General features: G+C 69.3%; 50 protein-coding genes and 10 pseudogenes. 26 read left to right on the top strand and 34 right to left on the bottom strand.

The window, feature by feature from the left end:
* Positions 1 to 374 precede the first annotated feature (374 nt).
* From AB0A69_RS32430 to AB0A69_RS32445, 4 genes are all read left to right on the top strand, one after another.
* Entirely contained in the window at positions 375 to 1586 is a 1212-nt protein-coding gene (locus AB0A69_RS32430; protein ID WP_361429466.1) for a cytochrome P450, read from the top strand.
* 362 nt (positions 1587 to 1948) lie between these two features.
* Positions 1949 to 2371 (top strand): DUF3592 domain-containing protein, encoded by a 423-nt coding sequence (locus AB0A69_RS32435; protein WP_361429468.1) that lies wholly within the window; start codon positions 1949 to 1951, stop codon positions 2369 to 2371.
* Between the two features lie 1703 nt (positions 2372 to 4074).
* Complete coding sequence (locus AB0A69_RS32440) at positions 4075 to 4662, top strand: EF-hand domain-containing protein (protein WP_361429470.1); 588 nt, start codon at positions 4075 to 4077, stop codon at positions 4660 to 4662.
* Positions 4663 to 4782: 120 nt separating this feature from the next.
* Complete coding sequence (locus AB0A69_RS32445; RefSeq protein ID WP_361429472.1) at positions 4783 to 5274, top strand: MarR family winged helix-turn-helix transcriptional regulator; 492 nt, start codon at positions 4783 to 4785, stop codon at positions 5272 to 5274.
* A 31-nt stretch (positions 5275 to 5305) separates the two neighbouring features.
* Here the strand turns inward: AB0A69_RS32445 and istB are convergent, their stop codons facing one another.
* Positions 5306 to 7012, bottom strand: a complete 1707-nt coding sequence (gene istB, locus AB0A69_RS32450) for an IS21-like element helper ATPase IstB (RefSeq protein WP_361429563.1) — start codon at positions 7010 to 7012, stop codon at positions 5306 to 5308.
* Between the two features lie 899 nt (positions 7013 to 7911).
* Here istB and AB0A69_RS32455 point away from each other — a divergent pair.
* Together AB0A69_RS32455 and AB0A69_RS32460 are read left to right on the top strand one after the other, a co-directional pair.
* Complete coding sequence (locus AB0A69_RS32455) at positions 7912 to 8424, top strand: ATP-binding protein (RefSeq protein ID WP_361429474.1); 513 nt, start codon at positions 7912 to 7914, stop codon at positions 8422 to 8424.
* A gap of 381 nt (positions 8425 to 8805) precedes the next feature.
* Complete coding sequence (locus AB0A69_RS32460) at positions 8806 to 9216, top strand: VOC family protein (protein ID WP_361429476.1); 411 nt, start codon at positions 8806 to 8808, stop codon at positions 9214 to 9216.
* A gap of 444 nt (positions 9217 to 9660) precedes the next feature.
* Here AB0A69_RS32460 and AB0A69_RS32465 read toward each other — a convergent pair.
* The 3 genes and pseudogenes from AB0A69_RS32465 to AB0A69_RS32475 form a co-directional block, all read right to left on the bottom strand.
* Positions 9661 to 9953 (bottom strand): annotated as a pseudogene (locus AB0A69_RS32465) (helicase); the annotation flags it as partial.
* A gap of 10 nt (positions 9954 to 9963) precedes the next feature.
* Positions 9964 to 10497, bottom strand: coding sequence for a hypothetical protein (locus AB0A69_RS32470; RefSeq protein ID WP_361429478.1), 534 nt, complete (start codon positions 10495 to 10497; stop codon positions 9964 to 9966).
* Positions 10498 to 10751: 254 nt separating this feature from the next.
* Positions 10752 to 11018: a hypothetical protein gene (locus tag AB0A69_RS32475; RefSeq protein ID WP_361429480.1), complete on the bottom strand. Its 267-nt coding sequence runs from the start codon at positions 11016 to 11018 to the stop codon at positions 10752 to 10754.
* A gap of 317 nt (positions 11019 to 11335) precedes the next feature.
* Between AB0A69_RS32475 and AB0A69_RS32480 the strand changes: the two genes are divergently transcribed.
* Positions 11336 to 11839 (top strand): GNAT family N-acetyltransferase, encoded by a 504-nt coding sequence (locus AB0A69_RS32480; RefSeq protein WP_361429482.1) that lies wholly within the window; start codon positions 11336 to 11338, stop codon positions 11837 to 11839.
* 593 nt (positions 11840 to 12432) lie between these two features.
* Positions 12433 to 12564 (top strand): annotated as a pseudogene (locus tag AB0A69_RS32485) (IS5/IS1182 family transposase); the annotation flags it as partial.
* 34 nt (positions 12565 to 12598) lie between these two features.
* On the opposite strand, the gene AB0A69_RS32490 reads toward AB0A69_RS32485, so the two are convergent.
* Positions 12599 to 12814 (bottom strand): hypothetical protein, encoded by a 216-nt coding sequence (locus AB0A69_RS32490; RefSeq protein ID WP_361429484.1) that lies wholly within the window; start codon positions 12812 to 12814, stop codon positions 12599 to 12601.
* A 121-nt stretch (positions 12815 to 12935) separates the two neighbouring features.
* Between AB0A69_RS32490 and AB0A69_RS32495 the strand changes: the two genes are divergently transcribed.
* Complete coding sequence (locus AB0A69_RS32495) at positions 12936 to 13517, top strand: TetR/AcrR family transcriptional regulator (RefSeq protein ID WP_361429486.1); 582 nt, start codon at positions 12936 to 12938, stop codon at positions 13515 to 13517.
* Here AB0A69_RS32495 and AB0A69_RS32500 read toward each other — a convergent pair.
* Positions 13514 to 13747 carry a hypothetical protein gene (locus AB0A69_RS32500; RefSeq protein WP_361429489.1) on the bottom strand — a complete coding sequence of 78 codons (234 nt, stop codon included), beginning with the start codon at positions 13745 to 13747 and terminating at the stop codon, positions 13514 to 13516. The two genes, AB0A69_RS32495 and AB0A69_RS32500, sit on opposite strands and share 4 nt — an antisense overlap.
* Positions 13748 to 14292: 545 nt before the next feature.
* Positions 14293 to 14514: a hypothetical protein gene (locus AB0A69_RS32505; protein ID WP_361429491.1), complete on the bottom strand. Its 222-nt coding sequence runs from the start codon at positions 14512 to 14514 to the stop codon at positions 14293 to 14295.
* A gap of 1151 nt (positions 14515 to 15665) precedes the next feature.
* Between AB0A69_RS32505 and AB0A69_RS32510 the strand changes: the two genes are divergently transcribed.
* The 3 genes and pseudogenes from AB0A69_RS32510 (at position 15666) to AB0A69_RS32520 (ending at position 18509) form a co-directional block, all read left to right on the top strand.
* A complete protein-coding gene (locus tag AB0A69_RS32510; RefSeq protein WP_361429493.1) occupies positions 15666 to 17504 on the top strand; it encodes an NAD-binding lipoprotein in 1839 nt (612 codons plus the stop codon).
* Between the two features lie 183 nt (positions 17505 to 17687).
* A pseudogene (locus AB0A69_RS32515) lies at positions 17688 to 17990 on the top strand (TetR/AcrR family transcriptional regulator); the annotation flags it as partial.
* Between the two features lie 249 nt (positions 17991 to 18239).
* Positions 18240 to 18509 carry a hypothetical protein gene (locus tag AB0A69_RS32520; RefSeq protein ID WP_361429495.1) on the top strand — a complete coding sequence of 90 codons (270 nt, stop codon included), beginning with the start codon at positions 18240 to 18242 and terminating at the stop codon, positions 18507 to 18509.
* A 93-nt stretch (positions 18510 to 18602) separates the two neighbouring features.
* Here the strand turns inward: AB0A69_RS32520 and AB0A69_RS32525 are convergent.
* Positions 18603 to 19061: pseudogene (locus AB0A69_RS32525) on the bottom strand (LysR substrate-binding domain-containing protein); the annotation flags it as partial.
* A 49-nt stretch (positions 19062 to 19110) separates the two neighbouring features.
* Complete coding sequence (locus AB0A69_RS32530) at positions 19111 to 19812, bottom strand: type 1 glutamine amidotransferase domain-containing protein (RefSeq protein WP_361429497.1); 702 nt, start codon at positions 19810 to 19812, stop codon at positions 19111 to 19113.
* 206 nt (positions 19813 to 20018) lie between these two features.
* Here AB0A69_RS32530 and AB0A69_RS32535 point away from each other — a divergent pair, with 206 nt between their 5' ends.
* The 3 genes and pseudogenes from AB0A69_RS32535 to AB0A69_RS32545 all read left to right on the top strand — a co-directional run bounded on the left by AB0A69_RS32535 (position 20019) and on the right by AB0A69_RS32545 (position 21118).
* Positions 20019 to 20429, top strand: coding sequence for a hypothetical protein (locus tag AB0A69_RS32535; protein ID WP_361429499.1), 411 nt, complete (start codon positions 20019 to 20021; stop codon positions 20427 to 20429).
* 78 nt (positions 20430 to 20507) lie between these two features.
* Positions 20508 to 20692 (top strand): annotated as a pseudogene (locus AB0A69_RS32540) (helix-turn-helix domain-containing protein); the annotation flags it as partial.
* A 33-nt stretch (positions 20693 to 20725) separates the two neighbouring features.
* Positions 20726 to 21118, top strand: a complete 393-nt coding sequence (locus AB0A69_RS32545; protein WP_361429564.1) for a VOC family protein — start codon at positions 20726 to 20728, stop codon at positions 21116 to 21118.
* A gap of 91 nt (positions 21119 to 21209) precedes the next feature.
* Here AB0A69_RS32545 and AB0A69_RS32550 read toward each other — a convergent pair whose 3' ends face one another.
* Positions 21210 to 21476 carry a hypothetical protein gene (locus tag AB0A69_RS32550; protein WP_361429501.1) on the bottom strand — a complete coding sequence of 89 codons (267 nt, stop codon included), beginning with the start codon at positions 21474 to 21476 and terminating at the stop codon, positions 21210 to 21212.
* A gap of 1473 nt (positions 21477 to 22949) precedes the next feature.
* Here AB0A69_RS32550 and AB0A69_RS32555 point away from each other — a divergent pair.
* Positions 22950 to 23897, top strand: a complete 948-nt coding sequence (locus tag AB0A69_RS32555; protein WP_361429503.1) for a helix-turn-helix domain-containing protein — start codon at positions 22950 to 22952, stop codon at positions 23895 to 23897.
* A 157-nt stretch (positions 23898 to 24054) separates the two neighbouring features.
* The gene (locus AB0A69_RS32560) at positions 24055 to 24510 is read left to right on the top strand and encodes a peptidase inhibitor family I36 protein (protein WP_361429505.1); all 456 of its coding nucleotides are present in this window, start codon (positions 24055 to 24057) and stop codon (positions 24508 to 24510) included.
* A 336-nt stretch (positions 24511 to 24846) separates the two neighbouring features.
* On the opposite strand, the gene AB0A69_RS32565 is transcribed toward AB0A69_RS32560, so the two are convergent.
* Positions 24847 to 25185: an STAS domain-containing protein gene (locus tag AB0A69_RS32565; RefSeq protein WP_361429507.1), complete on the bottom strand. Its 339-nt coding sequence runs from the start codon at positions 25183 to 25185 to the stop codon at positions 24847 to 24849.
* A gap of 533 nt (positions 25186 to 25718) precedes the next feature.
* On the opposite strand from AB0A69_RS32565, the gene AB0A69_RS32570 reads away from it, so the two are divergent.
* Positions 25719 to 26138: a DUF5958 family protein gene (locus AB0A69_RS32570; protein WP_361429509.1), complete on the top strand. Its 420-nt coding sequence runs from the start codon at positions 25719 to 25721 to the stop codon at positions 26136 to 26138.
* 124 nt (positions 26139 to 26262) lie between these two features.
* Here the strand turns inward: AB0A69_RS32570 and AB0A69_RS32575 are convergent.
* Both AB0A69_RS32575 and AB0A69_RS32580 read right to left on the bottom strand, forming a co-directional pair.
* Positions 26263 to 26472: pseudogene (locus AB0A69_RS32575) on the bottom strand (DUF6207 family protein).
* Between the two features lie 388 nt (positions 26473 to 26860).
* A complete protein-coding gene (locus AB0A69_RS32580; protein WP_361429511.1) occupies positions 26861 to 28171 on the bottom strand; it encodes a cation:proton antiporter in 1311 nt (436 codons plus the stop codon).
* A gap of 182 nt (positions 28172 to 28353) precedes the next feature.
* On the opposite strand from AB0A69_RS32580, the gene AB0A69_RS32585 reads away from it, so the two are divergent.
* Positions 28354 to 28584, top strand: a complete 231-nt coding sequence (locus AB0A69_RS32585; RefSeq protein ID WP_361429513.1) for a hypothetical protein — start codon at positions 28354 to 28356, stop codon at positions 28582 to 28584.
* Positions 28585 to 29367: 783 nt separating this feature from the next.
* Here the strand turns inward: AB0A69_RS32585 and AB0A69_RS32590 are convergent.
* Positions 29368 to 29624: pseudogene (locus AB0A69_RS32590) on the bottom strand (hypothetical protein); the annotation flags it as partial.
* A 585-nt stretch (positions 29625 to 30209) separates the two neighbouring features.
* On the opposite strand from AB0A69_RS32590, the gene AB0A69_RS32595 reads away from it, so the two are divergent.
* The gene (locus AB0A69_RS32595; RefSeq protein ID WP_361429515.1) at positions 30210 to 30719 is read left to right on the top strand and encodes a hypothetical protein; all 510 of its coding nucleotides are present in this window, start codon (positions 30210 to 30212) and stop codon (positions 30717 to 30719) included.
* An 18-nt stretch (positions 30720 to 30737) separates the two neighbouring features.
* On the opposite strand, the gene AB0A69_RS32600 is transcribed toward AB0A69_RS32595, so the two are convergent.
* Both AB0A69_RS32600 and AB0A69_RS32605 read right to left on the bottom strand, forming a co-directional pair.
* Positions 30738 to 31592 carry a DMT family transporter gene (locus AB0A69_RS32600; protein WP_361429517.1) on the bottom strand — a complete coding sequence of 285 codons (855 nt, stop codon included), beginning with the start codon at positions 31590 to 31592 and terminating at the stop codon, positions 30738 to 30740.
* A 441-nt stretch (positions 31593 to 32033) separates the two neighbouring features.
* A complete protein-coding gene (locus AB0A69_RS32605) occupies positions 32034 to 32411 on the bottom strand; it encodes a phage holin family protein (protein WP_361429519.1) in 378 nt (125 codons plus the stop codon).
* 221 nt (positions 32412 to 32632) lie between these two features.
* On the opposite strand from AB0A69_RS32605, the gene AB0A69_RS32610 reads away from it, so the two are divergent.
* Both AB0A69_RS32610 and AB0A69_RS32615 read left to right on the top strand, forming a co-directional pair.
* Positions 32633 to 33364, top strand: a complete 732-nt coding sequence (locus tag AB0A69_RS32610) for a hypothetical protein (RefSeq protein ID WP_361429521.1) — start codon at positions 32633 to 32635, stop codon at positions 33362 to 33364.
* A gap of 25 nt (positions 33365 to 33389) precedes the next feature.
* Complete coding sequence (locus tag AB0A69_RS32615; RefSeq protein ID WP_361429523.1) at positions 33390 to 34481, top strand: IS630 family transposase; 1092 nt, start codon at positions 33390 to 33392, stop codon at positions 34479 to 34481.
* Positions 34482 to 34546: 65 nt separating this feature from the next.
* On the opposite strand, the gene AB0A69_RS32620 is transcribed toward AB0A69_RS32615, so the two are convergent.
* Complete coding sequence (locus tag AB0A69_RS32620) at positions 34547 to 34765, bottom strand: hypothetical protein (RefSeq protein WP_361429525.1); 219 nt, start codon at positions 34763 to 34765, stop codon at positions 34547 to 34549.
* A 476-nt stretch (positions 34766 to 35241) separates the two neighbouring features.
* Positions 35242 to 36005: pseudogene (locus tag AB0A69_RS32625) on the bottom strand (IS5 family transposase).
* Between the two features lie 195 nt (positions 36006 to 36200).
* On the opposite strand from AB0A69_RS32625, the gene AB0A69_RS32630 reads away from it, so the two are divergent.
* Positions 36201 to 36563: a hypothetical protein gene (locus AB0A69_RS32630; protein ID WP_361429527.1), complete on the top strand. Its 363-nt coding sequence runs from the start codon at positions 36201 to 36203 to the stop codon at positions 36561 to 36563.
* A 148-nt stretch (positions 36564 to 36711) separates the two neighbouring features.
* Here AB0A69_RS32630 and AB0A69_RS32635 read toward each other — a convergent pair whose 3' ends face one another.
* Entirely contained in the window at positions 36712 to 37227 is a 516-nt protein-coding gene (locus tag AB0A69_RS32635) for a GNAT family N-acetyltransferase (protein ID WP_361429529.1), read from the bottom strand.
* A gap of 659 nt (positions 37228 to 37886) precedes the next feature.
* On the opposite strand from AB0A69_RS32635, the gene AB0A69_RS32640 reads away from it, so the two are divergent.
* Entirely contained in the window at positions 37887 to 38576 is a 690-nt protein-coding gene (locus AB0A69_RS32640) for a hypothetical protein (RefSeq protein ID WP_361429531.1), read from the top strand.
* A 134-nt stretch (positions 38577 to 38710) separates the two neighbouring features.
* Here the strand turns inward: AB0A69_RS32640 and AB0A69_RS32645 are convergent, their stop codons facing one another.
* The 4 genes from AB0A69_RS32645 to AB0A69_RS32660 all read right to left on the bottom strand — a co-directional run bounded on the left by AB0A69_RS32645 (position 38711) and on the right by AB0A69_RS32660 (position 40930).
* Positions 38711 to 39319 (bottom strand): IclR family transcriptional regulator C-terminal domain-containing protein, encoded by a 609-nt coding sequence (locus AB0A69_RS32645; protein ID WP_361429533.1) that lies wholly within the window; start codon positions 39317 to 39319, stop codon positions 38711 to 38713.
* Positions 39241 to 39996, bottom strand: a complete 756-nt coding sequence (locus AB0A69_RS32650) for a hypothetical protein (protein WP_361429535.1) — start codon at positions 39994 to 39996, stop codon at positions 39241 to 39243. The genes AB0A69_RS32645 and AB0A69_RS32650 overlap by 79 nt, the downstream gene beginning before the upstream one ends.
* Complete coding sequence (locus tag AB0A69_RS32655) at positions 39993 to 40181, bottom strand: hypothetical protein (RefSeq protein WP_361429537.1); 189 nt, start codon at positions 40179 to 40181, stop codon at positions 39993 to 39995. Before AB0A69_RS32655 ends, AB0A69_RS32650 begins: the two co-directional genes overlap by 4 nt.
* A gap of 149 nt (positions 40182 to 40330) precedes the next feature.
* A complete protein-coding gene (locus AB0A69_RS32660; protein WP_361429539.1) occupies positions 40331 to 40930 on the bottom strand; it encodes a hypothetical protein in 600 nt (199 codons plus the stop codon).
* 491 nt (positions 40931 to 41421) lie between these two features.
* On the opposite strand from AB0A69_RS32660, the gene AB0A69_RS32665 reads away from it, so the two are divergent.
* Positions 41422 to 42333, top strand: coding sequence for a hypothetical protein (locus tag AB0A69_RS32665; RefSeq protein ID WP_361429541.1), 912 nt, complete (start codon positions 41422 to 41424; stop codon positions 42331 to 42333).
* Positions 42334 to 42380: 47 nt separating this feature from the next.
* Here AB0A69_RS32665 and AB0A69_RS32670 read toward each other — a convergent pair whose 3' ends face one another.
* From AB0A69_RS32670 to AB0A69_RS32705, 8 genes and pseudogenes are all read right to left on the bottom strand, one after another.
* The gene (locus AB0A69_RS32670; RefSeq protein ID WP_361429543.1) at positions 42381 to 42644 is read right to left on the bottom strand and encodes a hypothetical protein; all 264 of its coding nucleotides are present in this window, start codon (positions 42642 to 42644) and stop codon (positions 42381 to 42383) included.
* Between the two features lie 69 nt (positions 42645 to 42713).
* Entirely contained in the window at positions 42714 to 42860 is a 147-nt protein-coding gene (locus AB0A69_RS32675; protein WP_361429545.1) for a hypothetical protein, read from the bottom strand.
* Entirely contained in the window at positions 42857 to 43228 is a 372-nt protein-coding gene (locus tag AB0A69_RS32680; RefSeq protein WP_361429547.1) for a hypothetical protein, read from the bottom strand. The genes AB0A69_RS32675 and AB0A69_RS32680 overlap by 4 nt, the downstream gene beginning before the upstream one ends.
* A 395-nt stretch (positions 43229 to 43623) precedes the next feature.
* Positions 43624 to 44139, bottom strand: coding sequence for a lamin tail domain-containing protein (locus AB0A69_RS32685; RefSeq protein WP_361429549.1), 516 nt, complete (start codon positions 44137 to 44139; stop codon positions 43624 to 43626).
* A gap of 133 nt (positions 44140 to 44272) precedes the next feature.
* Positions 44273 to 44494, bottom strand: a complete 222-nt coding sequence (locus AB0A69_RS32690; protein ID WP_361429551.1) for a DUF6207 family protein — start codon at positions 44492 to 44494, stop codon at positions 44273 to 44275.
* Positions 44495 to 46632: 2138 nt separating this feature from the next.
* A pseudogene (locus AB0A69_RS32695) lies at positions 46633 to 46893 on the bottom strand (biotin/lipoyl-containing protein); the annotation flags it as partial.
* A gap of 530 nt (positions 46894 to 47423) precedes the next feature.
* Positions 47424 to 47729 (bottom strand): hypothetical protein, encoded by a 306-nt coding sequence (locus AB0A69_RS32700; protein WP_361429553.1) that lies wholly within the window; start codon positions 47727 to 47729, stop codon positions 47424 to 47426.
* Between the two features lie 43 nt (positions 47730 to 47772).
* Complete coding sequence (locus AB0A69_RS32705) at positions 47773 to 48099, bottom strand: hypothetical protein (RefSeq protein WP_361429555.1); 327 nt, start codon at positions 48097 to 48099, stop codon at positions 47773 to 47775.
* A gap of 427 nt (positions 48100 to 48526) precedes the next feature.
* Here AB0A69_RS32705 and AB0A69_RS32710 point away from each other — a divergent pair, with 427 nt between their 5' ends.
* A complete protein-coding gene (locus tag AB0A69_RS32710; RefSeq protein WP_361429557.1) occupies positions 48527 to 48904 on the top strand; it encodes a hypothetical protein in 378 nt (125 codons plus the stop codon).
* On the opposite strand, the gene AB0A69_RS32715 is transcribed toward AB0A69_RS32710, so the two are convergent.
* The 3 genes and pseudogenes from AB0A69_RS32715 to AB0A69_RS32725 form a co-directional block, all read right to left on the bottom strand.
* On the bottom strand, positions 48901 to 49698 hold the full coding sequence (locus AB0A69_RS32715; protein ID WP_361429559.1) for a hypothetical protein: 798 nt from the start codon (positions 49696 to 49698) through the stop codon (positions 48901 to 48903). The two genes, AB0A69_RS32710 and AB0A69_RS32715, sit on opposite strands and share 4 nt — an antisense overlap.
* A 285-nt stretch (positions 49699 to 49983) precedes the next feature.
* Positions 49984 to 51585: a hypothetical protein gene (locus AB0A69_RS32720; protein ID WP_361429561.1), complete on the bottom strand. Its 1602-nt coding sequence runs from the start codon at positions 51583 to 51585 to the stop codon at positions 49984 to 49986.
* 323 nt (positions 51586 to 51908) lie between these two features.
* A pseudogene (locus tag AB0A69_RS32725) lies at positions 51909 to 52019 on the bottom strand (IS5/IS1182 family transposase); the annotation flags it as partial.
* Positions 52020 to 52110 lie beyond the last annotated feature (91 nt).

A 52110-nucleotide genomic window follows, 5' to 3' on the forward strand; every position in this document is an offset into this window, starting at 1 on the left:
GGCATCGCCCGCCTGCACAACCTCGTTCTCGCCGGATGACGGGCAAACGAGCAGGCCATGCAGACGTCAAAGATCATTTACGGGACAGCCCTTAGTTTCGGCTGTGGCTGTGGCTGTGGCCAGGTGGCGGCGTAGCTGAGCCCGGTAGCCGTGGTGAGCGTGGACGCTGTCCCGCGCTGGGGCTTGTCTGCAGGCGCCGCGGGCCTCGCCCATGGGGGGTTCGGCGCCCGGGGGCAGGCAGGGTGTGCGGGCCCGTGTGACGTCGGTATGTCAGCTTGATCGGGGGGATTCGTGGACGGGGGAGGGATGGATAGGTATGCGAAGGACGGGGGCGTGACCCAGCCGTCGTCCACCCGCACCTACGTAGTCGCCCGATGCCGGCCCCCGACCAAACAGTGTCCTGTCCCTTTGACTTCAGCCAGGCGCTGCACTTCGATCCTGTGCTGGCTGCGTTGATGGTGCGTGGACCGGTCAACCGGATCCGGCTGCCGTACGGCGATGCCGGGGCCTGGCTGGTGACCAGCTTTGCCGGAGTGCGCCAGGTGACCTGCGATCCGCGGTTCAGTCGGGCCGCCATCGTCGGCCGCGACTATCCGAGGATGACGCCGGAGCCCATTGTGTCGCCAGAGTCGGTCAATGTGACGGACCCGCCGCGCAGCATCCGGCTGCGGCGCGCGGTTGGTCAGGCGTTCACCCGGGAGCGGGTGGAGGACATGCGGCTGGTGGCAGGCCGGGTCGTGGCCGGGCTGCTGGGCGCGATGGCCCAAGCGGGGCCGTCGGCGGATCTGGTGACCCATCTGTCGGTCCCGCTGCCCCATCTGACGATCTGCGAGCTGCTCGCCGTCCCCGAGGCCGACCGGGAAGAGCTGCGCGCGTGCACGATGCGGCTGCTGGACACCGCACCCGGCGCCCGGCAGGACGCCGCCGGTGCCAAGGCCCGCCTCCGCGCCTACTTTGCTGACCTGGTCCCGCCCCGGCGTCGCTCGCCGGGCGAGGACCTGCTCAGCGCGATGGCCGCCGCCCCGGTGCCGCAGGGCGAGCAGCCGCTGAGCGACGACGACTTGGCGGTGCTGGCCGTCACCCTCATCCTCAGCGGCAACGACACCACCACCTGCCAGATCAGCAATCTCGCCTACCTGCTGCTGACCCGGCCCGAATTGCGGGTCGCTCTGGTCCGCGACCCTTCCCGGCTCCCCGGCGCCCTGGAGGAGCTGCTGCGGTTCATCCCCTTCCGCAAGGGCGTGGGCATCCCGCGCATCGCGATGGAGGACGTGGAGGTCGAAGGGACCGTCATCCGCGCGGGCGACTACGTGCACGTCTCCTACCTGGCCGCCAACCGTGACCCGGCTGTCTTCCCCACCCCGCACGACCTCGACATCGACCGGCCGGCCCGCCCGCACATGACGTTCGCCTGGGGCGGCCACTACTGCTCGGCCGCACCTATGGCCCGGGCCCAGATGGAGAGCGCGGTCACAGGACTGCTCAGCCGGTTTCCGGCCCTGCGCCTGGTTATCGACGCCGAGAAGGTGGGGTGGGATACAGACACCATCCGCCGCTTTCCTCTCCGCCTACCGGTGGCATGGTGATGACACCCCGCGAGCCGGCCGGTGTGCGTGCGGCCTTATCGTTCCCGGCAGCCAGCGGCCGGCCAGCGGCCCGCGTCTGGCCCGCCGTGTGCTGGAGCAGCAGGTCTCGTGTGAGTGCGGGCGCCGTCCTGCCGAACTGCCGCCATCGTGCGCTCGTCCGGACGTCGTTCGACCGCCGTGCCCTGCTTGGGGCCTGGACTCCTTCCCGCCCCTGGTATGCCCGCCGCGCGCCACTCCGCTCCGTCGCCCGCTCTGCTGCCTGAGAACGCTCCAAACCCTCGACGTGCGTGGGTTTGCGGGTCACCGGGGAAGGCAGCCTCCCGCCCGGCAACCGATGCCGGCACTTACGCGTCGGACACCATATGGAACGCGAACGGCTCTTCTTGCTCATACCCCTGGCGACTGGTGTGGCCTTCCTCTGTTTCGGCGTGTACGGCCTCCGTCTGGCCAGTGCGCTTCGTCGCACCGGTGTCACCGCAGAAGCGCGAGTCGTCCGTTACGACACCCGGCGAGACGACGACGGAGCCACTTACCACCATCCGGTCGTCGCCTGGACGACCCGCGACGGCCGCGAGTGCGAGCACTCCTCCAGGCTCGGCCGCGGCACCGCCCCCCGTGGCCTGGGCGTAGGCAGCGCTGTAACGGTCCGATACGACGAGGAAGACCCCCGCCGCTTCGCGATCCAGGGCTGGGACTCAACGACGGTCGACACGGTATTCACCGTGGCAGGGGCGGTGCTCACAGCAGGCACGCTGGCGGGATTCCTCCTGCTGATCACCCTGTGACCGCCCTTGGCCGGAGCACGCCCCGGAGGCGGGGCCCGCTTTCCGATCCGGATTGTCAGCACCCGGCCGGCGGGAACGGTCGTCGGTCATGCCCTTTCACCGGGCGCCGCGCGAGGTTCGAGGTGGCCGATGCCCTGCTGCCCGACGGTACGTACGCGGCCAAGCCCCTCAGCCGCTACCGCTGATGAAGAGGAGACCCGGCCCGGCGGAGGGATGAGGATGGTCCGGGTTCGCCGTCCGGCGCCGCGCTGCTGCCCCGCCGACGCCGGGCCGTTGCGCTTCATCGCTGCCGCCCACCAGCCGCCCACCGGCCGTCCGTCATCGCTGTGCGTCCCGTCGTGCTGTCCGCGTTGTGTACGCCCCGGGCCTCGCGTGCCGCCCGGTGCCCCTCCAACCCGCGAGCCGTCCGTCCGTGGCCTTCGCTGTTCCGGCGCTGGGGTGGGGTTGTTGCGCTCGCTGCCGTCCGCCGCCGTGCCTGGTTGCCGGGACTTCGGGGGTGCTCCGTCCGCGCGTTGCCGAACAATGGGGGGCCTGGACTCGTGTCACGTCCGCGGCCCCCGCCGCCCTCCGACCCGAGGCGCGCTCCGGCCGGCTGCGGCTGGTCGAGCAGCGCCGCTTCGCCCTACGGCCACTTCGCGCGCCTGGACCCGTTGGCCGCCTCGCCGTCGTCTCCCACCCTGCGTACGGTTGCCGCTCCGTACCGAGGTCTCCACCTCCTACCTCCTGGGAAGTGCCGTGCCGCGTCCCGGGGCCGCGCCGCCGCAAGCGGCAGCACGTTCGGGCCGTCCGTCGCCCCGCTGCGCGCCGTGCGGCCGCGGGCCGAGGTCCCTTCCGGCCCGCGGCATGATCCGCCACGGCGGCGAGCAGCTCGACGGGGCGCGGGTGCCGCTGATCGGTTCGGTGGGAATGCCCACCGTGGTCCGGATCACGGCCTGATGTCCAGCTGTGCCTCACCGTTGCTGCCCCGAAGCCCGGACAACAGGCATGAGGTGGGCAGTTGGGCAGGGAGCGCCGCAACGGTCCGATGCGCTGCCAGCCCTTCGCCGCGGCCCTCGACTACGCGGCCCGAGAGCCTGACCACGAGGACACCGGCGACACGAAGAGTGGTGCTGCTGTCGTACGCGATCGACGACCGCTTCCCGTCACCGTAGTGGACGACTTCCTCAAGGCGCGGGCTGCCCACCGTGATGCAGGACGCCGCCGGCGACTCGCCTTCCAGGTCGCCGGTGGCCGGCACCGTCCGGCCGGGAGCAACCGCGCACGTGTACCTGGCGTGTGTCTGGACGCGTGTCGGGCGCGGCAACAAGGTCAAGGGCGGGTCGTATGTGCTGCTACTGGAGCCTGTGCACACAACGTTCTCATGCTGTACCGGCTCATGAGCCTGACCAGCTGGAGCCCAGACCACCGACGAGGCCACCAGGGCCAGGGAACTCATGACGACTGCTGCGCTGTGGCTGCCGAACATCCACCCTCCAAAGAATGCGTTCTTCCACAAGGCTTGTCACCAGGGGTTGTGACTACCCCCAAGCCGCTTCGGCCGCCCCCGGCTCATGAGTCACACCACCGGCGCACTACGCGCGGTACGTGCGGGGAAAGACCCCGCGCCCCCCCGAACGGGCGCCTTGATCAACACAGCCGAGGGGTAGGACAGCCCACTCGGATTGAAGCGCTCACACTCGCGCACCGTGAGGAAGGCACCTTCGATGGACCAGACAGCCGCGCACAAGCTCGTCTTCGCCATGCTGGACGCGGACGGAGACGGAGTCGTCTCCAGGGAGGAGTACATGGCGCGCACCAGGAACGTGGCGCTGGCCATGGGGCTCAAGGACGACGACCGACTCGTCGTCACCGCCCGCACCCTCGGCGAGCGCGCGTGGGCGTCGATGGACGCCGACCGCGACGGAAGGATGACCTTCGACGAGTACGCTGCATGGGCCGGCGCCGAGGCGTTCGACACCGTGTGCGCTCCCGTCCTCGGTGCCCTGTTCGACCTCGCCGACGCCGACCATGACGGCGCCCTCGACCTTCGTGAGTTCACAGCCCTGCGCACAGCACTGAACAACCCGGCCATCAACGCCGAAGCAGCGTTCACCGCCCTGGACACCGACGGCGACGGACGCATCCGCCGCGACGACTACATCGCGTCCATCCGCGCTCACGTCACAGGTGAAGGCTCTCCCATGGGCACGGCGCTGTACAGCGGGCCGCTTTCCGACATCCCGGCGTGTGTCAACGGACAGCGGGCCGTCCGGGTGAGCGGACATCTCAGGTCCTTGTGCGCGGACAGTTGATCTCCCTGTCCGGTACGACTATTCGTCCCTCGGATGGGGGCGTGTGAGCGTTGGGGGCCGGGCTCGTTTGACGCAGGTTCGGCGGTGTTCACGTGCGATGGGTGATGTAGCGTCGCGATCATGAGACCGCTGACTGACACCACCACCGACCAGGCGCCGGCTGATCCGGCCGCCACCGACGACATGCTGGCTACCCAGCCCGTCGGCTACTGGAGTGGCCTCGCCCACGCGGCCGTCACCCGGCATCTGCGTGACGCTATGGCCAGGATCGACGTCACACAGCCGCAGTACTGGGTGCTCAACCGGGTGAACGGCGGGTCCGAGGCGCCGAGCCGCGAGGAGGTTGTCAGCCAGCTGACGCCCCTCGCGGACGGGCCGCACGAGATTGCTCGTGTCATCGACCAGCTGTTCCACCGCGGCTGGCTCCGGATCGACGCCGGTCAGCGCCTGGAGCTCACCGACGCCGGGGAGGCTGCCAGGGTGCGGTTGCGCGAGCTGGCGACCGAGGTGCGCGCCGTGGTCCACGAGGGCATCAGCGACGAAGAGTACGTGGCCGCGCTCAAGGTGCTGCGAAGGATGGTCGCCAACGTCGAGGACACCGGGGACTCCTAGGTTCTGCCTCTTTGGTCAGCCGACGAACCCATCAAGGAGACACGCTCTGGCCCGGCTGGTTCAGCGGGACGACGCCCTGGCCGGTCGTGGCCTGGGTCAGCCGCAGGCTGGAGCCTTCGGTGAGGACGATGTGGGCGTGGTGCAGGAGCCGGTCGACGGCGGCGGTGGCCAGCGTCTTGGGCATGATCGAGTCGAAGCCCGAGGGGTGCAGGTTCGAGGTGACCATCACGGACCGGCGTTCGTAGGCGGCGTCGATGACGCGGTAGAACGCTTCGGCGGCGGCCTGGCCGGAGGGCAGCATGCCGATGTCGTCGACGACGATGAGGTCACATCGGGTGATCTTCGCGACGGCCTTGGAGACGGTGTTGTCGACGGTCGCCCGCCCCAGGTGGGCGGTTAGTGATTCGAGGGTGAACCAGGCGACCTTCATCCCCTCGTCGATCGCCTTGTTCGCCAGGGCCTCGGCGAGGTGGCTTTTCCCCGTGCCGGAGGGCCCGGCGACAGCCAGATTCTCCGCGCGGGCGACCCATTCCAGCGTCATCAGGGCCTGCTGGGTCGGGGCCGGGATGGAGGAGTCGGCCTCGCGCCAGGAGTCGAAGGTCTTCCCGGACGGGAGCTGGGCCTGCTGGCGGTGGTTGCGGCGGGTCGCCTCGTCCCGGCCCTTGATTTTTTCCAGCAGGATCCGTACCACTTCGGCCGGGTCCCAGCGTTGCGAGCGGGCCGTGGCGAGGACTTCGGGGGCCGCCCGGCGCAAGTACGGAAACCGCATCCGCTTCAGGACGGCTTCCAGCTCGGCCGGGATAGGCGACGGCGGAACCGGGGACGGAGCTGGAACCACTTCGGGCGGATCAGCAACAGCGGTGGTGGTCATCAGCAACTGCCTCTCTGCGTCCAACTGTTCGGGCTTGCCGGTCCCGGGCCGCGAAGCGGCCCGGGACCGGTGGATCAGGTGGCCTTGCGGCCGAAGTCGGCCCAGGCGGATGTGCCGGGCTGGACGGAATGCGTCTCGTCGGCGACGACGAGGTCGGCGGGGCGGGTGCCGTGCCGGCGGTGCTGGACGATGGACACCAAGTCGTCCTCGGCGAACCGGCCCGCGGTCGCCGCGAGACCAAGACCGAGGTCGACTTCGACGGACCGCGATCCCGGCGACCCGGTCGATGGTCATCGTCTTCTCGTTGTCGGTGAGCACATAGGTCGGTGCCCCGCCGATCGCCCGCAAGGTGGAGTCGAGGCACGAGATCACGGTGGGCAGGGTCCGCTCCCAGACCGGGATCACCACCCGGAAGCGAGACCAGGCCAGCCACGCGCAGAACAACAGCGTCTCGCGTTCGCTTCCGCCGCCCGGACCAGGGACCTTCGGGCCGCATCCCCAGTCGAACTGCAACCAGAGACCCGGCTCGGTGATCCATGGCCGGTAAGTACGGCGGTGGCCGGCCCGCCAGCGTTCCTTGGCTTTCGCCACCGCTCGCCGGGTCGTCCGCTCGTCCCCGGCGAACCCCAGCAGCTGAAGGCGCTCGTGGAGCTTGTCGGCCCGCACCGTGCCCTGCGAGCGTTCGACCCACTCCTCGATCTTCGGCATGAACGGGTCGATCACCTTCGGCCAGCTCACCGGCCCGCCAGTGGGACGACCCGCGTCCCTCATTCGTGCGTACCGGCGCACGGTCTTCGGATCGACCCCCGCCAGCGCAGCCGCCGAATGCGCGCACTCGGTGGCGTCGAGAGCCTCGAAGATTTCCATGATCTCCCTGTCAGACTTCTTCACGATCCCTCCGGAGATGAGTTGGTTCGCTGCCAGGCAGCACCGAGCCAACCCCCGGAGGGATCACCTGTTCGGAATCGACACGAATGGGTCCGCGGAAAGGGAGATCAGCTGTCCGCAGATCAGGATTTGACTTGTCCGCCTACAAGGATCTTGAACTGTCCGCTCTCAGCGTGATGATCGGCGCGCGCGGGCGCCGGTGTGCGGGTCGGCGTAAGCGGTGCCGACAGCAGCCAGGACACCGCGCCCGGCTGGAACAGCGTCTTCGCTGACATCCGCGGTGGACCAACTGGGCGGCATCTTCTCTAACGGCGCACTGGTTGACCGCCAGGCCGCCCACTTCAGTACGAGGTCTGCCAGTACCTGTTGCTTGTCCGCGGTGAGCCTGGCGCCCCCGCTCTTGCTGTTCGATTCGATGGCCGCTGTTGTCCGCCCGGCTTGGCCGGCGGCCCGGGTCCGTACCCCGCCCGTCGTACGGCTATCTCGCGCGCCGGGCCCGCTGCGCTCCGCCGCTCGCCGTACGGTTGCCGCTCTGCCCCGTGCAGGGTTGCGGCCGACCGCTTCGGTGCCCGTCGTACGCCCGCTGGCCGAGGTCGCCGTACCGCGCGCGCCTGGCCGCTCAACGAGGCCGCGTGTTCAGGCCAGCCCGCGCTGCCGCACAGCCGGGCCGCTCCGTACAGGGCTGCGCCGCCGCACAGCCGGGTCGCCGCCGTCCGAGCGGGCCGCCGCGCGCTCTATGTCGTTGCTCCGCCGTGCGTTCGGGCTGGCCGACGTCCGGCTTCGGCAAGCCCCTCGCCGTCAGCACCTGCCTGCGGCGCACTCGAATCTGGCGAGGACGTCCGCAAGATCACCTTCCGGCCCGGCCCACCGCCCGAGCCGTGCGCTACGAACTGTTCACCGCGCTCGACCTGGCCGGGGAACCACCGCGCCATCCCAGCGAGTTCGACCGTCTGCTGAAGATGGCTCTGGCCGAACGCCCCCCTACCTTCCTCGTCGACGAGGCCCAGTGGCTCAACGGGGAGGCGTTCGAATACTTCCGCGACCTGTGGGGCGAACCTCAACCCAGCTCGCGGTCATCTTCATCGGCGGCGAGGGCTGCCACACCGTGCTGCGCCGACATCACCTTCGCCGACAGCCACGCCGCACCGGCCGCTCCCACGTCGAACAGGAACAGCTGCGCTGGGCCTTCACCCGCCTCGCCTGACCACCACGCCACCATGCCCCTTGCCGCGCCTTCGCCCATCGCTGTGGTCATCGACCCGGTCTACGACGTGATCCACACCCACACTGCCCTGGCCGCCCACCATCCGCCGTCCGGCCGGATCACCCTGCGCCCGGCCCGGCCACCACCAACGAAACCGGCCTCGCCCACGACCTTCTCGCCGCCCTAGGCAAGCCGCCCGTGCTCCCGGGCGGCTTCCCTGCCAGCCGTCAACCCGCCTGGGAAGCCGCCGCATGGATGACCGCCCTGCCCGTCACCCGGCTGACCGTCCTGCGCGTCCACCGACCTACTCCGTCACCGCCGACTTCGTGGCTGCCTGCCTGCACTGGGCCGTCTCGTCTCCTACGACAGCCCCACCCCCTGTACCGCCCCGCCGTGCCGGCGCAGCGCTCGCCTGTCGGCCGGGCCGAAGGTTCACCGGCTTGCGATACGCGGCAGGATTCCGGTCACAGGACTAGGACCTGCGGTCCAGGGCGATCGGCCGATGGGCGCGCGAGAGCCTGATACCTAGGCTGCTGAGCAGGAATCGACAGCTCAGGAAGAGGTCACGTTGCCCGTCAACGGTCATAGTCACATCCGCATTGCCCGGCCTTCCCGGGACCTGGCGGTAGCCGAGCGGTTCTGGGTGCAGGGGCTGGGACTCGGTGTGGTGTGGCGGGCCGAGGGCGGACCCGAACCCGGTGGGCACGACCTGCTGATGGTGGGCTGGCCGGACGCCGACTGGCATGTGGAGCTGGTCCACGAGCCCGCCCGGCCCGTCGAGCCCCGGCCCACCGAGGAGGACCTGCTAGTGATCTACGTCGACGGCCCGGTGCCCGATGACCTGGTCACCCGTCTGGAGGAGCACGGCGGCAAGCGGGTGCCGTCGCCGAACCCGTACTGGAACCGGTGGGGCGTCACGATCGAGGACCCGGACGGCTACCGGCTCGTGCTCTGCGAGCGGGGCTGGTCGAACGCATAGCGGCGGATGCCTGCAAGGCGCGCTGTCCCTCGCTCGGGCGGCGACCGCATAGGTTCGCCTGGTCGTTTAGGCCGCGGTGGCAAGGGAGCGACCGCTTGCCACGGACGGGTCTTGCCCGTCCCACCGCAGCCGTGCGTCAGCCGTACTGCGTCACCGCCTGTCGTACGGGCGCTGGTCGAGGTCGCCGTACCGCGCGCCGGGCCGCTGCGCGCGGCCGTGCGTTCAGGCCGGTCGGCGCTCCCCCGAAGCGCCGCGCCCGCCGCGCGCCTGGACCCGTTTGTCGGGGTCGCCGTCCGGACCGGGACGCTGCACGCCGGCGTCCGCCGGGCCCGTCGTTCCGCCACGCGTGCCGGGAGGGCAGGCGTCTTCGTACGGCTGCCGTTCGGCGCTCCGTACGGGGCCGCGTCGGAGGGAGACTGCTTGGTTTCCGCCATGGCCGCCGACGCCGCTCTGCGGCCGGGCCGAGGCGAGGATGCGCGGGGTCGTGGTCAGGTAGAGCCGGAAGTCGTCGTGGATGGCTGCCCCCGGCCGCCCGAGGTCGCCGGCGGTGCCGTGGGCCTCATTCACGGTCGCGAGGTCGCTCCCGTCCATCTGCTGCCCTGTAAAGGCGCTCCCCGCCCGTCACGGCCTCCAGGAGCCCCCGAATCTGCACCGCTGGCCCCGCGGATGCGGTCGAGGTTCTCGCGGCCCACGAGGGAGGTGTACGTGGCCAACGTGACGATCGGGCCGGAGCCGGCCTGGCCGCCGTTATCGAAGCGATGTCGTTGCCGATGTCGATGTCGATGTCAAAAAGGTGGGGGATCCCGCCGTCACTTGAGAGGCCGTGTCGAGAGCGACGACGTAGCTGTCAGCGTATGCGTCGTCCTCGTCGTTCGGTATGAGCAGAAGGGACAACGCCGAGGCTTCTCCGGTGAAGTGGATGTCGACGGTGGCGTCCTTCTCTCCGACGCTGAAGTCCGCCGTGGCAGGGCGCTGGGCGGCGTCACCCCAACGGGCCACCCAGCGTTCCGCATCGTCCTGCGCATCACCGTCTTCGAGGGCGAGCCCGGCCAGACCGTCGGCGTCGCGTGCCATGAGGCGGGCGAGGACGTGTTCCGTGAGGGCGAGGCTGCCGGGCGTGGGCCGTCCGGTGACGGTCAGGTCCAGCTCGGAGATACCGTTCCTGACGCGCTCGGGTGTCTTGTCGGTGGAGACGGCGTCGCACCCTCCGAGGACCAGCACCAGTGCTCCGGCGCCGCACAAGGATCTGGCCGCTCGCCTCAAGTTCTTCTCCTCGTGCATGCCGCTGACCGCGCTGGGCGCGGGCTTCCGGTGATGAAAGGTGTGTGCCGGTGAGTGATGAAGTCCTGTCTGCCGAAGTCGCACCGATCACCGCCACGATGCGGCGGCCCGCACGCGTTGTACGACAGGTCCCACGCCAGCTCGTCAATATATGCGGCCACGAAAGGCTGGGCCAGTTCGCGAGTGGCTACGGGGCTGTAGATCGTCGCACTGATCTCGATCCCGCTGGGCCGTATGACGAGCACCCCTACCCCTCAAGGGGCAGGGTCTTCTCCGGTGCTGTCCATCGCCGTACGGCACCGCTGCACTCCGGTGCCGTCAAGGACCAGGAGGTGACTGCCCGGGACAGCCGCGGTCTTGGCCATGGGGGACGGCAACCCGTCGGCCAGCGCGGTGTCGTCCTTATCGGTGAGCGGCTCGGCGCCTGATCCGTAGGGGCGGACCTGGTGGTGGACCTCGTCGGCGCCCTTGACGATGAGCGTGAGGTACTGGGACGACTGGCGCTCCCATTTGACCTGCACGATCGGGTCCCAGCCAGGAAGGTGCGGGCCGATGCGCTGCGGATGCTGGGGTGCGTGCGTAGAGCCACGGTCCGGCAGATGGCCCAGGCGATCACGGCTGAGGATGCCGACGGCCGGTTGTACGTGCGCAGGGCGATGAACAAGCTGGCGGAGCTTGCCCCACCTGTCACCGTGGCCTACCAGAACCCCAAGATCTTCATGAGCCTTCTAGAATCCTTGCCCAGCGGTCGAGTGGGATCGTGGACTGGAACCGACAGTGCCCGGGCCGCCCGCCCGGTGTTGCGTGTCCGATCCTTCCGCGCGGCAAGGGGAGTTACGTGATCCGTTTGGCGACTGCCCCAGACTTACCGGTACTTCAGGACCTCGAGCGCGCTGCCGGCCGGCCCTTCCGGGAAATCGGCATGGTGCGGGTCGCCGAGGACGAGCCGCCGTCCCTGGACACCCTGCAGACCTACGTACAGGACGGCCGCGCCTGGGTGTGGGTACGCGAGGACGGCCATCCCGTCGCCTATGTGATCGCAGATGTGATCGACGGCAACGGTCACATTGAACAGGTGTCGGTGAACCCGTCCCACGCGCGAAGGGGTATCGGAAAGGCGCTGATCGAAGAGGTGGCGCGCTGGGCCCGGGACAAGGGCTGTCCCGCGCTGACCCTCACGACGTTCACCGCAGTGGCATGGAACGGTCCCTACTACGAGCGGTTGGGATTCAGGTACCTGCCTGAAGCGGAATGGACGGACGGGCTGCGAAGCGTGCGGGCGGCCGAAGCCGCGCACGGGCTGGACGAGTGGCCGAGGGGCTGCATGCGCCGCGACCTGTGACGGTGCAAGTGCCGCCCCGTCCACCGGGCGGCACGCACCGCAGGCTCAGGAATCGACGGACTTCCCGTCCACTAGCTCCGGCGTGTCCGCGGGGGAGTGCTAGAGGAGGTGTCGGGGAAGGGCCGCCACGGCAGCACTGCCCCGAGGGCGGCTACCGCCGCCAGCACCAGGGCACCGCCCAGGAAAGATGCGCGCATGCCGTCGGTGCAGGCCTCGATCGCCTGCTCGCGCAGGCGGCGCCCGTGGCGCCGGGCAGCCCGGCAGTGACGTTCAGTGCCTCCATCAGCGTGTCCCGGACACCCTTGACGACACCCGCACTACCTCCCGCGGCCACGCCGTCATCCATGTGACGGGTGTATACGGCCGCCGTGACGGATCCCAGCGCGGCGATGCCGAGCGCTCTTCCCAGCCCCGGACACGGCCCGGCCATGCCAGCGGCGACAAGGCATACAGCTCCCGCCGAAACCGCACCCACCTGCGCAGTCGCCACATCCGGCACCATCCCGGAACCGAAGCACCAGCGAGCCAACCGGCGACGCAGAGGCAGAGAAGGCGGCAGACCCACCGGCTTCGACCGTGACCGCTACCGGCGCCGCAACGAGGTCGAGCGGACGCTCAACCGACTCAAGAACTCCCGCGCTGTCGCAACCCGGTACGACAAGAGGGCCTACGTCTTCCACGGCACCGCCACCGCAGCAGCAATCCGCTTATGGCTCCGCCCATGATCCGCCGAACAGTCCCTCATCCACTCGCACCGAGTCAGTTGCCAGTCGCCTTACGAGCATCGTGAGCCCGCCCCGCGATGACCGCGCCGATCACGACGGCCAGTACGTACACGGTGATGCTCGCGGCGAAGCCTCCTGGTAACCAGCCCAGTAGGCCGGCGTTGTCGTGGTCGACGAGCTGGCGAATTGCGCCCTGGGCTCCGATGACGAGCAGCAGCATGCCGAGCGCCTGGTAGAGGCCGTATTTCATGGGATCCTCTCAGTCTGATTGCGTTTTACCATGCGATTGCACTGTAACGGACAGTGCTCGGTTTTACCATGCGATCGCATGGTGAAGGTGCGAGAAAGGCGGCGGTACCGTGCCGAAGATCGTGGATCACGAAGCGCGCAGGACGCGCCTCGTCGAGGCCGTCTGGTCACTGGCCGAGCGCGGCGGCATCGAGCAGGTGTCGCTGCGCAAGGTCGCCGAGGAGGCGGGCGTCTCGATGGGCCAGATCCAGCACTACTACTCCTCGATGCAGGCCCTGATCCGCGACGCCCTCGACCGAGCCGTACGGGCCGTCAACGCCACCATCGAGAACGCGGTCACCGCCGCCGACACGACCAGTCCGGAGGCCGTTCTCCGCGCCTGCCTCTCCGCCCTGATCAGCCCGGCCCAGGAGAGTACCCGGCTGATGCGCTTTGCGCTGGCGGCCGCGGGCCGGGCGGTCTCCGATCCGACGATGGCCAAGGTCCTGGCGCCGGGCGACGACAAGCTGCTCACCTTCACCGCCGGCCTCATCACGGCAGCCCGGGAGGAGCGGGGCAGCAAGCCGCGCTGCGAGGAACGTACCGACGCCGATATCTGCTGGTCCCTCGCCACCAGCCTCGGCGTGGACATCGCCCTCGGCTACCGCACCCCAGAAGCCGCGGAACGTCTCCTCGACCACCACATCGAGCAGGTCCTTCGCTAGACCTTGATGTAGGCGGCGACCACGACGGTGCGCAGCGCGGTGACGAAGTACAGGACGCGGACCTGTTCGACGTCGTCGGTGTCCTGGCGCAGCTGGTGGCCGGAGGAGTCGCCGGGGATCGGCTCGCTGACGTTGGGGTCGACGGAGACGACGACCAGGGCGCGGTCCAGGGCGTGGATCTCCGCCTCGCTGGTGATGTTCGCCGGCTGCTTGGCGACGGAGTCGGACAAGGCGATCCGGGCACGGCGCGGGCCGTGCTGTGGCCATCAGGCGACGGCCGGGGCGCTGGCGGACGAGGCGGGCCAGGTGTTGCTCGCGCAGCTCCTCCCACGGGGTGCAATCCTCGACCGACGACAGGCCGTTGGCGGCAATCCCCTCCAGGACGCAGGCGAACTGGTCGGCGGTGGCCCCGCTGCGGGCGGCGTACGCGCGTACGGCGACCCCGGAACGGAGTGGCGACTACACGGCGGGCACGGTAGCACGGCTCCGGCACCGCGTCGGCGTGCAGCGACGGCCCCAGCGGGCGCGGCGCCGAGCCGGCACTCAGGGGCCCAGCCGGAGGGGCCACCGGCCAGCAGCCGTACGACAGAGGCGGCGAAGCGACCCCGCCACTCGCGGCGGGGCGCGGGCGACCGCGGCGCGGCAGTAGGACGACGACCCGACGGCGGCGGCGCGGGCGAAGTACCTGCCCGTTGACGGGCCCGGGCCGGCCTCCACGTCGCAGGCATCTTCCTCCGGGCAGCCCGCTGATCCGAGAGGAGTCGTCCGGCGAGCGTCAGTTCCAAGGTTCCCGGTTAGGGTTTTCGCCCAGCAGCTTCGCTGCGGCCACACAGAGATCTTCGCCGAAGAGCTGGTTGCTGCCCCGTTCGGAGCCCCACAGATCGGACGCGGCCTGGGCCACGGCGCGCCAGGAGTAGTCCTCGTCGCATCGCCACCTGCGGATCTGAGCAGCCATCTCCGGTGTGATCGTCGCCGGATCAACAGTGTTGGGTGTCATCTCAGCAACCCTAGGGACGTTGCGGTTAGTTGGCCACCGGATCGTGCCCTCGCCGGCCCGGCTTCCAGGCCGCCCGCCGCTTCGCCGCCTGCCGTTGTGCTGGCGCCGGGCTGCCGTGCCCGTCGTACGGGTCGCCGCCCGGCCCCGCTGCCTGCCGGTCGTACGGCCGCGCCGCTGCACGCCGCTGTCCGCCGGGTCCGTCGCTCCGCTGCGCGTGCCGGGGCCGCCTGTGTCGCCGAGTCCGGCAGCATCACGCACCTGCCGCAGAGCGTCCGCCCAGTGGGATGGGGCGGCGGCGATCGGCTGGCAGACCGCCCGTGCTCTTCACGGCCTTCCCGCGCCCCCTGCGCCGGAGCTGTGCCGCCCGCCGTACCGCGCGCCCGTGCCCGCGCCGCTGGGCTGCGCCTTTCTGCCGCGTGGCCGGGGTGGCCGGGCGGCCGCCGGTTGCGCCCCCGCCGCTCCGCTGCCCGCCCGCCGTATGGCCTCCGCGCGGGCTGCGCCGCTTCGTACGGCGACCGCGTTCTGCCCGGCGGGCCGGTCCCCGCCCGCCGCTGTTCGCCGCTGGGCCGCCGCCTGGGGTGCTGCTCTCCATCCCTGCCCGGCTGCTGCCCTGCGGTCGTACCGGGGCCGCCCGCCGCCACTCCGTACGGCCGGGTATGCCGGGGACCTGTCGGTGTGCGGCACCTGCCACGCCGACGACGTCGCCTGCAAGGAAGCCGCCACCGAAGCCGCCCGGCGCCAGGCTGCCGCACCGCCGCAGCCGGAGGGCGACGGCCAGGAGCCGGGCAAGCCTCCCCCCAACGGTGGCTTGCCCAGGCCGCGCCCTCGGCGCTGGGCAACTGCTCCAGGATCGGCCACGTGACTGGGGGCGGGCGGTGGCGGAGCCCGCTGGTACCCGTCCAACCTCCAGGCTGTTCCCTCCGTTGCACGGCCGTCGACACCGCCGACTTGGGGTTTCGCGCCCCTGGGGCGGTCCGGGTGGTACCACCTGGGAGTGAATGAGGTGCCGATGATCGGGAGTCTTGCAAGTGTGCGGCGAGACTGGGTCGATACGTCGGAACTGATGGTGGAGAAGACAGTTCAGGGGGCTTTGTATGGCACGGCGCGCGTCTTGTTCCTGGTCGCGCCTGCGATACGGATTCGACAACCTCATGGCCCATGGCACGCCCGTGCTCATCGGTTGGCTCACGCTGGTGTGCCTCGTGGTCGTGGTCCCGGCGAGCGTGGTGCTCGTATGGGCGGACCGTGATGTGCCGCCGACCGTCTCCGGCCGTGTGGCGGCCGTGTGGTCCAGCGTCGGTCGCACCCTCAAGCTGGGCGGTGAGGTCGGACCGCCGGTCTATGTGGTGGCGTCCGTTCTGCTGGCACTCGTCGCGCTGCTGTTCGTGTCGGCGCTCGTCAGCTTGATCACCACGGGCCTCAGCCAGCGCCTTCTGGCGTTGCGGCTGGGCCGGTCGGTGGTTCTGGAGGAGCGGCACACGGTGCTGCTCGGCTGGTCGGATCAGGTCTTCCCCGTCGTCGCGGAGCTGGTGGCGGCCAACGCCAACCAGCGCAGATCGGCCGTCGCCGTCCTCGCCGACAAGGACAAAGTCGAGATGGACGCCGAGATCGCCGGTCATGTGGGCGACACCGGAACGACCCGGATCATCTGCCGCAGTGGTCCCACCACCGACCCGACGGCCCTGGCCCGGCTGAGCCCGGACACGGCGAAGGCCGTGTTGGTGCTGCCGCCCGGTGTGCCGGGCGGTGACTCCCACGTCGTGAAGACGCTCCTCGCCCTCGACGCGGTCGGTCAGCCGTCCGGTGATCGCGTCGTGGTCGCGGCCGTACGGGACTCCCGGCATCACTTGGCAGCCACCCTGGCAGCGGGCCGGCACGGGCACGTCCTCAGCATCGACGACATCGTCGCCCGGCTGCTCGTGCAGACTTCGCGTCAGCCCGGCCTCTCCCTCGTCTACCAAGAGCTGCTGGACTTCGCGGGAGACGAGTTCTACGTCGTACCCGCGCCCACACTCGTCGACGGCACGTTCGGCGAAGCGCTCGGAGCCTTCGCCACTTCCTCGGTGGTAGGCCTCGTCCGCGCCGATGGGAAAATGGTCCTCAATCCGCATTCCGGCATACGGGTCGGCGAGGGCGACCAACTCATCGTCATCACCGAGGACGACGACACCGCGGTTCCCGCCGACACCATCCCACCCGTCGACGAGGACGCCATCGTCGCGGTGCGGTCCCGCCCCGCTGCGGCCGAACGGTTGTTGCTCCTCGGCTGGAACCGCCGCACCCCTCTGATCATCGAACAGCTCGACCAGTACGTGCGGCCGGGCTCCACCCTCGATGTCGTAGCCCTGGGCGACGCCGCGACGCTCCAGGCGGCGCGAGCCACCGGCAGGGAGCCAAGCCGTCTGCTGGTGAGCTTCCACAGCGGCGACATCACCGAGCCGCAGACACTGGCCCAGCTCGACGTTCCGTCGTACGACAGCGTGATGGTCATCGGGGACGAGAGCCACACCGCGGAGGGAGTCCCGGAGACGGACGACCGGACGCTGGTCACGCTGCTCCACCTGCGTGCCATCGAGGAGTCCACCTCGCGCCAACTGTCCGTCGTCACGGAGATGACCGACGACCGCAACCGGCTGCTTGCGCCGGTGCGGCAGGGCGCCGACTTCATCGTCAGCGGCCGGTTGATCAGCCTGCTGATGACACAGATCTCCGAGAACCGGCACTTGGCCGATCTCTTCGACGAGCTCTTCACCGCGGACGGAAGCGAGATCCACCTCAAGCCCGCCACCGACTACGTTCGGCCGGACCGTGAAGTCGGCTTCGCCACCGTGGTCGAATCCGCGCGCCGCCGTCACGAATGCGCCATCGGCTACCGTCTGCGCGCCGAGGCCTCGACAGCCCCCGCTTACGGAGTGAGGATCAATCCCGACAAGCGGCTCAAGCTGCGGTTCTCTGCCGGAGACTGCGTGATCGTCGTGGCGGAAGGCTGAGTGGCCGGCGGAGCCGGCCGGGCGGAGTGCGACATCGACGAGGAGAGGGCTCGTTTTCGGGAGCGGGCGTACGAGGCGTCCGCCGAGCAGGGGTGCGGCCGGTGCCCTGCCGGGTGGGCTGGGGCCTCGGTCGCGGTGGCCGTCAGGGGCGGGATGCCCGGTTGCAGTGGGTGTCGTGGATTCTTCGCCGCCTACGCGGATCATGCGGCGTTCGCCTACGAACACGGCTTCCGAGGGCGCGGGCTGCTGAACGCCGCCGCCGAAGTCCCCGTCGGCGACGAGGGTCGGGCAGTGGTGCGCGCTCACAAGGAGCAGGTCGAGCACCTGATCGCCGGACATCTGGAGCAGATGCTGCCCGGCCGGCCCGACGAGGCCCTCGCGGCAGCCGAGCACCTGTCCTTCCTGCTGGAAGGCGCGATGGCCCGAGCCGGCTTGGAGGGCCACGGCGAGCGCCTCCAGCACGTCCGTGCGATGGCCGCGGCGCTGGCCGGACCGGCTGTGACCGGCCACGGCCGGGCCGTGGGAGCGGGGCCCTGTGCGTGCTGGCCGCCTCCCTGCTGTGGGGCACGACCGGCATGGCCGCCACGTTCGCCCCGGATGCGGCCCACTGGCCATCGGCGCCGTGCCATGGGCCTGGGCGGGCTCCTCCAGGCCCTCATCGCCGCCCCGTAGATCGCTCGCAGCGCCGACGGCCTGCGTGGGCAGCGCGGCACGGTCCTGCTCGGCGCCGTCTCGGTGGCGGTCTACCCCCTGGCGTTCTACAGCTCCATGCGCCTGGCCGGAGTCGCCATCGGCACCGTCGTCTCGATCGGCACCGCCCCGCTCGCCTCCGCCCTGGTCGAGCGTGCTGTGGACGGCCGCCGACTCACCCGCCGCTGGATGCTCGCGGCCGCGCTCGGCCTCCTCGGTACCGTCCTGCTCTGCGTCGCCGGAGCCGCCCACGCCACCGACGACACCGGCCGCACCTCCGCGGCCGCACGTTGCCCGGCATCGGCCTCGGGCTGATCGCCGCTGCCACCTACGCCCTGTCCGGCTGGCCATCGGGCCCGTACGACGCTGTCGTCGTCCGCCGTTCAGCCGTTCCGGCGCCTTGTCGGCTCAGAGTCCTCCCCATTGGGCTGCCGCGTCGGTGAGTCGTTCGCGCACGACGGTGAGTGCCGGGTTGGCCGCTGCGCCGCGGCGTACGGCGAGGTAGAGGGTGTTGAGCGGAGGCGCCTGCGGGCGGTGGAGCAGCACGACGCTGCCCGCGGTCAGGGCCGGTTCGGCGAGGTAGCGCGGCAGAGCGGAGATCCCCGCGCCCGCTTCGACGGCGGCCAGGACCGCGCGGAGGTCGGGGGCGACGAGGGCAACGGGGTTGGCGGGGCGCCGGCCGAATTCGCTGCGCCAGTAACGGCGCAGGATCGGCAGCTCTTGCCCGTAGGCGACGAGCGGCAGTGCGGCCAGCGCGTCGGCCGGCGCGGCCAGCAGCCGGTCGGCGTCCACGGTGCGGGCCATGGACGGCGGGCCGACGAGGAGGAACTCCTCGTCGACGAGCGGGATGGCGAGGAGCGCCTGGTGCTTGGGGCGGGTGGTTCCCGGCGTCGGATGAGCCCGCTCAGTGCTCGGTTCAGGCGGCGAGGGCCTTGAGGACGGACTCGGCGGTGGCTGTACTCGACTGCGGGTTCTGGCCTGTGATGAGGTTGCCGTCGACGACGACCGTGTTGCTCCAGGCCGCGCCCGTGCGCGGGACCGCTCCCCGGTCCCGCAGCCGGGACTCGACGAAGAACGGCGTGTTCTCGCCGAGGCCGCCCTGGCGCTCCTCCTCATCCGTGAACGATGTCAGGGCACGGCCGGCGAAGGTGAAGCGGCCGTCGGCCTTGGACGCGCTCAGCAGACTGGCGACGCCGTGGCACAGGGCGGCCACGATCTTGCCCTGCGCGTCGGCTTCGTTCAGCAGTCGGCCGAGGTCGGCGTCCTGAGCGAGGTCTGCCATCGGAGCATGCCCCCCTGGGATGTAGATCGCGTCGTAGTCGCCGGCGGTAGCACCGGACAGCGGCAGCGGGCGCGAAAGCTCATCCGCGATGCCGCCGAGGTACGCCTGGAACTCCTCCGCGTCCGCCGCGGGGACGCCGCCCTGCGCGCTGAGGCTGAGCGCGTCGACGGTGGGCTTCGCACCGCCCGGGGTGGCGATGTCCACCTCCACACCGGCGGCCCTGAGGACGCGGTGGGAGGCGGCGACCTCTTCGGCCCAGTAGCCGGTGGGGTGGGTGGAGCCGTCGGCCAGCTGCAAGGTGGTGGCGGCAGAGATGACCATCAGGATCTTCGACATGGATACGCCTGCTTGTCGGTGAGGGATGGAGGATGTCACGCGGCGAGCCGCGTGCCGCCGGATTTCGGGCGGCTATGGGTACCACCTCAGAATCCATCACCAATCATCCAGCGACCACCGAGTGCCATAAGGATTCTTATGACCCCGGTGCGGCGGGCAATGAGCGGCGGCCATCCAAGACGCACCACCGGGGCTGCCGACGACCCGTGCCCGCGGGGACCGCTACGCCGAGCAGGACCACGCTGAAGAAGCGCGCCCCGGTGCGCCACGTGGAGGCCCTCTGCGATCCGCTCGACAACGCCACCGGCCACCACGATCACATCCTGGCTCGTCCACGCCGGCGGCACGCCTCGGGGCCCTCGCGGATCTCGGCTTCCGTGGCTTGGACGACGACGTACGCGACGCTGCGTTCGGCGCAGGCTTTCATCCCGCTCGCACCCACGAGCTCGCGCCCCGGGCGGGAGGAAGCCAACCGCGTCCTCGCCGTCGGACGGGCGTCGGTGGAGCACGGCTGCGCCGACCTCAAGAGCTTGCGGGCCCTCACCGAACTCCGCACCGAGTCCGCCCGAGGACCCGCCTCCCGCGTGCCTTGTTCGTACTCCCGCATCTCGGAGTAGACCGCTGACGGACGATCTGATCCGCAGGCCGCCATCCTCGACTTGATAGGCAGGTGGACGCTCGCCTGACCTTTGGTCATGGCCGACGACCTTTTCAAAGCCTTGGCCGACCCCACTCGCCGCACCATCCTCGACGTGCTCGTGGAGAAGTCCGGGCAGACACTGGTCGAGATCTGCTCGCGACTGAGCACGAAGCACCAAGTCGGTATCTCTCGCCAGGCGGTCCCTTGGCACCCGTGCTGGAGGCAGCCGGGCTCGTCGAATGCCCGACACCTCCGGACAGAGAAGAGCACCCCATGAAGATCCCTCTGACCAGCGTCTTCGTCGACGATCAGGCCAACGCCGAGCGCTTCTACACCGAGATCCTCGGCTTTGCGAAGAAGCATGACGTCCCGCTGGGCGAGGGGGTCAGGTGGCTGACCGTCGTTTCGCCCGACGAGCCCGACGGCACCGAACTTCTCCTGGAACCCACCGGCCACCCGGCGGTCAGGCCCTACCGCGACGCGCTCGTCGAGGACGGCATCCCGCTCGCCCAGTTCGCCGTCGACGACATCAAGGCGGAGTACGAGCGCCTGCGCGGCCTTGGCGTCCGCTTCACCCAGGAGCCCCTGGACATGGGCACTGTCACCACCGCCGTCTTCGATGACACCTGCGGCAACCTGATCCAGATCGCGACGCAACCGCAGTAAGCGTCAGCCTCGTGCGACGGTGACCGCTAGTGCGGCGCCAGGCCACGTTCGCCCCGTCGACGACGGCGTGTAGGCGCCGGTCGTCTTCGTGTCACGCAGCCCGGCGTCGTCGCAGTTCACCGAGCCAGTCGCGTACCTGCTCGTCGTCATGCAGGTAGCCGCCATCCGGACCGGCGAGGAGATCGACGCCGTGCAAGCGGTCCAGCGCCCACCACGCCAGGTCCTCCCAGACGAGATCGTCGTCGGCCATCCACGACGCAGCCCACCGGTCAACCTCATCGCGGCTCAGCCGACCCTCGACAAGCGCGACGAACCGCTCCTCGATCTCGCCGATCTCCGGCTGTCTCCTCACATCCACCAGCCGACCGTACCGTCAGGGAACAAACGTCGCCTGAGGCGGCACCAGCAGCATGGGCGCGCAACCGGGGACGTCCGTGATGTTCGTGGAGGAGCAGATCGACGGGTCCAGGGGGCCTCCATGTTCTTCCTCAAGCGCGTGAGTCGCTCCGGCCCGGCGTGCGATCTCCTTCGTGAGGCATGAGACTGTCCGTTCGTGCCAGGCGTGTGTGCCCGCCACGCGCTCGGCTGGTGGGCGGCGCAGGACACTCGTCGGGAGAAGAAGACGCGCAAGCCGCTGGAGCGGCTGCTCGCGTGGTGGCCTGCCTCCGCGATCCCGCGTTCCCGGCAAGCAGATGCTCGACGGGCTGCTTCAGCGTTGCCGGGCCGCCAGGGCGGGGCGGTGATCCGGGAGAGGGCCGGCCTCCGGGTGGGCACCGCGCTCGACGCCGTCGTCGCCGCGGTCGCCCTCACCGCGCTCCGGGGCCGCGCCGACGCCAGCGCGCCGGCCGCCGGGCGGCCGCCGCCCCGTCGTCCTTTGTTTCGCCCGCCGCGAGTGCCGGGGGCCGATTCGCGCCCCTGTTCCGCGCCCGCTGAGTGGCCGCCGCTCCGCTTCGTCCCCGTGCTGAGGGTCGCGCGTCGTTCGCCGCCGCGCTCCGCGCCCTGTGCGGCCGGGGTCGCCGCTCGGCTTCGCCGCCTGCCGCTGCGTTGGAGCCGGGCTGCCGTGCCCGCCGTACGCCTCCGTTCGCCAGGGTCGCCGTGTGATCGGGCCGCTGCACGCCGCTGTCCGTCGTACCGCGCGGGCCAGGGCCGCTCCGTGCCACCGCCGCCCTCGCGCCCGCCGCTGCCGTGCGCCCGTGGCCCGTTGTACGGCGCCGCCTTCATCGCCCGTGTCGGGGGCTCGTCACCGAGCGGCCGCTTCGCCGGCTATTGGCCTTCTGCCCGGCAGCCGCCTGCCCGCGGCGTCTGGGCCGTGCCCCTCATCATCCTGCCGGTATCGGCCCGCAGACAGCCGCGTCTGGGCTGCTCCGCCGCCGTTCCGTCGCCGGGCGGCCGTCGTCGGGCTGGCCGTCGTCGGCTTGTCGCCGGGTCGCCGTCCCGACAGCCGCCGTGCGGCGAACAGAGACTCCTGCCCACCACCGCCGTGCCGGTCGTGCCTGTCAGCCCAGTGAGTGTTCCCCAGTGCCGATCCCGGTGGGCAGCCGGAGGATCTCAGGGTGCCCGAACGCCTGGGAGACTCCGCCTTGGGCCGGTGAGCGGCAGTACCACGTCCGGGCCCGCCGCAGACCGAGTCATCCACCGCGAGACCATGAACGCGGCATGGCGAAAAGTCCGGAAAGTGCGTTGCGCGCCTTGCTCGTCCCGCCCGAGAATGCTTCGGTCGCCACGGAGGCGGCGACCAGGAGCGACACCGCACCGAAGGTGTCCCACTCCGTGACGGGGGTCTGTGGTGCTGCGCATTCATTTCACCGCGGAGGATCTCGCCCGTACTCGGGTGGCCGCTACCATCGGCGCCGCCGCAGAGACGTATTACAGCCTGGAGATGCTGAGCCGGCGTTCCCTCCCGCTGCCCTTCCAACGGTGGCGGGCCACCGTGGTCAAGCGGCTGGGCGAGGAAGCCCGGCCATTGGTCACACTGCTGCCGGCCCGAGGCCCGGGCCTGGACCTGCTGGCACTGGCCGGCGACTCACCCGACATCGACCACGCCGTGGACGTTCTCCTGCGGGCACCGCGCACCCAGGTACGCCGCGAGCTGGAACCCGTCACCGTCGACCCCGTTCACCTTTCCTGGGCACGGGCCGTCGCCGACGGGGACGCCGATGCCCGGCGGCTGCTGGCGGCCGGTCTGCTGTCCTGTCACCGGGTGGCCGTCGCACCGTACTGGGCGGCTTCCCGGTCACGGCTGGACGCTGTACGCGCGCAGTACGCCCGCACGTTCCTGGAAGGGGGAGTCGACGCCCTGCTGGCCTCCCTGAGCCCTCCGCTGATGCGCTGGCGCCCGCCCGTGCTGGAAGTACGCTACCCCCGCCCGGTCGAGGTCCACCTGGGCGGCAGAGGGCTGATCCTGGTACCGACCCTGTTCTCCTGGCGCCAGTCCAGCCTGCTGTACGACCCGTACGACGACGCGTCGGTGCCGCGGCTGACCGTACCCGCGGTGACCGATCCGGCCACCGGCGCTGCGCTGTGGCGTCCCGGAAACCTTGCGGCCGACGACGCTCTGGGCGCCCTGCTCGGACGTACCCGGGCCGCCGCGCTGCGCGCGGCCGCCGAAGGCTGCAGCACCACCGAACTGGCCGCGCGACTCGGCGTCTCCCTGCCGGCCGCCAGCCAGCACACCAAGGCGTTGCGCGACGCACGCCTGATCACCACCAACCGGCGCGGCGGTTCCGTACTGCACATGGCCACCCCACTGGGCCGGGAACTGCTGGACGGGAACCGGTAGCGCTGCCCGGCCTGTCAGCCCGGCACCTTAAGCCATTGCTTAAGGGCATGGCCGCACCGCGCGGCAGCCCGGAACATTCATGGCGTTCCGGTGTGTCCGGGGATGCCCGGCGCCGGACTACCGGAGGTACACCGTCTTCGACAAGGGGAGTACGCGCATGACCTCTTCACCGACGTCATCCCGGTCACCGGGTACGAAAACCCGCCCCCGCCGCGCACTGGAACGCGCGGCGATCCTGCTGGGCGCCGCAGGAGTGGCCTTCACCACGACGCAGGCACCCGCGTCGGCGAGCCCCGCGCAGTGCGCCGACAACCGGCTGTGTGCGTGGTCCGACGACAACTACCTCGGCATCTTCACCGCGTACACGGCTTCAGCACCGGCACTCGGCGGCGACAACGACAGGTTCAACTCGCTGTGGAACCGCAACAGCGTGTCCTGGTACGTATACGTGGACGCCTACAACGGGGGAGCGAAGTACTGCGTGCGCCCGGGGTACTCGGTGTCGAAGCTCAATGACTGGTTCGACCTGGACGACAAGATCTCCGCTGTGCAGAAGCTGGGCTCTTCTTCCTGCGGTACCGCCACACCGATCGGTTCGTACAAGGGCTCCTAGAGGAGCGGCTGCCAGGCGCGGGGGCACGCCCGGCAGCCCACGGCGCTGGTTCCGAGTCCGCACGCGTCACCACCCACGTGTGCGGACTCGGGCCGCGCCCGGGGCGTGAGCTCCGGGCAACGCGACGGCCGCTGCCATGACAGCCCAGGGGCCTTCCGCGCACTGGTGTGTCCGGCCGGTTTACGGGCGCCCCGGGCCTTTCTGCCGCACGCGCATGATCGTGAAGTCGACCGCGACGGCCCAGTCCATGACCACCGGTCCAACGATCGTTGGAAACGCCCTGGGCCGTCAGGCCGATGTGTTCCGCTCGTGCGGCCGGCTGAGCGGCACCGCTCCTCACGCGGCGAACAGGGACGCCACACGAACAATCTTCAGCACCCGGGTCACCTGCGGGGAGGCGGCCCGAAGGATCAGACGCCGCCCGGTACGGGCGCCGCGCCGATGAGCAGCGAGCAACGCGCCGACGCCGGAGCAGTCGAAGAACGTGACGCCCGTCATGCCGAGGTACAGGTCGCCGGAGGACACACGCAGCGTACGCACCAGGTGGTCGCGTACATGACCGGCAGTGGTGATATCGATCCGGCCCGGCACGGAGACACAGGCCACGGCGTGTTCGGGGAGGGACAGGCCGAGAGCGATCAGGGGATCGTGACGAGGGGTGGCAGGGGCGGTCACGCTGTTCCTTGAGGAAAGAGGCCGATCGAGGATGCGCGGCACGCACCGGGAACCATCGTGCGGTCCGGTGGAACCACGGGCATCCGGCCGGGGTAGTCATCCCCGTGCATCCCCCGGCGTACGTCGCCGCCTTCCGTACTGCCCAGGTCGGCCGGGCTGCTTCCGTGTCCGTACGCGCTCCCGAGGTAGGACGAAGGCCCGGAGCGCGGGGGAGGGCAAGTCCTCGGCTCGGCCCCTTGCGAGCGCTGTGTGCTCTGGCCGCGATGGCTGGTCGGACGGGCTGCGCCTATGGTCGGGGCCATGAGCCGGTGCGTGCGCCTGCCCGTACCGAGGTCGGGTCGCCGTACCCGCCGCCTCCGCCGACGAGGTCGACCAGGTCCTGCCCACAGGCCCCGTGTCCGGCCATGCCGGCCGCCCGTCCGGCCCTCCGCCGCTCCGTGCCGAATGCAGCTCTGTCGTCCCGTGCCGGGGTTTAATACCCGACGCTCGTCTCAGGCTCCTTCTCGACCGACGTGCTGTGGAATGATCGGCAGATGTTGGGGACCAGCAGTGAGGATGGGTGGGCACTTCGGCGTGAAGCCGAGCGAGTCGTCAATGAGGTCGCCCAGGAGCTCCGCACGTTGGATGAGGGAACATTCTGGTTCTCCGCCCTTTCCCCGGCAGGGCGGCGGGCTGTACTGCAGGAAGTCGCCGGCTACGCGATGCAGGCCCACATCACGGCGGCAGACGGGCGTGAGGGAGTTTCCCGGTCCGGCGTGAAGCCCACGGCCAACCCCGCGGTGATGATGTGCATGGACCCGCCTCGCTACGGGTTCGCAGCCCTCCCGGCCGACGAACATGTCAAAGCGTTCCGTGTCCTCGTCTCGGTGTTCTCCGTCGCCGACACCCGCCGCAGGCAGACGTACTGCAAAGGCACGTGCGGACACTCATGGCACCACCTGTCTCCTCGGTGAAGTGCCGTGGCGGAGCGCGCTGGCCCGGAGGGTGCGATCCTCGCAGCCGACGAGCTCCGCCGATGGGGAAACCAGCAAGGACGGTCACGAGCTGCTCACCGCCGTACGAGCGGCGCCGGCCCGGCTAGCGCGCGGTGCCAGGACGACGTACGTCGGCGTACACCCGCGCCCTCACGCCGGGCTCACCTGGCGTACGCCACACCGGGGTGATGCCGGAGGTCGCTCACGTGTGCTGGAGGCCCTCCATCACCGCGCGGACGGTGTCCTCGTCCGTGGCGGCGACATCCAGGACCACGAGCCCGGGCTCGACGATGCGCTGCTCATCGATCTCCATACCGCTACCGCCGGTCCCGCCTGGTCAGCCGGTTCGCCGATCGCGGGAAGGCAACCCGTTTGAGGGAATCGACGCGCCGGTCGCACAGGCTGTGGCCCGGCCGTAGACAGGAAGGGGCGGTCGCGCTGCGCTGACAGGACCGGGCGGTGCTGCTCCCCTCATGGTCGGGGAGCCGTGCTTTCCCCCGCGCGGCACGGCTCCCTACCGAGAGGTCCCGGTGTGTTGCGCCCTCCCATGAAGCCGATGCTTGCCCAGCCCCCGGGAAGCTGTCTGGGGCCGTGTTGGGCAGCTCGTCGTCCTCATGGCGTCGGCGGGTGGTGGAGCTGTTGCCACACGTGGTGGTGGCTGGGTGCCCAGCCCGCGGTGATCGGTGTGGGCGGGGTGTGTTTCACAGCCGTTCCTTCGCCACGTCGTCTTCGTCCGGTCCGTGCCGGTCGTGCGACTTGCGGCGGGCCTGGAGCTGTCGCAGGTGGTCCAGGCGGGAGATGACGGGTGTGGCGGTCATGCCGTGCAGGGCGACGGAGACCAGGACGGTGAAGGTGACCAGGGCCCACAGCTCTTCGGCCGGTACCTGGAAGCCCTCGGTTCCGAGCGCGTACGCGAGGTAGAACAGCGAGCCGATGCCGCGGATGCCGAAGAACGCGGTGACGGCGCGTTCGCGAGGGCCGGGCGCCGTGCCCAGCTGGGCCAGCCAGCCGGTGAGGGGGCGCACGGCGAGCAGCAGCAGAAGACAGACCACTGCCCCTTGCCAGGTCAGTGGCGCCAGCGCGCCCTGGGCGATGAACGCGCCGAGGAGGAAGAGCAGCGCGGCGGTGAGCAGTCGCTCGATCTGCTCGACGAAGTCGTGCAGCACTGTGTGGTAGCCGTGTGCGCGCTCGGCGGCGCGGATGCGACAGGCGGTGACGAAGACCGCGAGAAACCCGTAGCCGTGGGCAAGCTCGGTGAGCCCGTAGGCGAAGAAGGTGGCGCCCAGGGCGACGAAGCCCTCCCGGTGCTCGGACAGGCGCACCGCCGATTGGGAGGCGCGGAAGAAGAGCCAGCCAAGAAGTCTGCCGACGGCGAGGCCGGCGAGCACGCCGACCACGCACCGGTAACCCACGTCGACGAGGAGCCAATGACCGATCCGGCCGCCCGGCGCGCTGCTTCCCGCGCCGGCCAGGGCGATCGCCGCCATGACCACGGGGAAGGCGAGGCCATCGTTGAGGCCGGCTTCACTGGTGAGCGCGAAGCGCACCTCGTCCTCGTCGTGCTCGGATTCGGTGGGCGCACCGACTCGCACCTCGGAGGCGAGTACGGGGTCGGTGGGAGCGAGTACGGCGGCCAGCAGCAGTGCTGCGGCCACCGGCCAGTCCAGCAGCCACCACGCGAGCACGGCCGTCGCCGCGATCGTCAACGGCATGGTCACGCCCAGCAGTCGTCCGCAGGTACGCCACCTGCCGTGGCCGAAGGGACGGTTCAGGGCCAGGCCGGCGCCCATGAGCGAGACGATGACGCATACCTCCGTCAGGTGCTCGACCCACAGCCGGTCCCGGACCGGATCGATCTGAGGCAGAGGCACGGGCAGGAGCTGGAACGCCAACCCGCACAGCAGGAACACCAGCGGCATGGACACAGGGCGCCCGGCGACCAGGCGCGGAACCACCGCCGCCGTGAGCGCGCCGGTCCCGAACAGGGCGAAGAGGAAGTCAGCCGAGATCATCGCTGACGAATACCCCGTCGACAAGGAGCGGCACGCCGGTGCTGTTCTCTGAACACAGACCGCCCCGATCGCGGAGCCGCCGTGCCGCCGCAGTCGGTGCCAGGCCTGCGGCGGTGGGGTTCCTCCGGGGTGCCGGGGATGTGCGGTTGCCCCAGAAATCGAACATGCGATCTAATCAAGGGGTGGACACGCACGACTTCCCTCTCGACCTGCTCCGGGCCCAGACCTCCTGGTACACCGCCTACCGGCGCCTCGCGGACCCCGCGTCGGCGATCAGTCCGACCGCCGGGCGCCGTGAGCTGCTGGAGCTGTCCACCCGGATCGCCGCTCACCCCTTCTGGTCCAGCCCGGCCGGAACGCCCGCCGCGCGGATGCAGCTGAAGGAGCTCGCCCAGCGCGAGGCCCGACAGTGAACCCGCTCCCCGCCCCGCGACCGGGACGGCACGGAGCAGCTACTCCGGACCTGCCACCGGACCTACCCCGCCTCCTCGTCATCGAGAACCGGCTCGAGCTCCACCTCGTCCGCGTCCGCCAGGCCATCGCCGTACGCCGCCGTGAACAAGCCGCCGCACCGCACCCCACGTCCCCGCCGAACCGACGGCCGCCTACCGGCTGGAGCACCGCCGCGACCAGGCCCGTACCCGGTCCGGGTCCACCTGGCCGACTGCCACATGGCAGGCCGCCCCACGCCCCTTACGGAGCAGGAGCCCGCCGCGCGCTGATGAAGCCAGGGATCGAGGAATGGCCGTACTGCCGGCCCGGCACGGAGCTCGGCATCCTCGACTGAGCCGCGCCCGCCGCCCGTTGTACCGCGTGCCCGGGGGCCGTTCGCCGCTCCGCCGTCCAGCCGGGCCGCTGCGCGCCCCCGCTGTCCTTGCGTCCGCCCGCCCGTGTTGCTGCTGAGCTGGGGCCCGGCCCCTTCGCGCTGCTGCCTCTCCGCCGTCCCGCTCCTGCCGAACGGCCGCAGCCGTCGCTCGCCGCTCGCCTGCGCGTGCTACTGCCGCCGGTCCGCCCGCCGCCCGTCGTACGGCCGTGGGCGGGGGCGCCGTGGCGACGGGCAGGGCGTAGAACCGGACCAGGGCACGGGACTTGGCCGAAGGACGACGGTTGCCGCCCCGGGGCATGACCGGTACGGGCCGTCCTTCCCGATCCCCGTGGCGGGAGGACGGCCCCGGCCCTTTCCGGTGGCCGCCCGATCAGTACAGCTTCTCGACGGCCGTGCGCGTGGTCTTCTTGAAGGCGGCCACGGGCGCATTCCCGAAGTCGCCCATCTGTCCCCACTGCACGACGGTGACGGTCCTGCCGTCCCGCCCGACCGACAGCAGGGCGACGTCGGTGGCCCCCAGGACGTCTCGGTGTGCAGGCCGCGGACGCGGGCGCCCTCCTCGATGCGGTCGGCGCAGGTGCGGATCAGGTCGTCGTAGTGCTTCGCCACGGCCTCGGCCTGGGCGGCCGCGGGCGGTACGCCACGAGGGCGCCCTCGACGAGGGCGACCTGCTCGACCGGCGGACCCGGATCGGTGTGGTGCCGCACGACCGGGCGGCGGCGCTGGGCGCGGCCCGTGAGGCGCTGCGCCAGGAGGAGGGCGGCCGGCTGGCTCCGCACGCCCCGTAGGACGGCGGGCGCCGGTCGCGGCGCCGGCGGGTCGCAAGCCGGTCGGTCGCGGCGCGGGCCGTTGCCGCGCCGGTTCGTTGTCGTGCGGGTCAGCGCTGTGCGCCGCTCAGTTGCTGCGCCGGGCGAGGCTGTAGAAGAGGATCAGCACGGCCACGGCCATCACCGTCACGTGCAGCCAGGCGGGTGCGGCCGAAGCGTCTTGGGAAGCGGTCACGAGGTGATTCATCAGTGCCTTCGATTCATGTCGTCGTTCGTTTGATGGTGTTGTCGTGTCACGCTCCGCGCGTACCCCGCGCGGCGGGGCTGACGCGTCGGCAGGGGCCGCTTCACGCCGCCGGGGCACCGTTCCGAGATGATTGTCGGTGCGACCGCCTAGGCTTCACGACGAATGGCTCGTACGGGCCGCTTCGGGGGAGGGCGGGGCATGTGGTTCGAGCAGGTCTTCACGTACACGTGGCCGCACACGACCGGGTGGCCGCACCGGCCGGCGGAGCAGGGGTCGGCGGTGCTGTCGGTCGCGTACGAGCCGCCGGAGGGGGACGGGCACCGGCGCTGGCTGCTCCTCGCCGGGCTGCCCGTCTTCAGTGAACTGCTGGCCTTCGACGACGCGGCGCACGCGCGGGAGTTCGCCCGCGCGGTGCTGGATCTGCCGACGGCACCCGTCCGCTACGAGCGCGAGCTCCACCTGAGCGAGAGCAGCACGCGCACGCTGGTCTCGGGGCCGGCCGAGGAGGAGCGCTTCGCGACGCTGAGCGTCGGGCGCGATCCCGACGACGGGATGCGCGCCTACTTCGCCTACCAGTCGTACGTCGACTTCCCCGGAACCCCGCACATGACGGCCCTCGGCCTGGAGGTCATCTGCGACGACGTCGACGTGGAGCGGGTGCACACCGAGGCCCGGGCCCTGCTGGCGGCGCTGGACGAGGACGGCTGATCGGCCCGGCCGGCCCCGTCACTCGCGGGCGCTCTCGGCCCGCGCCAGGGCGAACACGCGGACCACCACGAGGCCGACACCGAGCACCTCCGGCACCAGCCACCAGTGGCCGCGCAGGTGCTCCTCGTAGAGCAGCACGCCCAGCGCCAGGCTGACGGTCGCGTCGCCGAGGGTGAGGGCCGGCTGCGACGCCACCAGCGGCCCACCCTGAAGAGCGTGTTCCAGCAGCAGCAGTGCGCAGATCCCGCACACGGCGAAGGCGTAGGTGTGCCAGGTGGTGAAGAAGGCGGTGACCCCCTCGTCGTCGAGGATGTGCATGGACGTCTTCATCAGGGAGGCCGTCAGCGCGTAGCAGACCGCGGTGGCCGCACCGAGGCATCCGGCGCGGGCCATGCCCGGGGGTCTGCGCAGCGCGGTGGCCGTCAGCAGGAGGACGACAGCGGCGCACACCGCCAGGGTGATCACCCACCGGTCCAGGGGCACGTGGGTGCGGTTGCCCTCGGGCGAGGCGGCGAGCATGGCGACGACGAGCCCTGTGACCACGGCGGCCACGGCCGCCCACTGGCGCGGCGGCAGCCGCTGACGGTCCGCCAGGGACCCGAACAGCAAGGCGAGCGGCAGCTCCAGGATGAACAGCGGCTGTACGAGGGCGAGTGGGCCGGTCGCCAGGGCGGCGGCCTGGCCCACGCCGGCGACGATCACGGCCAGGATGCCGGCCAGCCAGAGGGGCTTGCGGAGCAGTTCGATCAGCATGCCCGGGCGGAAGCCTTGCGTCTGGGGGACGGTCAGCGTGGCACGGCGCTGCAGGACGGTGGCGACCGCGTTGGCGGTCGCCGCGCACAGCGCGAAGAGGGTGGGGAGGACGACGCCCATCCGCCGATCCTCGCCGCGCAAACGGTGCGGACGGCGACTACACGGCAGTATCCCAGTATCCGGCCGGTCGGGGGCTATCGTTACGGCCCGCCGAACGCGGCGAGCGGGGGCGCCCGGCGGGGCGCGGTCTGCCCCTTGAAGGTCCCGGCGGCGCGGCTCCAGCGGGCGGGTCCGGCGATGCGGACCCGCCCCGGCGGCCCGGCAGGCCGGTTCCTGGCGATGGGGCCCGGCAGGGCGGCGCCCGACCTAGGCCGGCTCTCGGCGATGAGCCCTGCGGAGCAGCGCCCGACCGAGGCCGGTCCCAGGCCATGGGTCCACGGCGGGGTCCGGCGGCCGGCCCCGGCGGAGCAGCGCCCGACCGAGGCCGGTCCCAGGCCATGGGCCCACGGCGGGGTCCAGCGGCCGGGACCCGTGAAGGACCCGCGGGGCGCGGTCCGGTGGTCAGGCGTCCTTGAGCTCGTCGACCACGTGGCGGACCACGTCCACCGAGGAGTGCAGTGCCTCACGGGAGGCGGCGCGGGCCACGCGCATGCGCTTGGCCCCGTAGTGGACCAGGACGGAGGCGCCCGACGCGTAGACGACGGTGAGCGCGCCCGTGACCTTCTCGGGCGCCCAGACCCGTTCCAGTCCGCGCACCAGCGTCGAGTGGGCCGACAGCAGGGCCAGCAGCCCAAACGCCCCGCCGGCCGCCAGCGCCACGACGCCGTGGCGCGCCTCCGACAGGCCGAGTGCCGCCTCGTCCCGCGCGGTGTCGATGTCCTCGCGGACCGTGGTGTCCTCCCGGATCATGGTGTGAACGTCCTCGGTCGACTGCCTCATGACGCGCTGGTACCCGGTGCGGGCCCGGGCACACCGCCGTTCGCGCCCGCCGCCGCGGCGGCGCCCGACCGGACCGGGGAGCAACCCGGCGAAGGTTCGCGGTCACAGCACTAGCCGGTGCAGAGACGTGGGACTGAGCACTGCAGTTGGTCCCTAGAGCAGGCGAGCGCTGCAGAGGACCCAACCGCTGCGGACGGAGACATGCGGCAAGATGCCGACGCATGACCCTCTCATCGCGTTTCACCATGCCGGGCCAGATCCGGGCTGTGGCCACATCCGACACCTCCGGGCCACTGACTGTGACTAGCTACGGTCCGAATCCGCTGGCGACCGTCATCACGAGGGTCGACCTTTCCGGCAAGGTGGCGTGGCAGTGGACCTACACCGGGACAGGCAGGCCGCAATCCCGTCTCTCCACGGACGGCACGCTGTGGCTCGCCTACCCGGACCGTGATGGTCAGCTCCTGGAAGGTGTTCTGCCGGACGGTTCCACTGGGCCCACCGCCCACCTGGAGTGCCGCCCCGATGAGGAGATCGGCGCGTTCGTCCTCCTTGACGACGGGTTCGTCATTTCGTGGGTCAGCGCTTCACGCCTGGTCCGTGGCGAACGAGGCCGGCCCACGTCTGTACCGGAGCCTCGCGTGGCCCGGTACACGCGGGAGAGCGAGTGCCTCTGGTCCACGCCGATTGCGCTCGGTGCGGTGTCGTTCCCGGGTGTGCTGGAGGTGGGAGAGCGGACCGGATGGGAGATCCGGCCGCGTAGACCTTGGGTCCCGGAGGAGGTCGGCGTAGATCACTGGGAGCCGTTGCTTGTATCGGCCGACCGGATCGCAGCCAGCTTCACCGACTCACGGGGTGGCATCGGTAGGACGTTCTTCCTCGACCTGGACAGTGGCGAGATTGTCTCGGTCACCGCTCCCGCTCCTACAGGCCGAAAGGCGATAGTGATCTGAGTCGGAGATTCGTCGTTGGTTGGGTATGAGTCGTCCGGGTCCGAAGATTCCGCCGTTGTCGGTCACTGACGCCCAGCGGGTAGTGCTGGAGGGCTGGTTGCGTCGCCGCACGACAGCCCAGTCACTGGCCCAGCGGTCGCGGATCGTGCTGGAGTGCGCCGAGGGCCACTCGATCATGGAGGTGTCCCGTCGGCTGCGGATCACTCCGGACACGGTCCGCACCTGGCGGCGGCGCTTCATCGAACGCGGCCTGGACGGTCTGTGCGACGATCCGAGGCCCGGTGTTCCGCGGAAGATCACCGACGCCGATGTCGAGCGGGTCATCGTCAAGACGCTTGAGGAGACTCCGAAGAACGCCACCCACTGGTCGACCAGGTCGATGGCCGCGGCGACAGGGATGTCGCAGTCAACGGTCTCGCGGATCTGGCGGGCATTCGCCCTGGCACCGCACCGGGCCCAGACGTTCAAGCTGTCCACCGACCCGTTGTTCATCGACAAGGTCCGCGTCGTCGTCGGCCTCTATCTCGACCCGCCGGAGAAGGCGCTCGTTCTCTGCGTGGACGAGAAGTCGCAGATCCAGGCCCTGGACCGGTCCCAGCCGGTGCTGCCCATGATGCCCGGTGTCCCCGAACGCCGAAGCCACGACTACATCCGCGCCGGCACGACCACTCTCTTCGCCGCCCTCGAGGTCGCCACCGGCAAGGTCATCGGCTCCCTCCACCGCCGCCACCGGGCCGCCGAGTTCAAGAAATTCCTGGTCAAGCTGGACAGGGAGGTCCCGGCCGACCTCCAGGTTCATCTGATCCTGGACAACTACGCGACCCACAAGACGCCCGACATCAAGAAGTGGCTGCTTGCCCACCCGCGCTTCCACCTCCACTTCACGCCGACCAGTGCGTCCTGGCTGAACCTGGTCGAGCGGTGGTTCGCCGAACTCACGCAGAAGAAGCTCAAGCGCGGCGTCCATCGCTCCGTCCAGGCCCTCGAACGCGACATCCGGGCTTGGCTCGCCGACTGGAACGAACACCCCAGACCGTTCGTCTGGACGAAGACCGACGACGAGATCCTCGACAAAGTCGCCGCCTACTACCGACGAATCTCTGACTCAGATCACTAGGAGGTGTCTGGTAATTGATCCCGTGGCCGGTCTCGGCGAGCTGCCGGATGCGGTGAGAGCGGGTCTTAGCGCGCCGACCGCACCAGCCCGCGGAACGGGCGGAACCATGGGCCGGCACCGCCGGGTTCGTCCTGAAACCCGGCAAGCACGAGGAGCTGCCGTCCGGCCTCGCCGATGTAGAAATACTCCGCCACCGCGGCCGAGGACACCAGGGCGGCGGGGGCGCGCTCGAACAACTCATCGGCGGCGATCGGGCCATCCCATCGTCCTCGGTGTCGTGCCACGTTGCGGTGAAGTAGCGGGCGGCTCCATCGCGCCGCCCCGCGAAGCGGTAGGGCAGGTAACGGCCTGGCGGATCGGCCGAGTACAGCGCCTGGATGGCACTGCCAAGAGTCTGCTGGTTGCGAGGGTCGGCGGCGAAGGCCCGGTGCGCTTCGGGACTTGTCCATTGGGCAAAGTTGAGGATGGTCCGGCCGTCGGACCCTGCCAGACAATGCCGCGCAAGGTACTCGGCTGGCAGCCGGGCCTTCTCCCAGGCGTCCATGACGCCGGACATGACCTTCTGCTGTTGATCGAGCCCCCTGGTGCGCCATAGCGACGCCAGGATGAGGCCCGCGTCCGGACGGGCAGGTATCGGGCAGTGCGACCGGCCGGAGGCCAGCGACGATGGCAGTCATGGCGCCAGCCTCCAACCTCAACCGAGATTGAGGTCAAGTTCCGTGATCGACCAAGGTCGACGATCCGGACATGAAGAAGCGTCCTAAGGTCCCTGGGTGGGTTCGCGGAGCCAGAGGATGAGTGCGGCGAGGTGGACTCCGGCCTGGCCGCGCCGCTGGCGGTTGGCCCGCTGGTCGGCCCGCTCCGGAATCACCGCCCGGATACCCCGCCTGTGCAGGGCCTGGCGGATCGCCCGGGACGAATACGCCCTGTCCGCGATGACCGCGTCGGGCCTGCGGCGGGGCTGGCCGACACCGGACCGGGGCACCCTCATAGCGCCCAGGACGGCGTCGAATACGGTGGAGTCGTTGGCGTTGCCGGGCGTGACGACCACGGCCAGAGGCAAGCCCCGGCCGTCGCAGGCGAGGTGGACCTTGGTGGTCAGCCCGCCACGTGACCGGCCGAGCGCCTGGCCAGCCGCCTCGCGTGCCGGATCTTCCAGTTCGTCCCCTGCTGCCGCCCCCTTTTGCGGGCACCGGCGGCGTGCTGGTGAGCCCGGTTGGTCGTGGAGTCGACCGACACGGTCCACTCCACGGCTCCGACGGAGTCTTTCCGGACCTGGACCTGCTCGAGCAGGCGGGCCCAGGTTCCGTCCGTCTCCCAGCGGGCGAACCGCTCATAGACCGTCTGCCACGGACCGTAGCGTTCCGGCAGGTCACGCCACGGGGCACCGGTCCGCAACCGCCACATCACCCCGTTGATCACCTGTCGGTGATCCCGCCACGGCCGCCCACGACCGTCAACACCAGGCAGCAGGGGCGCTATCCGCTCCCACGCCGCACCCGTCAGCTCACCACAACCCACCACAAGATCAATATCAGACACCCCCTAGGCCGCCGGCCTGGGCCGGGACCATCCGCCGCGGGGGCGGGACGGTCCCGGTGCCTGGGCAAGCCCCGCCGTCTCGCGGGGCGGTACGCGCCGTATCGCCCCGCGCCGGGGCGGGCCTTGCCCGTCGTGCCGCTCACACGCCGGTGGCGGTGTGACATCGTTGATCACATCATGGGAAAGAGCACCGCCGCGGGCGTAGAGGACCTGGCCGACGCCGTTGCCGAGACCGCCTGCCTCCTTGCCGACGTACAAGGAGGCAGGTGGAGCGACGCGGCGGTCGAGGACGTCATCACGGCCATGGAAACGCTGAGTGAGGCCCTGTCCGAAGCCCCGCAGATAGACGGCCACGCAGCCCTCCACCTGTTCGCCATCCGAGGCACTCTCAGCCGGCTTCGCGACCACCTCGACGGCTCGGGAGGCGTTTCGGTCGGCCACGCCCCCGCCTCTGCGCGGTCGGCGCCCTCGAGTACATTCAGGCGCCGAGGACTCGGCCCCGGCTGGCAGGGCATGACCGTGGCGACACCGCGGCGGTAGCCGCAGCGGTGCGTGCTCTCTGCAGCCGGGAAGTCGACCGGTGCGTCATGACCAGCCGCGCTACCCGTGGCGGCAAATGTCGCACCGACCGCCGGAACAAGGGAGAGCGGTCCTCGAACTGGCCAGGATGCACACACCGTCGCTGAACTCAGAGCACGCGCTGGTAGCGGAGCTCAGTGAGCGTGATCTCGTCGTAGACGTCGGCTTGAGCCCCACCGTCGACTTGATAGCCAGCCCGCTCATAGAAGCAGCGGGCTCGGTGGTTGTCATCGAGAACCCACAAGGCCGACGCTTCGAAGCCTTGGATCTTCATCTGAGCGTGCGCCTCGTCCAGGAGCTTCCGACCGATCCCCTGGCCGATCAGATCCGGCGAGACGTACAAGGCGTAGACCTCACCCACTCGCCCCAGACCAGACAGCTCACTTCGACACGGCCCGAAGCAGATCCACCCCACCGGGCCACGGTCACCGAGCGCCACAAGGTCTCGTGACTTCCGACGGGGTTGAGAGAACAGCTGCCGCCGCTGACCGGCATCTCCTTCGACCGTCATTGCATCCAGGTAAGTCTGGGGAACGATGCCGGCGTATGCCGCCTGCCATCCCCGCACCCGGATCGTCGAGACGGCCTCGATGTCAGCTTCAACCATCTCCCGCACATGCACCATCGCGCCACGGTAATGCCACAGGTACCTCAGAACGAACCGCTTTACCTCGCTGCCGGACCGTCAGGATCGAAAGCACCTCCTGTCGGACGATCTACTTCGTAGACAGTCGCCCACGACCAGCATGAGCACCTTGAGTACCGGTCACGCCAGCCCTTTGACCTGCACCTTTAAGTTGGCGGAGGCTCAGCGAAGCGCACTTGCCCTGCGGTACTTCCAGGTCAGCCGAGGAGTGGACGACGTGGTGACGGATATGAAGGGCGACCTGAGCCCGAACGACCGCGCCGCCCTGGCAGCCATCTTGCAGCAGGTCGCCACCCGGCTGCAGGAGGTCTAGCCCATCGACCCGGCCCCTGCTGCTCTACCAGACCAGTGGCATCGCAGAGGCCGGGAAAGACCTAGATGCTGCGTACGAGCCGCCTTCCCGCGCAGTGAAGGTGACGACGCCCCCGGCACCCGGGGAGCCGCCCGGCGCGGCGTGCTCGCCGCCGAGGAGAGCGAGACGCTGTGCACCAGGTCTTCCTCGTGCACCGTGCCGCCAGCGACATCAACGACCTAGACGAAGCCGCTACACGGCTGGTCCTGTACTGAGTAGCTGTGCGCAGGGCGTCTGGTGTGCTGTACGCATCCCGGGGCGCGCCCTTGGCCGTAACGTCGTGGCCATGATCGACGACCTCATCGACTTCGAAGCGAACCGGCGGAAGCCGCTAGGCCGTGCCCTGAGCGTGGCCTGGTACTCGCTTCTCTTGCTGATTGGCGTCCCGGTGCTGCTGGTGGTCGGTGTTGTCGTCACGTATGGGGTGCAGAGCGCACTCGGGGAGGACTTTCCGGAGGTGGATCCGACCGTGATGGCCCAGCGGGCGACGGATCGCTCGCGGGAGATGTACGACGTGGCGGGCATCGTCCGCACAGTGCCGGCCGGTTCATCAGGCGGGGACAGCGCCGCCCCGCAGAACACGCTGTCTGCTGCGGCCTGCTACCCGGACGGGCTGGAGAGCTTGAACGACGAGCCGGAAAAGGGCTCCTACCGCCTCGGCCACAGCTGGACCCTCGACCGTGTTCCGGAGCAGCAGGGCGTGCCCGCGCTGCACCGGCTGCACGACCACCTGAAGAACCGCGGCTGGACCATCACCCAGTTCCGCGCAACCGGCGAGGACTGGGAGCTGCGCGCCGAACGGCACGACGAGGCCGACGACAATCCCGACCGGGTGGTCTTCACCTGGTGGTCCCACTGGCAGACCTTGGAGGGCTACACCGCGATGCCGTGCGCCTACGACGTGTCCGGCCCCGGTGGGCCGGAGAGCGCCGATGGCCTGGAGCCCCCGACGCTGGGCTCACGAGGTGTTTCCTGAAGTTCCCGTGGTAGCTGGTGGCGGGGAGCGGGATGGGCGTGGCGGCGATGTGGGTGGTGTGACTGCAAGCGCCCCGGGTCCCGAGGCGGTATCGGCGCCCGCAGGGGCACCGATACCGCAGTGGTCTCTCGGCTTTACGGGGCGGCGGCGTACGCGCCGAGCGGCTCCATCGTCACCACGTGTTCTTCACGACCGGCGACCACGTCGTCCCAGGCGACCACCTGTGTGCCTGGCGTGACTGCGCCGTCCGTGCCGGGAAGAGCGTCGTCCAAGCGTTGCGGCGCCGCCTGCAGCGGCGGGGGAGCGGGCCGCGTCAGCAAGGTGATCGATTCGGAGGGTTGTCGCAGGACATCGTTGGGAGGGACCACGATGATCTGCTGCCCCGGCGCGCTTGTGGGTTCGACAGGTGGGTCACCGGCCAAAAGCAGCGACAACAGCACCACGGTGGACTGATCGGAGAGGATCTGCGCAGCCTCCTCCAACCGGTGCTGCTGGCTCGCGGGCATGGACAGCGCGAGAGCATCGGCCTGGTTGCCCAGGTTGAGCGGGATGGCCACGCATACCTCGCCAGTGGAGTACTCCTGCCGGTCGAACTGCGGAGCGCGCGGGCCCCGCTCGTCGATGTCCGCGAACAGCCGGCGGGGATCGGTGATCGTGCGCGAGGTCAAGCGCGCCGCCCGATGACGCGAGAGGTGGTCCATGCGCTGCTCGAAGGGCAGCTGCGCCAGCAGGCTCTTGCCCACGGCGCTGGCGTGCGCCGCCGCCCGGAAGTCCACCCATTCATACACGGGGCCTGCGGGCCGTCGGCGAACCGGGAGATGCGGATTTCCCCGTCGGTGTAGCTGCTGACATAGACCGCCGCGCCCACTGCATCCCGCAAGGCCGCCAGCCGGTGCTGCAGCGCCGCCTCAGCCGACCTGCCGGGAGGCTGAGCGAGGGTCTGCAACTGCGGGCCGGATGTGAAGCCGCCGTCCGGCAGCCCCGCCGCCATACCGCACTGGCACAACCAGTGCAGCAGCCTCTCCAGCACCTTCTTGGGCAGGCTGGTCCGCTTCGCCAGCTGCGCCGCACTCAGCGCCACCGACGACCCGTGAAGCACGTGCAGGATCCGCAACGCGCCCTCTACCGCCTTCCACTGCCCAGGTGCCGGACCCCGCCCTGGAACCTGCCGGGCGGCGACCGTCAGCTCCGGAGCCCGCAGGGGAGAGGTCGAGAACCGCTCGCTGCGTCCTGGCGCGTTTTCCCGCGGCCGGGGAACGACGGCCTGCAGCAGAGCGAGCTGGACCTCGTCGGCGAACTCGGCATCCTCGGGCAGGGCACGCGACGCCGGTCGCCTGTCGGCCAGGTTCAGCAGCACGCGGGCATCCCCGTGCCCGAGCTGCGCGGCCTGCTCGACGAGGTAACGCACATCGCCCTTCACCCGGGCGCACCGACCCGGTGGACGGCGACCGCGAGCCGGAACATCGCTCCCGGGTGCCCGCGCTCGGCTGCTTCGCTCAGCCAGTTCGTGGCTGCTTCCCAATCGCCCCGACGCAGAGCCTTCGAACCCAGCCGGTAGCAGGAGTTCGCGTGGGCCAGAGCCTCCCTGCGTGCGCTGGCGGTCATGCCGTCCGCTTCCACCGAGGCCCAGTCCCCGTCCGGACGGTCCCAGAAGACGACCCCGTGCTATGGCTGCGACATCAGCGCGGCGAGCTGGTCGGCGAGTGCGGGCTGCTCACGGCGCCCGCCGTGGCCTTCGGCCCTGCTCACGTCATTCACCTGTTTCCCCTTCCCCGCGTCGCTGCCATTTCGCTCTGTTTTGAGACGAATTGATCCTTCAGCTTGCTCCGCAGTTCCCGGATAGCCCTGTTGCGCTGCACCTGCACCTGCACCTGCCTGCGCGGTATCCCGAGTTCGGCGGAGATCAGGGTGTCGTCGGCACCGCGGCTCTGCAGCTCCACCACCGCACGCCGCTGCGTTCGCGGCATGCGCCGGATCGCCGGGATGACCACGTCGGTCAGTAGGGCCGCGCTGTCGTCCGGCCCATCCTGCGGAACGGTGACTTGATCCAGGTCGTGCGGGCAGGTCGGCACCGCCGACTTCTCCCGCAGGCTGTCGACAGCGAGATTCCGGCCCACAATCCGCGCGTACGGGACGGGGTCCCGCCATACGAGATCTGGCTCGCGCAGCCACTTGTGCGCCGTTCGCGCGAAGGCCTCCAGCGCGATGTCCTCGCGCCGCGCCAGCGGCATGGCGGGGAACTTCCGGCTCAGCATCTGCTGCACCTCCCGGAGGCACTCCTGGTGATTCTCCACGAGCAGCTGATACACCTGCTCCTGCCGGCCGGCAGCACCCTCGGAGGACTCGTCGCTCACCACAGGTCATGCTCCTCGCGACGAGCCGCCGCCGCGTGAGCGGGCCGGACCGTCCAAACGGTCAGCACACCTCCGTCCGCGGCTTCGTACCGCACCACACGCCGCACCATGCAGTCACCGGACACGGTTGCCCGACCGGTTCCGCGTACACACACGCCGCCACGCGGCTTGCGACGGGCCCAGCGCCTCACAGCACTCAGCACACTGATCGCGCTCACGGCGACCGGGAAAAACCCGGCCAGCTCCAGGAGCGTCATGCGGACTCCAACTGGTTCGTAGGGTGCAGGCGCGGACCGCGCCGGCACCTGTCCTACGTACGAGCCCTGCCCGAAAACTAACGGGCGATCAGAACTGTCCCTACTTGATCATGTGTGGTCGATTCGAGACGGACCCCCGGCTACGCAGAGCCGTCCCGCGTGGGGGAGGATGCGGGACGGGAGGGGATTTGAATGCGTTCAAAAATGTGGAAGCCGGTGCAGCCGAGGGCGCGCGTGAGGGACAGGTTCGGCGCGGTGCTGACGGCTTCGATGTCGGTGCTGTTCGTCGAGACTGTGGTCGGGGTGATCGCGCTCTTCGTATGGGGGCAGACCCGGGAGAGCCCGGCCCTGCCCAACAACGCGATGGGCGTCTTCTTCCTGCTGATGATGGCGCCGTTCGTGGCGGTGGTCGGAGCCGTCCTCGGCGCCCTGCTGTCGATCGGCGTGGTGATGCCGCTCCTCGCGGTGGGTGGATGGCTCGGCCGCCGGCTTTCGGGGCGCGAGACGTGGTGGTGGATCCCGGCTCTGGCGGCCGCCGGAACCGCCCCAGCGGTTCTAGCGGCGGCGCTGCCTGTGGAGGCCGACGTCCTGGCGGGCCTCAGCGGATGGCTTGTGGCCACAACGGTCCTCGCCGCCCCGGCGCTGACCGCCCGCAGGCTGCTGCTGCCGAACCGTCCGCAGGTCTCCGGCGGTGCCATGTTCGGCCTGGTGGCTCTGTACGGGACGCTCGCTGTCGTCATGGCCGGCACGCTCGTCGGCATCGGCCTGTACGCGGGGATCGGCTACGAGCCTCCGCAGCTGAACGCGGAGCGGGTCGCCGGGACGTGGTCCGACGGCAAGGGCGGCACGCTCATCCTGACGGCGGACGGCAAGGCCACGGCGGCCGGCGTCGAGACGTTCGACATCGACGACGCCTTCGAACCCGTAGTGCACAAGTGCACCGGCACGGGGTCCTGGACGTACGACCCGGGCACCGGACCGTGGTCCCAGAAGGTGGAGGTGTCCGTGGGCGGCTGCGCTATGGGCACCTGGGAGGTTTTCGGGAGCCCCGAGCAGCCCAAACTGTTCGTTTACATCGGCGACCCCGACAGCTGGGACCTGTACATCCTGCAACGCCGCCATGAGAGCGTTTCGTTCAATGAGTGAGCGGAGCAAGCATGGACGACGAAACCCGGACTCACGGCGACGCTCTCTTAGCTGGGGGTGACATCGATCTGGTGGACGACGGCGTGCTGCCAGTACTCGGCGATGGTGCGCTGGCCGGTGTGCCGCAGGACGGTGCCGTGGAAGACGTCGTCGGCACTGCCGGCCACTTCCCGGGCATTTTCGGGGTCGTAGAGGGTGATGGCCTCGGTCGGCGCGGACGGGGTGGTGAGGTGCTGGTAGGTGAGGTAGCCGGTGGTGGCCAGGATCGCGGTGACAGCCGCGGCGAGGGCGGTGGCGAGGGGCTTGTTCATGGTCATCCCCACAAGGCGTGGTAGTTGGAGCGGTCTCGGCTGGTGGGCTTGCCGTCAGTGCGTGCGTCGTTAACGTTCGGGGCCATAAGCGTCGGATACCAGGCGGGGTGACTTGTGGCAGAAGCCGAGCGTGTGGCCGAGCTCGTGCGCGGCGACGATCCGGCCCTTGGCGGGTGTGCCGAACTTCTTGCCCGTGGCGAGGTAGGCGTCGTTCATGCGGATGACATCGGTGCCGGGAAGGGGGTCCAGGCGGCGCCGACGTCCTTCCACTGCCCGTTGGTTTCGTTGACGTCGGACCACTCGAGGTCGGCGACGCGGGTGGCGTCGTCCTTCGGGAACTCGATCTTGGTGAGGCCGTTGGTCGACCATGCCTTGGCGGCGTGGGAGCGGGCGTCGTCGTACTTCGTCTCGTCCTCCCAGGACACTTCTCCCAGATCGACGCTGGAGCGGCCCCGGGAGTCCTTCTCTCCCCCGATGCATTTGGCAGGTGCTGCGGCGAGCGGCACCTGGGCGTAGGCGGTGTTCGCGTGGGCGAGGCCGAGCAGGACCGCTGTGAACAGCACCAGCCACGGGCTGCGGGTCACCGGCCGCTGCCTGCGGTGTGACGCAGAGCGGCGACGGCCGGGGTCAGTGGCAGAGGACGCGCCGCTTCACCGGCGCTGACCGACGCCACCGGCGTGCGGACCAGTGCGACCGCTGTAAGGATGCGGGCAGCGATGTGCTTCATACCGCTGATTCGTAGAACGACAGGAGCCGCTGCCGCAGCTCAACTGCCCGGGCGTTACCCGCTCGTGCGCACAAGTCGTACCGGAGAAACGAACCGGTGCCTTCCTTTACTTCTCACCCAGCGTCCGCGTCGTCCGGGGGCTGCTGTGCGCCGCGATCGCGGTTCGGCGGTGATGGGGGAGGGGTGATGCCCGTAGCGCGGAGCCGGCGCTGGGCGTGGGGCTCTGCGCCACGGGCGCGGGGATCTTACGGGTCAGCAGGTGTAGGTGGTGCCGTCGGCGGCGGTGTTCCAGTTGCAGGCGGTGATGCTGCCGGTGGCGGTGTTGTCGTCCGGGGAACCGGGCTTCTTCAGCCGCAGGTCGGGGTTCTTCGCGGTGGAGGTGTTGAGCAGGACGTGGCGGGCGTAGCCACGGTAGATGTGGTGTGCGCCGCTGCTGTCGCGATAGTGGCGGCCGCTGCCGGTGTGCACGTACGCCCTCGCACCGGCCGGCAGGTTGTAGGCGGGCAGGGCGCGCCCGTAGGTGTTGGTGGTGACGTCGGGGACGTAGCCGCCGGTGTTCACCGTCCTGGTGGTGACGTTCCTGATGACGAAGTACTCGCCGTTGACGTTCAGCTGGGTGCCGTCGCGGCTGTCGGCGCCGGAGGCGTTGGGCCGCACCTGGGTGATCCTCAGGGCGCCGGTGGTGGAAGCGGCCTGGCTCGGCGTGGCCAGGGCCACGAACGCGAGCGCGGCAGAAGCGAGTGCGGTGGTGCGTACGGTACGGCTCACCAAAAACCCTTCTGCAGTACACGGGGGGGGCATCCAGAGGGTGCGATCCTCGCACCCGACGAGCTCCGCCGATGGGGAAACCAGCAAGGACGGTCACAAGCTGCTCACCGCCGTACGAGCGGCGCCGGCCCGGCTAGCGCGCGGTGCCAGGACGACGTACGTCGGCGTACACCCGCGCCCGTACGCCGGGCTCACCTGGCGTACGCCACACCGGGGTGATGCCGGAGGTCGCCCACTTGTGCTGGAAGGTGCAGGAGCCGCCGAGGTAGTCGGGATGGGGACCGACGGGGGCCTGGACGGTGACGGTGGTCGAGAACGCGAGGTCGGTGGTGCCGGGCCGGGTCGCGACGGTCACCCGGGTGGCTGGAAGTAGTACTAGGTGGCTTCGGCTTCTCCGGCGGCCGCGAGGGCGGTGTTGAGTGCGTCGGGCCGGATGTGGACGCCGACGGCCGGGTCTCCCTCCTCGCCTCCATCGAGGGGAATCACGAGCGAGTCAGGGCCGAATATCGGCCCTGTGGGAAGGACGCTGTCTGACATCGCACATGTCCCTGTCGGTCGATGGTGGTTCGTGTCGGTGGGATGTCGTTGTCAGTGGATCGTCGTGGACGTGACGACGAGGATGGGCTCGGTGACGAAGTCGTGCGCGATGGAGACCGTCCGCACGCCGGAGGTCGTGGTCAGGCTCAGCAAGACCGTGCTGTCCAGACCGGTGACGGCGGAATCCACCGGTAGCGAGACGTGCACGAAGTCGATGGTGTGGGACGTGCTCAGTGTGAGTGCGGGCACAGGGTCGCCGGGGTTGGCGATGAGCGTGATCTCGGCCCTGATGGTGCTGATGCCCTCCGCTGTGAAGTTCAGCCCGGCGGCGTTCACGGTGAGCGAGTGCTGCACCTCCTGCACGGTGTGCGTGTGGAACGCAACAAACTTCAGCATCGCAGCCTTGGTAGGTAGCGGGGTGGCCACTTCCAGGGTGCGCGACACCGCGACCTCGGCGCTGGCGCCGACACCCGGCATGGTGGTCGTCTGCCGGGCGGCGAGCACCAGACCGCCGAGCGCGACGATCGGCCCCGGGCCCTGGTCGTCCCGGACGTCGGCGCACCGGATGAGCTTGAGGTCGAGCGGCCCCTGGTTGACGGCTTTGGCGCTCGGTGGCGGTCCGGGCTGCCGCGTAGTCGCCAGGTCGTCCCTGTGGGCGGTGCGGCGCAAATTCAGCAACAGTGAGGTTCGTACGGGCTGGGGGAAGACGTCGTCGAGCCGCACCGCGATGGTGCCAAACAGCGGCGGCGACCCTGTCGCACCGAGCTGTTGCAGGAACAGGTTGACGATGGTGGTGGCTGGCGTGGGACGGTCGTCGACGATGTCGACGCTCACTTGAATGGTGGTTCCGTCACCATCGGCGAAGGCTGCCTTTCCTGCCGGGAAGCCGTCCAAGGTGGCTGGGGTACGGGAGTCCAGGCCGCCGGGCAGGGCGACGTGCAGGGTGCGGCCGGCGGCCTCCGGAATGTCCATGACGTCTGCTCGCAGGCGGGCGAGATCGATTGGGTCGGCCATCGGGGCGACGGTGAAAGTGAAGTGGAACCGGCAGCCACTGAAGGATGTAGGCGACTCGTCGACGATGGAGTCGCAGGACGCGAGGGCGCCCTGCGAGGTGACGAGGATCCCGTAGCTGGCCGGGACGGCGATTACGGTGCCGCTGACCTGGCCGAAGAAGACGCGCCGGAACGAGGGGTACTTATCCGAGATGTTGCCGAGCGTTGTGAGTTCCCGGTACTCCGAACGCTGTTCTGCGAAGTCGTCGAGGTCGTCGCCGTCGATGATGGGCCGGGTCCTCCCCTCAGCGGTGATGGTGAAGCGGCTGCGGTAGGTGTCGGTGTTGAAGGTGAGGCCGAGCGGGAGGGTGCGGTGGAAGCACGCGATCACTGGGAAGAAGACGTACGCGCCAATGCGGTTGACGAGGGGCGGCTCGAAGGGGGCACCGGCGGTGATGCCGCCGTCACCGAAGACCTCGAACTGGAATCCGCGGAAGATCGGCCCGTGGACGGGAAAACCGGTGTCGGGCTGTGTCACGAGGGTCGTCTGGTAGCCGGAGTAGGTCGGTTCGAACTCCAGCCTCAGTTTGCCGCGTCGGGTGAGATGCACGTAAGTGGCCGCGACGAGCGAACCGGTCAGCTCGAAGGTGGCGAGGAAGCCAGTTTCGCCGGCGATGGCTGTGCTGCCCGTCACTTTGTGGACGCGGATCGACCCGTCGCGCCCCGTGATGGGCACGGCCAGCGAGACGCCGGGCTCCAGGTCCGGCACCTGGAATAGGTCGGCCTCCTCGGCGAAGCGGGCGAGGTGGTCCGGCATCACTGCATCCAGCGTCAGGGTGAGAGTGGCGCGGTTGAACGGTCTTCCGTCATCGGCGATATCGCCGGTTTGGACGACATCGAAGGCGAAGTTCGGGTCCTCATCGAAAAGGATAAACTCCGGGAGGTAGCGGAGCTCCTCACCAACCGGGGCCGGAGGGTCTGCATCCGCGGAACCGGCGGGGCCGATTAGGGCGAGCTCGGCACCGACCTCGGCGGACTCGTCCTCGTCCACCAAGATTTCCAGCAGCGTGCCAGCGACGGGTGAGGGGAGCTCGGCGTCGATCTTGTCTGTGGAGACTTCGAGCAACGGCTCGTCGACCCCTACGGTCTCGCCGACCGACTTAAGCCAACGGGTCACGACGGCCTCGGTCACCGACTCGCCCAGAGCTGGGAGAGCGACCGCGGTGGGTGCTCGACGCAACCTATCGGGGCTGGGGCTCAGCATGTCCGCCACGAAGTCGCTTTCGAGGCGCGGCAGCTCTGGCACATCCTCCGGAAGCTCAGCTGTTCCCGTCTCATTGACCACCGAGTCGATGTGGTCACCGGTGCGTCTTACCAGCCAGTGTTTCGGCTCGGCGGCGAGGAACTCGTCGAACGCTTCCTCCATCTGCCCCATGGCGTCTCCCCGTCAGGGCGCGGTTGGCGGTGTCCCCTGACGGATGGACTGTCCGTCAGGGGCCGAGCTACGCGGTCTGGTGGTCACTCACGCGGTTCTGAGATGACAGAGCACACCGTGGCGAAGCTTCGTGCTTGCACAAGGACCCACCACCAGCATATCCGAGCTGCGCCGGACCGCAGCTCGGAAACGCGGCCCCGTCGAGGCCGCCCGGACGCTCGCGAAAAGGAAGTCACAGCGCCGGACCCTTCCGCTACACGGCTAAACAGTTAGCGCGTCAACTAAAGGGCAGGTGCTCGTTCACTCACGCACGGACTTGGTCAGAGGAGGTCCACACACTCGGTGAACGAACGGATCAGCAGGGCCCAGGAAGCGCCCCCGAGCAGCCCTACGAAGCAGATGGCGGCGGTCGGGCCGAGTAGCTTCTCGAGAATCTTGATGATCACTGTGGACGCGATTCCCGCAAGCGCAAGGACAAGAGCCCTGTCGGAATCGCGCAGGTTTCGATTCCACTCCACAACCCGGCGGATGGAGTCGGCCCCCAGGTTTCGCAGATCATCGATGATTGCGTCAACCGTGGTCTGGACGCGTGCTCCATAGCAGTCAGCGAACTCCTCGATCGCCATGTCTCTACTCCCGTCTGTCCGTCGATCGACCGCGGAACGGTGCTTAAACCACACCCCGAACCTGGTCGAGCGTTTCACTTGTCGCCTGCAGCATCTCCGTAAGGCGCATGTTAGGGGTGCGGTCGTAAGCGGCGAGAATTGACGAGATCTCAGGTGCGATGCTGACCGACGGATCGGCCAGCACTGAGCACACAGCGAACTCAAGGGAGCTCTCGTCAAACCCCTCGCGGACAGCTACGTCCATGTCGCTCATGAAGCCGTTGATGTTGTCGAGTGCACCACCGATCACATCCGGGGCGGGAACATCGTTGGCATCCATCTGGATCCCACGCTGGGCAAGCGCAGCTGCAAAGTCCTCGGCGAAGGCCATGAGTGTTCTCCTCCCAATCGGCAATCCTGTTGACGGAGCAGAGTGGCCCCGGTCCGGATCAATCATTACTTGAGGAGGAGCTTCCGGCGCGTTTGTTCATCCGTGTGGAGACCTCAACGAAATGGCCGGTACTGGGCAGGATCCTGCCTGTAGAGCGCGTTCTGGGTCCTCGGCAGCCGCTGAGCGCGTTCTGCGGAGGATCTCTGCGGGAGTGATCCGGCTCCGCCATTGCAGTGACGGGGTGCTGCTGCTTCGGCAGACTGAGGAATCTGTCCTGGGATGAGGTGGACAGAAGGGCTCCTCGTTGCTTCGCGAATGCCGCTGCGGCGCGTTGGGAACCTTGTAGCCGGAGTCCTGGCCCGCAACACTCCCGTCGCCTAAGACGTCGTTTCTTATGGCTGTCAGAGCGGCATGAGAGTCTCCGGTCATGAGCTACGACCTTGCTGTCTGGGAAGGCGAGAGGCCGACGGATGACAAGCCCGCCGGCCAGGTTTTCAGCGACCTGTACGACCGCTACATCGACAGCGAGGTGGAAGAGCCTCCGCCCGAACGCATCGCGGCGTACGTAGCAGCGCTGCTTGAGCGGTGGTGCGACCTCACCGAGGACGAGGAGGACACCTCGCCCTGGTCAACCGGCCGGCTGATCGGCGAAGCCAGCGGTCCACTGATCTACTTCCCCATGCGATTCAGCATGACTGAGGAGGCCGGCCGCGACGTGTGGTCTACGTGCCGCGCCCGCCGTCGCCGTCCGCCGGAGCTGGGTCTTGCTGTGCCCGAGGGCTCGCCAAATGAGATGGCTTGTTAGACGGCCAGCTCTCGCAGCGTTTCCGATAGTCCAGCGAGCTCGGCGACGTACTCGTCGCCGACGATAGCCTGTGCCTGAGTGGGGATTTGGGTCGCGAGCAGGACCGGATCCTCGCTCGCATCAACGGAAGAGAACGGGTCGTTGTCTGTCAGGTCCTCGACGCTGGCCATGACCGCTTGCCATGGGTCACCCGCGGCCTCGTTGTGCAGCTCCAGTACCTGCTCCAGGGTCGCGTCGTCCCATGCCAGGATCTCCTGACTGTTCCACCAGAGCTCGTTCACAGTTCCGGCGAGCGCGACGACCGTATCCTGCAGGCCTGCGGCAGTTTGCGCGTTGAGCTGGACTGCCTCTGCTTGCCTGTTCGCGGCATCGGAATCGTCGGCCAGGACCGCACCGTCGAAGCGTTCGAGCGACACGAGCAACGCGCTCAGCGCGTCGCATAGCAGCACCTGGTTGGCTGCGAGGCGGTGCACTGTCGCGTGTGGTTCGTCGGTGGGAACCTCGTCCTCGAGTAGGCGGGCGAAGCTCTCGGTCACCTGGTCACAGTCGTCGCGTGGCGGATCGTTAGCGATGCGCTGGTAGCGGTTACCGATCAGCCACGCGGTGAAGCTGCCGACCGCAAGAGTGGCGCCGACTGCCACGCCCGCGAGCGCCCCGGCGCCGGTGGCCGCGCCGGCGCCTGCGACCGCCACGCCCGCGATGCCCAATACGACGGCGGTGTCGTTGGCGGCTACTGCGGCGTTCGCCGCGGCGACCTTCGCCTGCTGGCGCTTCTCGGCATCGACGTCCGTCATGATTCCTTCTCTTTCGCGAGTTCGGCACAATTCCAGCGCTCCGCTGAATCGGACGATGCCGCCCGGCGCGCTGCTGGGACTCGTCCTTAATGCGGACAGCACCGTGCTGGAACTGAGGTACCTGCGCGCTTCGATTGGTCACCGCGGCCGTGGACACGCCACCCGCCTCTGACCCGACTGTGCAGCAAAGCCGATGCACGCGGCCTTGTCTGGTGGGCACCCCAACCGACGAGTTCGGTGCCGACTGCCTCGATCTGCAGATTTTCCATGCCTATCCCTGTGGAGCTACAGAGGCACGATCTTGAGTTCGGAGAAATTCGCAGTAACCGACATGTCGGTACCCGAAGTTGCGAATAGGGCAAGCTTTCGCGTCGGTGATGCTCCCTCGAGGGCCTCGAGTTCCATTACTTCAGGCACGTTGCTGAATTCTTCTCCATCATTACTGAGGCCTATCGAGCTGACTTGCCCACGTGCGACGGTCATCTTGAGATAAATGGGTTCGTTGCCGACCCAGTCAATAGGTCGATAGCCCGAACCAACCCCAAGGGTGCCACTGAACAAGCATACGTGTCGCCCGTCCTCGTCGACCAACTTGCCTACACCGGAAAACTTTGCACCTGCCGGTGCGAACAAGGCAAGCCCTGCATCGCGGATTATAATATCGCTTGGCTTTGGAAGGTTGACGGTCAGCTTGGCGGTAACTTGAAAACTGTCCGGCACATCCAAGAACTGTACTTCCCTGTGCGGAGGGGAATTCGTCGCGGTGAGCGTAATGGACGTCGGAAGCACGGCCTGCTTCTGTTTCGGCATGTTCGCCGGGAGGGTGGTGAGACGGAAGCCTGGAACACCGCGGATGTCCCGCATGAAGACCTCGGGATCCCGTGCTTCCTTGAGGTTTTCGATGGCGAAGGAAGCGGCCTCCTCGATGATGTCAAGATCACTCACCAGCGCGGCTTGCAGGGCTGGCAGATCCGGCCCTCCAGGCACGATCTCGAACTCGTTGGTGTGCCGGAAGTCGAGAATGTACTCCACGAGATTGAGCATGTCGATGGCCCGCGATCGCAGATTCGCGCAGCGAATCAGCACCCGTCGTTGCTTTTCGATGTCGGCAAGGTTTGGTGGCGTCGGCCCCAGAGCAATGACATAGGGAGCCAGCGTCACCGTATACGCCTTCGCGTCTTGACGCACACTGGCCGACCACTCATCCATCGCCTGGTATAGCTGCTTGACCAGCTCGACCGGATCACCGCTCCGTGGATGCGTTGTGATACTGCCGCCGTCATGAAGGATGAAGGCCTCGGCCCGCGCTTCGGCTTGCGCCATAGCTTGCGCGATCCTGGTCTTGACCTCGGCCGTCACCGCGACCCCGTAGGAACCCTCCAACGCGGCATTGAGTTCCGTCTTGGATTGCACGCTCTTCGTGTCGATCCGTACGACCCCGAAGAAGCGCCCGCCCGTGCTGATGCCGCGCACGAAGTATTCGCCGAACTGCTCACTGAGCGGCTTTCCCCGCTCGACGAGCTTTGCCGCCGGTTCCGACAAGCTTGGCGAGTCCATTTGCTGAAATGCGAACCGCTTCACGGCGGACACGAGCACCGTGAGCGAACTCGATTGAATCTTGCACTTCTTCGAGAAGTTGAACGATGCGGATCCACTGAACAAGCCGATTCCGGCCGATACATCCGCTCCGACGCCGAGTTCGTCCTCCAGTTCCTGCGTGGTTTCGATACGACGGAAGACGAACGAGCCAGACCCGCCGGTTCCGATCTGCGGTGGTGTGACGGCGCCGACCGCACCCAGGGCCATCGGGCTGCCGCTTGCCATCGCAACGCCGATGCCGACGTCGTATCCGTTGCGAATCGGCACCTCTTCCTGCTGCAGAACCATGATGCCTTTCCTGTCCGCGCTCAAGCAATGGGCTCGCGCCTCTGCAATACGCCAGACGCAGCCCCTCCTTCACTGTCCCGCCCGCGTCCTGACAGACAACCGCGAACCGCTGGGACGAGCCGTGGGGCCTAAACTCCGCCGAAGGACGGGCTGACCCATCCGACCGAGTGCCCAGCACCGGGCCCTCTTTCAGGGTCGGGCAAATAGGGGATTCGGCAACTTGAGAGACCGGGCGGCTCTCGCCATCGACCGCGACACCAGCGTGGCCTGATCACACCAACTGCCCGTCACCCGTCGTCACCCTGCTGGCTTCCTACGTCGTTTCACTTGGTGAGTCGGCGGTAGCTGATGAGGGCTGCGGCTATGCCGACGAAGGCCAGGAAGTGCTCGGCCTTTCGCTCGTAACGGCGGTGCAGCCTTCGGCATCCGGCTAAGGGCTGTCCCGTAAATGATCTTTGACGTCTGCATGGCCTGCTCGTTTGCCCGTCATCCGGCGAGAACGAGGTTGTGCAGGCGGGCGATGCC

The sequence above is a fragment of the Streptomyces sp. NPDC045431 genome (assembly GCF_040646655.1).
GTDB lineage: Bacteria > Actinomycetota > Actinomycetes > Streptomycetales > Streptomycetaceae > Streptomyces.

Bases quoted from the DNA above. Each gene is read 5' to 3' on its own strand.
- AB0A69_RS32530 (WP_361429497.1), bottom strand. From the start codon at position 19,812: ATGTCGAAGATCCTGATGGTCATCTCTGCCGCCACCACCTTGCAGCTG.
- AB0A69_RS32490 (WP_361429484.1), bottom strand. From the start codon at position 12,814: ATGAAATACGGCCTCTACCAGGCGCTCGGCATGCTGCTGCTCGTCATC.
- AB0A69_RS32570 (WP_361429509.1), top strand. From the start codon at position 25,719: ATGTTGGGGACCAGCAGTGAGGATGGGTGGGCACTTCGGCGTGAAGCC.
- AB0A69_RS32705 (WP_361429555.1), bottom strand. From the start codon at position 48,099: ATGGCCTTCGCCGAGGACTTTGCAGCTGCGCTTGCCCAGCGTGGGATC.
- AB0A69_RS32605 (WP_361429519.1), bottom strand. From the start codon at position 32,411: ATGAGGCAGTCGACCGAGGACGTTCACACCATGATCCGGGAGGACACC.
- AB0A69_RS32630 (WP_361429527.1), top strand. From the start codon at position 36,201: ATGGGAAAGAGCACCGCCGCGGGCGTAGAGGACCTGGCCGACGCCGTT.
- AB0A69_RS32580 (WP_361429511.1), bottom strand. From the start codon at position 28,171: ATGATCTCGGCTGACTTCCTCTTCGCCCTGTTCGGGACCGGCGCGCTC.
- AB0A69_RS32510 (WP_361429493.1), top strand. From the start codon at position 15,666: ATGGCCCATGGCACGCCCGTGCTCATCGGTTGGCTCACGCTGGTGTGC.
- AB0A69_RS32610 (WP_361429521.1), top strand. From the start codon at position 32,633: ATGACCCTCTCATCGCGTTTCACCATGCCGGGCCAGATCCGGGCTGTG.
- AB0A69_RS32545 (WP_361429564.1), top strand. From the start codon at position 20,726: ATGAAGATCCCTCTGACCAGCGTCTTCGTCGACGATCAGGCCAACGCC.
- AB0A69_RS32435 (WP_361429468.1), top strand. From the start codon at position 1,949: ATGGAACGCGAACGGCTCTTCTTGCTCATACCCCTGGCGACTGGTGTG.
- AB0A69_RS32670 (WP_361429543.1), bottom strand. From the start codon at position 42,644: ATGAACAAGCCCCTCGCCACCGCCCTCGCCGCGGCTGTCACCGCGATC.
- AB0A69_RS32615 (WP_361429523.1), top strand. From the start codon at position 33,390: ATGAGTCGTCCGGGTCCGAAGATTCCGCCGTTGTCGGTCACTGACGCC.
- AB0A69_RS32635 (WP_361429529.1), bottom strand. From the start codon at position 37,227: ATGGTGCATGTGCGGGAGATGGTTGAAGCTGACATCGAGGCCGTCTCG.
- AB0A69_RS32595 (WP_361429515.1), top strand. From the start codon at position 30,210: ATGTGGTTCGAGCAGGTCTTCACGTACACGTGGCCGCACACGACCGGG.
- AB0A69_RS32700 (WP_361429553.1), bottom strand. From the start codon at position 47,729: ATGGCGATCGAGGAGTTCGCTGACTGCTATGGAGCACGCGTCCAGACC.
- AB0A69_RS32440 (WP_361429470.1), top strand. From the start codon at position 4,075: ATGGACCAGACAGCCGCGCACAAGCTCGTCTTCGCCATGCTGGACGCG.
- AB0A69_RS32675 (WP_361429545.1), bottom strand. From the start codon at position 42,860: ATGAACGACGCCTACCTCGCCACGGGCAAGAAGTTCGGCACACCCGCC.
- AB0A69_RS32715 (WP_361429559.1), bottom strand. From the start codon at position 49,698: ATGACGGACGTCGATGCCGAGAAGCGCCAGCAGGCGAAGGTCGCCGCG.
- AB0A69_RS32640 (WP_361429531.1), top strand. From the start codon at position 37,887: ATGATCGACGACCTCATCGACTTCGAAGCGAACCGGCGGAAGCCGCTA.
- AB0A69_RS32720 (WP_361429561.1), bottom strand. From the start codon at position 51,585: ATGGTTCTGCAGCAGGAAGAGGTGCCGATTCGCAACGGATACGACGTC.
- AB0A69_RS32445 (WP_361429472.1), top strand. From the start codon at position 4,783: ATGAGACCGCTGACTGACACCACCACCGACCAGGCGCCGGCTGATCCG.
- AB0A69_RS32560 (WP_361429505.1), top strand. From the start codon at position 24,055: ATGACCTCTTCACCGACGTCATCCCGGTCACCGGGTACGAAAACCCGC.
- AB0A69_RS32710 (WP_361429557.1), top strand. From the start codon at position 48,527: ATGAGCTACGACCTTGCTGTCTGGGAAGGCGAGAGGCCGACGGATGAC.
- istB (WP_361429563.1), bottom strand. From the start codon at position 7,012: ATGGAAATCTTCGAGGCTCTCGACGCCACCGAGTGCGCGCATTCGGCG.
- AB0A69_RS32430 (WP_361429466.1), top strand. From the start codon at position 375: ATGCCGGCCCCCGACCAAACAGTGTCCTGTCCCTTTGACTTCAGCCAG.
- AB0A69_RS32655 (WP_361429537.1), bottom strand. From the start codon at position 40,181: ATGACCGCCAGCGCACGCAGGGAGGCTCTGGCCCACGCGAACTCCTGC.
- AB0A69_RS32505 (WP_361429491.1), bottom strand. From the start codon at position 14,514: ATGACACCCAACACTGTTGATCCGGCGACGATCACACCGGAGATGGCT.
- AB0A69_RS32600 (WP_361429517.1), bottom strand. From the start codon at position 31,592: ATGGGCGTCGTCCTCCCCACCCTCTTCGCGCTGTGCGCGGCGACCGCC.
- AB0A69_RS32470 (WP_361429478.1), bottom strand. From the start codon at position 10,497: ATGCACGAGGAGAAGAACTTGAGGCGAGCGGCCAGATCCTTGTGCGGC.